The 56,828-nt window shown below is 32.9% G+C and carries 53 protein-coding genes and 5 tRNA genes; 18 read left to right on the top strand and 40 right to left on the bottom strand.

Features of this window, described 5'->3' with window-relative positions:
• Positions 1–335: 335 nt before the first annotated feature.
• The 24 genes from ACI9TV_RS03570 to ACI9TV_RS03455 form a co-directional block, all read right to left on the bottom strand.
• Positions 336–2,678 (bottom strand): PD-(D/E)XK nuclease family protein, encoded by a 2,343-nt coding sequence (locus ACI9TV_RS03570; protein WP_415249384.1) that lies wholly within the window; start codon positions 2,676–2,678, stop codon positions 336–338.
• A 3-nt stretch (positions 2,679–2,681) separates the two neighbouring features.
• Positions 2,682–3,194: a FixH family protein gene (locus tag ACI9TV_RS03565; protein ID WP_415249383.1), complete on the bottom strand. Its 513-nt coding sequence runs from the start codon at positions 3,192–3,194 to the stop codon at positions 2,682–2,684.
• The gene (locus ACI9TV_RS03560) at positions 3,194–3,886 is read right to left on the bottom strand and encodes a 3-dehydroquinate dehydratase (RefSeq protein WP_415249382.1); all 693 of its coding nucleotides are present in this window, start codon (positions 3,884–3,886) and stop codon (positions 3,194–3,196) included. Before ACI9TV_RS03560 ends, ACI9TV_RS03565 begins: the two co-directional genes overlap by 1 nt.
• A 111-nt stretch (positions 3,887–3,997) precedes the next feature.
• Positions 3,998–4,210 (bottom strand): DUF4006 family protein, encoded by a 213-nt coding sequence (locus ACI9TV_RS03555; protein WP_415249381.1) that lies wholly within the window; start codon positions 4,208–4,210, stop codon positions 3,998–4,000.
• Between the two features lie 2 nt (positions 4,211–4,212).
• Positions 4,213–5,139 carry a cbb3-type cytochrome c oxidase N-terminal domain-containing protein gene (locus ACI9TV_RS03550; protein ID WP_415249380.1) on the bottom strand — a complete coding sequence of 309 codons (927 nt, stop codon included), beginning with the start codon at positions 5,137–5,139 and terminating at the stop codon, positions 4,213–4,215.
• A gap of 15 nt (positions 5,140–5,154) precedes the next feature.
• A complete protein-coding gene (locus ACI9TV_RS03545) occupies positions 5,155–5,352 on the bottom strand; it encodes a cytochrome c oxidase, cbb3-type, CcoQ subunit (protein ID WP_415249379.1) in 198 nt (65 codons plus the stop codon).
• Positions 5,353–5,367: 15 nt separating this feature from the next.
• A complete protein-coding gene (ccoO, locus tag ACI9TV_RS03540) occupies positions 5,368–6,060 on the bottom strand; it encodes a cytochrome-c oxidase, cbb3-type subunit II (protein WP_415249378.1) in 693 nt (230 codons plus the stop codon).
• Positions 6,061–6,076: 16 nt separating this feature from the next.
• Positions 6,077–7,561: a cytochrome-c oxidase, cbb3-type subunit I gene (gene ccoN, locus ACI9TV_RS03535; protein WP_415249377.1), complete on the bottom strand. Its 1,485-nt coding sequence runs from the start codon at positions 7,559–7,561 to the stop codon at positions 6,077–6,079.
• 131 nt (positions 7,562–7,692) lie between these two features.
• On the bottom strand, positions 7,693–8,211 hold the full coding sequence (locus ACI9TV_RS03530) for a hypothetical protein (RefSeq protein ID WP_415249376.1): 519 nt from the start codon (positions 8,209–8,211) through the stop codon (positions 7,693–7,695).
• Positions 8,212–8,285: 74 nt separating this feature from the next.
• Entirely contained in the window at positions 8,286–9,146 is an 861-nt protein-coding gene (locus ACI9TV_RS03525; RefSeq protein WP_415249375.1) for a UbiA family prenyltransferase, read from the bottom strand.
• Positions 9,146–10,342: a cytochrome c oxidase subunit II gene (coxB, locus tag ACI9TV_RS03520; RefSeq protein ID WP_415249374.1), complete on the bottom strand. Its 1,197-nt coding sequence runs from the start codon at positions 10,340–10,342 to the stop codon at positions 9,146–9,148. Before coxB ends, ACI9TV_RS03525 begins: the two co-directional genes overlap by 1 nt.
• Positions 10,343–10,351: 9 nt before the next feature.
• Positions 10,352–10,702 carry a cytochrome C oxidase subunit IV family protein gene (locus ACI9TV_RS03515; RefSeq protein WP_415249373.1) on the bottom strand — a complete coding sequence of 117 codons (351 nt, stop codon included), beginning with the start codon at positions 10,700–10,702 and terminating at the stop codon, positions 10,352–10,354.
• Position 10,703: 1 nt separating this feature from the next.
• Complete coding sequence (locus ACI9TV_RS03510; RefSeq protein WP_415249372.1) at positions 10,704–11,402, bottom strand: cytochrome c oxidase subunit 3; 699 nt, start codon at positions 11,400–11,402, stop codon at positions 10,704–10,706.
• Positions 11,402–13,084, bottom strand: coding sequence for a cytochrome c oxidase subunit I (locus tag ACI9TV_RS03505; protein ID WP_415249371.1), 1,683 nt, complete (start codon positions 13,082–13,084; stop codon positions 11,402–11,404). Before ACI9TV_RS03505 ends, ACI9TV_RS03510 begins: the two co-directional genes overlap by 1 nt.
• 157 nt (positions 13,085–13,241) lie before the next feature.
• A complete protein-coding gene (locus ACI9TV_RS03500) occupies positions 13,242–14,027 on the bottom strand; it encodes an SCO family protein (protein ID WP_415249370.1) in 786 nt (261 codons plus the stop codon).
• Between the two features lie 545 nt (positions 14,028–14,572).
• A complete protein-coding gene (locus ACI9TV_RS03495; protein WP_415249369.1) occupies positions 14,573–15,094 on the bottom strand; it encodes a hypothetical protein in 522 nt (173 codons plus the stop codon).
• A 67-nt stretch (positions 15,095–15,161) separates the two neighbouring features.
• Positions 15,162–15,914 carry a sulfite exporter TauE/SafE family protein gene (locus ACI9TV_RS03490; RefSeq protein ID WP_415249368.1) on the bottom strand — a complete coding sequence of 251 codons (753 nt, stop codon included), beginning with the start codon at positions 15,912–15,914 and terminating at the stop codon, positions 15,162–15,164.
• Between the two features lie 34 nt (positions 15,915–15,948).
• A complete protein-coding gene (gene carA / locus ACI9TV_RS03485) occupies positions 15,949–17,100 on the bottom strand; it encodes a glutamine-hydrolyzing carbamoyl-phosphate synthase small subunit (protein WP_415249367.1) in 1,152 nt (383 codons plus the stop codon).
• On the bottom strand, positions 17,100–17,651 hold the full coding sequence (locus ACI9TV_RS03480) for a DUF507 family protein (protein WP_415249366.1): 552 nt from the start codon (positions 17,649–17,651) through the stop codon (positions 17,100–17,102). The genes carA and ACI9TV_RS03480 overlap by 1 nt, the downstream gene beginning before the upstream one ends.
• A gap of 86 nt (positions 17,652–17,737) precedes the next feature.
• The gene (locus tag ACI9TV_RS03475; protein ID WP_415249365.1) at positions 17,738–18,247 is read right to left on the bottom strand and encodes a MotE family protein; all 510 of its coding nucleotides are present in this window, start codon (positions 18,245–18,247) and stop codon (positions 17,738–17,740) included.
• Positions 18,247–18,633 (bottom strand): flagellar export protein FliJ, encoded by a 387-nt coding sequence (locus tag ACI9TV_RS03470; protein WP_415249364.1) that lies wholly within the window; start codon positions 18,631–18,633, stop codon positions 18,247–18,249. The genes ACI9TV_RS03475 and ACI9TV_RS03470 overlap by 1 nt, the downstream gene beginning before the upstream one ends.
• Before the next feature lie 62 nt (positions 18,634–18,695).
• Entirely contained in the window at positions 18,696–19,943 is a 1,248-nt protein-coding gene (locus tag ACI9TV_RS03465; protein WP_415249363.1) for an adenylosuccinate synthase, read from the bottom strand.
• A 16-nt stretch (positions 19,944–19,959) separates the two neighbouring features.
• Entirely contained in the window at positions 19,960–20,808 is an 849-nt protein-coding gene (locus ACI9TV_RS03460) for an ATP phosphoribosyltransferase regulatory subunit (protein ID WP_415249362.1), read from the bottom strand.
• Positions 20,808–21,944: a pyridoxal-phosphate-dependent aminotransferase family protein gene (locus tag ACI9TV_RS03455; RefSeq protein WP_415249361.1), complete on the bottom strand. Its 1,137-nt coding sequence runs from the start codon at positions 21,942–21,944 to the stop codon at positions 20,808–20,810. Before ACI9TV_RS03455 ends, ACI9TV_RS03460 begins: the two co-directional genes overlap by 1 nt.
• A 172-nt stretch (positions 21,945–22,116) precedes the next feature.
• Here ACI9TV_RS03455 and ACI9TV_RS03450 point away from each other — a divergent pair, with 172 nt between their 5' ends.
• The 5 genes from ACI9TV_RS03450 to ACI9TV_RS03430 are packed head-to-tail and all read left to right on the top strand — an operon-like array spanning position 22,117 to position 26,869.
• Positions 22,117–23,496 carry a hypothetical protein gene (locus ACI9TV_RS03450; protein WP_415249360.1) on the top strand — a complete coding sequence of 460 codons (1,380 nt, stop codon included), beginning with the start codon at positions 22,117–22,119 and terminating at the stop codon, positions 23,494–23,496.
• A 12-nt stretch (positions 23,497–23,508) separates the two neighbouring features.
• A complete protein-coding gene (locus ACI9TV_RS03445; RefSeq protein WP_415249359.1) occupies positions 23,509–24,006 on the top strand; it encodes a DsrE family protein in 498 nt (165 codons plus the stop codon).
• A 52-nt stretch (positions 24,007–24,058) separates the two neighbouring features.
• Positions 24,059–25,042 carry a cache domain-containing protein gene (locus ACI9TV_RS03440; protein WP_415249358.1) on the top strand — a complete coding sequence of 328 codons (984 nt, stop codon included), beginning with the start codon at positions 24,059–24,061 and terminating at the stop codon, positions 25,040–25,042.
• Positions 25,039–25,698, top strand: coding sequence for a response regulator transcription factor (locus ACI9TV_RS03435; protein WP_415249357.1), 660 nt, complete (start codon positions 25,039–25,041; stop codon positions 25,696–25,698). The genes ACI9TV_RS03440 and ACI9TV_RS03435 overlap by 4 nt, the downstream gene beginning before the upstream one ends.
• Positions 25,664–26,869: a sensor histidine kinase gene (locus ACI9TV_RS03430; protein WP_415249356.1), complete on the top strand. Its 1,206-nt coding sequence runs from the start codon at positions 25,664–25,666 to the stop codon at positions 26,867–26,869. The genes ACI9TV_RS03435 and ACI9TV_RS03430 overlap by 35 nt, the downstream gene beginning before the upstream one ends.
• Positions 26,870–26,898: 29 nt before the next feature.
• Here the strand turns inward: ACI9TV_RS03430 and ACI9TV_RS03425 are convergent, their stop codons facing one another.
• Positions 26,899–27,294 carry a response regulator gene (locus tag ACI9TV_RS03425; protein ID WP_415249355.1) on the bottom strand — a complete coding sequence of 132 codons (396 nt, stop codon included), beginning with the start codon at positions 27,292–27,294 and terminating at the stop codon, positions 26,899–26,901.
• 128 nt (positions 27,295–27,422) lie between these two features.
• Between ACI9TV_RS03425 and ACI9TV_RS03420 the strand changes: the two genes are divergently transcribed.
• Positions 27,423–28,193, top strand: a complete 771-nt coding sequence (locus ACI9TV_RS03420) for an undecaprenyl-diphosphate phosphatase (protein WP_415249354.1) — start codon at positions 27,423–27,425, stop codon at positions 28,191–28,193.
• Positions 28,194–28,351: 158 nt separating this feature from the next.
• Here ACI9TV_RS03420 and ACI9TV_RS03415 read toward each other — a convergent pair whose 3' ends face one another.
• Positions 28,352–28,939: a non-canonical purine NTP pyrophosphatase gene (locus ACI9TV_RS03415; protein ID WP_415249353.1), complete on the bottom strand. Its 588-nt coding sequence runs from the start codon at positions 28,937–28,939 to the stop codon at positions 28,352–28,354.
• 49 nt (positions 28,940–28,988) lie between these two features.
• Here ACI9TV_RS03415 and ACI9TV_RS03410 point away from each other — a divergent pair, with 49 nt between their 5' ends.
• Positions 28,989–30,323: an MFS transporter gene (locus ACI9TV_RS03410; RefSeq protein WP_415249352.1), complete on the top strand. Its 1,335-nt coding sequence runs from the start codon at positions 28,989–28,991 to the stop codon at positions 30,321–30,323.
• A gap of 42 nt (positions 30,324–30,365) precedes the next feature.
• On the opposite strand, the gene ACI9TV_RS03405 is transcribed toward ACI9TV_RS03410, so the two are convergent.
• From ACI9TV_RS03405 to ilvD, 6 genes are all read right to left on the bottom strand, one after another.
• Complete coding sequence (locus ACI9TV_RS03405) at positions 30,366–32,072, bottom strand: flotillin family protein (protein ID WP_415249351.1); 1,707 nt, start codon at positions 32,070–32,072, stop codon at positions 30,366–30,368.
• A 9-nt stretch (positions 32,073–32,081) separates the two neighbouring features.
• Positions 32,082–32,744, bottom strand: a complete 663-nt coding sequence (locus ACI9TV_RS03400; protein ID WP_415249350.1) for a YqiJ family protein — start codon at positions 32,742–32,744, stop codon at positions 32,082–32,084.
• Positions 32,741–33,385 (bottom strand): PspA/IM30 family protein, encoded by a 645-nt coding sequence (locus tag ACI9TV_RS03395; protein ID WP_415249349.1) that lies wholly within the window; start codon positions 33,383–33,385, stop codon positions 32,741–32,743. The genes ACI9TV_RS03400 and ACI9TV_RS03395 overlap by 4 nt, the downstream gene beginning before the upstream one ends.
• Before the next feature lie 221 nt (positions 33,386–33,606).
• The gene (infC, locus tag ACI9TV_RS03390; RefSeq protein ID WP_415249348.1) at positions 33,607–34,125 is read right to left on the bottom strand and encodes a translation initiation factor IF-3; all 519 of its coding nucleotides are present in this window, start codon (positions 34,123–34,125) and stop codon (positions 33,607–33,609) included.
• Positions 34,122–35,930, bottom strand: a complete 1,809-nt coding sequence (gene thrS / locus ACI9TV_RS03385) for a threonine--tRNA ligase (RefSeq protein ID WP_415249347.1) — start codon at positions 35,928–35,930, stop codon at positions 34,122–34,124. The genes infC and thrS overlap by 4 nt, the downstream gene beginning before the upstream one ends.
• A 15-nt stretch (positions 35,931–35,945) precedes the next feature.
• On the bottom strand, positions 35,946–37,646 hold the full coding sequence (gene ilvD / locus ACI9TV_RS03380; protein WP_415249346.1) for a dihydroxy-acid dehydratase: 1,701 nt from the start codon (positions 37,644–37,646) through the stop codon (positions 35,946–35,948).
• A 148-nt stretch (positions 37,647–37,794) separates the two neighbouring features.
• On the opposite strand from ilvD, the gene ACI9TV_RS03375 reads away from it, so the two are divergent.
• The 5 genes from ACI9TV_RS03375 (at position 37,795) to ACI9TV_RS03355 (ending at position 39,382) form a co-directional block, all read left to right on the top strand.
• Positions 37,795–37,869: transfer RNA gene (locus tag ACI9TV_RS03375), tRNA-Gly, on the top strand.
• Between the two features lie 41 nt (positions 37,870–37,910).
• Positions 37,911–37,997 (top strand) — tRNA-Leu (locus ACI9TV_RS03370).
• A gap of 19 nt (positions 37,998–38,016) precedes the next feature.
• A tRNA-Cys gene (locus ACI9TV_RS03365) sits at positions 38,017–38,090 on the top strand.
• 30 nt (positions 38,091–38,120) lie between these two features.
• Positions 38,121–38,210: transfer RNA gene (locus ACI9TV_RS03360), tRNA-Ser, on the top strand.
• Positions 38,211–38,386: 176 nt separating this feature from the next.
• Entirely contained in the window at positions 38,387–39,382 is a 996-nt protein-coding gene (locus tag ACI9TV_RS03355; protein WP_415249345.1) for a hypothetical protein, read from the top strand.
• Between the two features lie 270 nt (positions 39,383–39,652).
• On the opposite strand, the gene ACI9TV_RS03350 is transcribed toward ACI9TV_RS03355, so the two are convergent.
• Positions 39,653–43,498: an Ig-like domain-containing protein gene (locus tag ACI9TV_RS03350; RefSeq protein WP_415249344.1), complete on the bottom strand. Its 3,846-nt coding sequence runs from the start codon at positions 43,496–43,498 to the stop codon at positions 39,653–39,655.
• A 35-nt stretch (positions 43,499–43,533) separates the two neighbouring features.
• Positions 43,534–45,198 (bottom strand): DUF4214 domain-containing protein, encoded by a 1,665-nt coding sequence (locus ACI9TV_RS03345; protein ID WP_415249343.1) that lies wholly within the window; start codon positions 45,196–45,198, stop codon positions 43,534–43,536.
• Between the two features lie 524 nt (positions 45,199–45,722).
• On the opposite strand from ACI9TV_RS03345, the gene ACI9TV_RS03340 reads away from it, so the two are divergent.
• The 4 genes from ACI9TV_RS03340 to ACI9TV_RS03325 all read left to right on the top strand — a co-directional run bounded on the left by ACI9TV_RS03340 (position 45,723) and on the right by ACI9TV_RS03325 (position 48,031).
• Entirely contained in the window at positions 45,723–46,451 is a 729-nt protein-coding gene (locus ACI9TV_RS03340; protein WP_415249342.1) for a transglutaminase-like cysteine peptidase, read from the top strand.
• Between the two features lie 291 nt (positions 46,452–46,742).
• Positions 46,743–47,096 (top strand): hypothetical protein, encoded by a 354-nt coding sequence (locus ACI9TV_RS03335; protein WP_415249341.1) that lies wholly within the window; start codon positions 46,743–46,745, stop codon positions 47,094–47,096.
• Between the two features lie 372 nt (positions 47,097–47,468).
• Positions 47,469–47,789: a hypothetical protein gene (locus ACI9TV_RS03330; protein ID WP_415249340.1), complete on the top strand. Its 321-nt coding sequence runs from the start codon at positions 47,469–47,471 to the stop codon at positions 47,787–47,789.
• Positions 47,790–47,955: 166 nt separating this feature from the next.
• Positions 47,956–48,031: transfer RNA gene (locus tag ACI9TV_RS03325), tRNA-Gly, on the top strand.
• Between the two features lie 163 nt (positions 48,032–48,194).
• Here the strand turns inward: ACI9TV_RS03325 and ACI9TV_RS03320 are convergent.
• The 4 genes from ACI9TV_RS03320 to ACI9TV_RS03305 form a co-directional block, all read right to left on the bottom strand.
• A complete protein-coding gene (locus tag ACI9TV_RS03320; RefSeq protein WP_415249339.1) occupies positions 48,195–48,362 on the bottom strand; it encodes a hypothetical protein in 168 nt (55 codons plus the stop codon).
• A gap of 70 nt (positions 48,363–48,432) precedes the next feature.
• Positions 48,433–48,648 carry a hypothetical protein gene (locus tag ACI9TV_RS03315; RefSeq protein WP_415249338.1) on the bottom strand — a complete coding sequence of 72 codons (216 nt, stop codon included), beginning with the start codon at positions 48,646–48,648 and terminating at the stop codon, positions 48,433–48,435.
• A 39-nt stretch (positions 48,649–48,687) separates the two neighbouring features.
• The gene (locus tag ACI9TV_RS03310; RefSeq protein ID WP_415249337.1) at positions 48,688–49,125 is read right to left on the bottom strand and encodes an NfeD family protein; all 438 of its coding nucleotides are present in this window, start codon (positions 49,123–49,125) and stop codon (positions 48,688–48,690) included.
• Complete coding sequence (locus ACI9TV_RS03305) at positions 49,106–50,029, bottom strand: SPFH domain-containing protein (RefSeq protein ID WP_415249336.1); 924 nt, start codon at positions 50,027–50,029, stop codon at positions 49,106–49,108. The genes ACI9TV_RS03310 and ACI9TV_RS03305 overlap by 20 nt, the downstream gene beginning before the upstream one ends.
• Before the next feature lie 319 nt (positions 50,030–50,348).
• On the opposite strand from ACI9TV_RS03305, the gene ACI9TV_RS03300 reads away from it, so the two are divergent.
• Positions 50,349–50,882: a hypothetical protein gene (locus tag ACI9TV_RS03300; protein WP_415249335.1), complete on the top strand. Its 534-nt coding sequence runs from the start codon at positions 50,349–50,351 to the stop codon at positions 50,880–50,882.
• Positions 50,883–51,154: 272 nt separating this feature from the next.
• Here the strand turns inward: ACI9TV_RS03300 and ACI9TV_RS03295 are convergent, their stop codons facing one another.
• Complete coding sequence (locus tag ACI9TV_RS03295) at positions 51,155–51,967, bottom strand: SDR family NAD(P)-dependent oxidoreductase (protein WP_415249334.1); 813 nt, start codon at positions 51,965–51,967, stop codon at positions 51,155–51,157.
• Between the two features lie 278 nt (positions 51,968–52,245).
• On the opposite strand from ACI9TV_RS03295, the gene ACI9TV_RS03290 reads away from it, so the two are divergent.
• The gene (locus ACI9TV_RS03290) at positions 52,246–53,181 is read left to right on the top strand and encodes a GGDEF domain-containing protein (protein ID WP_415249333.1); all 936 of its coding nucleotides are present in this window, start codon (positions 52,246–52,248) and stop codon (positions 53,179–53,181) included.
• Positions 53,182–53,233: 52 nt separating this feature from the next.
• Here ACI9TV_RS03290 and ACI9TV_RS03285 read toward each other — a convergent pair.
• Positions 53,234–56,828: DUF4214 domain-containing protein (locus tag ACI9TV_RS03285; RefSeq protein WP_415249332.1), on the bottom strand; the 3,595-nt coding region annotated here is incomplete at its 5' end.

The following is a 56,828-nucleotide window of genomic DNA, read 5'->3' as shown; positions in this document are numbered from 1 at the left end:
GATTGACAATTTATGCATATTTTAGAGCTTTTTTACAGCCATTTGTAAATAAACCTTTGTTTACTCCCAATATACCATAGTTCGAGAGGTGTTTTAAGCACCCATATTTTTCATTAAGTCGAAAATCAATATAAGGTAACTTGAATAAAATGATATAAAATCATTCTATAAATAAAAATTGATTCATCGCCTTAAAATATTAAAAGCTACATTTTTATAAGTTAAGTATTGCAGAATCAATATCAATATGCTTATTTAAATTTAAAGATGTATAGTGTATGTCAAAATAGACTAAATATTTAATAAATAAAAAGTGGATGCATACAGTTTACAAACTACCTTTCACACATGGTTTTATAGTCACAAAACTTACAATGATTTTCATCTTCGCATAACTCAAAATCAACTGACTCTATATTTTGTAAGTCTTTTATATGTGATTCCAAAATTGCTAATTTTTCATTTAAAAATGCTTCCTCAACAACTATTGATTCTTTTAAGTCATAAAAAGCACACCCAACAACATTTCCTAAACCAGCGCACAAAAGATAATAAAACTCTAGTTGAAAGTCTATTGCATCGGTGAAGTTGTTTTTGTTGTTAAGTGTATAAGAACCTGTTTTATAGTCAAGTACATATATCTCATTATCACGTTTGTCAATTCTGTCGATTTGACCTATGAGTGTAGCGCCTGCAAATGGAATTTCAAAACTCTCTTCACAAGAATGTACCTTCCATTTAGCTTTAAAACGCTCAATTTCCACTTCACAAAATTTCTCTAATCTTCTTTTTTGCATCGCAATGAGATACTTATCTAACTCACTATCTCCACAAACTGCATCTAACTCACGCTCAAGATCTTTTTGCAGTTCTCGGTGCTCATCATACGTGTTCTTTTTAGAGTATAAGTTTGATAAAGCCAGATGAACACTGTTACCTATCTCATACTCTTTTGGCATATCACGAGGTATCTCATGCCCTTGTAGATGTATCACATATTTGTAATAATATTTTCTTTTACATGATAAAAAAGTTTTGAGTCGTGTAGCAGAAATCTTTGTATCTTTAAAACTATATTCTTGAACTATCTTTGTATCTTTGTTTATCGGTAAAGGGAGAGTTTCAAAAAGTATATTTGCATATTTTTGCTCTGAGAAGTTATTTTCTTCTTTAATATTTAATTGTTTTAAAAACCTAGAAGCAGAACTCTCACTAGAACTCACATATGAAATAGATGCCTCTTCACATCTTGAGAGTAACATCTCATAATAATGCTTTTGCAAGTTCTCTCTATCCTTCATTGTTGGTAACTTTGCCATCTCTCGAACTTGGGTATTGAGAAACATATCTTTGTCACTCTTTTTTGGTACATTCGAATCAGAAAAATCGACTATAATAACCGCATCAAAATGAACTGAACGGGTTTCTAGTACTCCCATAACAGTAATTCTTCCACCTCGAACATCATCTAATGTTCTCATAGCTAGTCTTTGTAAAAATAATGAAAGAAGAGATTTAATTTTCATCCCTAGCATATAAGGCAATATATTTTTAAAACCGTAGAGTTCTTCATTAAATATTTTTACATGTGTTTTATTTGAAAAACCTTCTTTATACTCTGCTAAAAATTCTAAAATATCTACTTCGGCGCTACTTTTGTGATAGATTGGTAGTAGTTTTATATAGAGATCATCTTCAACTCTTTGAAGTCGTGCAAAATTCTCTTTTGATTGTTGATCTAAGACTTGACAAGAGCCATGTAGCTTTTGATAAATGAGAGTATTTTTATATGCTTCACCCATTGCAAAGTTAAAGTTTGATTTTGTATCAAAACTTTTTAACATTTGAGCCATTTTTTCATCTGGTAAAATTATTGCAATATTTTCCGGGTTATAGCCTTTTTTTATAAATTCATAGATTTTTTGCTTTACGAAGGCAATTTGTAATATAGATTCTGAAAATGATGTACAAGATATATTTTTATTTTTTTCTCTGTGCCTTGCAGATATTACTTTTTTAGTGTTAAGGGAGAGAGTATATTCATAACCTACTTCTAGTTCTATACCTAATTCCAAAAACCTGTTTTGCATTTTTGAATTAAACTTTGTAGTATTAAATATAATAGTTATACTCGAATACTCGCAACATTCTAAAAGCACTTCTAATTCAAAGTTTGTAAGATGTCCGTCTACATGTAATTCTATATTTTTATGATTTTGTATATAAGATGTGTTAAAATCATATAACCTAGGAAGAAATATTTTATCTAAGACATTCCGATCAGTACATAACTTTTCGTATCTTTCATATAGCTCTTTTAATATACTAATATGCTCTTCAAATTCGCCATATATATCTGAAGTTACTAGTTTAGATATATCGTACATTTCTGCACTAAGTTCTTCAAAAAATTTAAATATATACGAAGAGTTTTTCGTGAATGTAAAAAAATTTCTTTGTATTTGAAGAGAAGCAAATGCATTAAAATCTGATGCTTCAAGTAAAAGTAAAACCCTACTGTCATCATCAAGAGATGTAAAATTTTTCACTACACAGAGCTTAGATATAAACTCGCTCATTGTTATGAAGTTTGGTAAGAAAAGTGTCTCCGCATCAATAGAGAGTTGCTCGTGACGAATTGCACGAGCAGAGGGGAGAACAATAGTTGTTATATCCACTGATTAGTACTCGACAGACTCTTCAGATCTTGTATCTGCTTTTACATTGTAAAAACGTTCTACTTCACCAACTTGAACATGTGCCATAATATCCCAACGGCCAGGTTTTTCTAATGTAAAACCAGAAAATGAATAAAGTCCATTTTCTATACTAGGGTTTATTAATTCTTGCTTATATCGATGATGTTCTGGTCTTGTAATGATTATCTTCATTGTTGCGTTATTAAGAGTATTATCTTCAAGGTCTGTTACTTTATACTTTAAAGTTGCACCCTCTTGAGCTAAAAATTCTGTTTCATACGATATCTTGTATTTTCTGTTGAAATCAATCTCGGCTTGAATAATATCATTTGCATTTAAATCTGCATGGTGATATCCCATCATGTAGGTATCGCTTTTTTGCACAGGTGCTTCTTTAAGAATCCAAGATATTGAGAACACTATAGCACCAAAGAATGTTAAAATAGCTATAGATATAGCATATGGCCAAATTTTCCCACTACTAATTATTCCCACTATCTATTCCTTCTCTCGTATAATTTTTTTCTTATATACATAATGATTCCCATTAAAAGGATTCCATAAAAAATCACTTTTATTGTAATCATAACATATTGTCCACCCTGTCCGTTACCTTGATTTAACTGAGCACCTTTACTTTCCGCAATTTGACCAGCAATATCAACATAGCCATTATACATAGCAGCTGAGTACTTTCCAGTTAATTCACCAGGTTTTGATTTCGCTCCAAGTATTGGAAGTATAGTACCACCACTATCACTTGCTAATTCCATAAAGTTATCCCAACTATGAGCAAAGAATATTGCTACTCCCACTGCTTGGGCTGTTGACGCAACAGGACTTAAGATTTGTGCCCTATCAAAATGCTTATATAAAGATGGATCATTCACAAAGATATCTATTTGAGAATTTAACTCTGCAAACGTCAACATGACAGTTGGCTCACTAAACTCACTCATTATCTTTTTTTCATATGCAACTATACCTGTTTCATTCGGTAAATCTCTTATCATTACTAAACGTAAGGATATACCTGTTTTTTCGTATAGTTCTTCTCCTAAACCTTCAATTTTTTCTGTAAATTTAGGATTATTTATTACATCATCTTTGTATAAATATTCTGCTACTAACGTTGTTTGAAAAAGTGTTGCGAGGATGAGGGCCGCAAGCCCTCTTGAAATTCTCAACGAATTTCCCTTAACCGATGAAAAGGTGGTTAGGTGTTACAACCACATAAATTGTATATGCAGCCATAAGAACTAATCCTAATGTAATTATTTTTTCCATTATTTGCTCCCTTACTTCACATCTATAATATGATCAGCTCTATCAGAACCGATCATTTTAACTTCATTTAAACGCTCAACTTTATAATAGTTTGTTGCATTTTCAACTTGTGCTAGATATGCTGCATAAGCTAAGGCTAGAACAACAACAACAAGTACTACTGTCGCAATTAAGAAACCAGTCATACCATGAATACTAAACAAAGATCTATTTTCATTTACCATAACTATTCCTTACTCAAGCTAATTACATAAGCAGCAGCAGCTTCTTTTTGCTTGTGGTTTAATCTACCAAATTTAGGCATCGAACCGATTACACCTTTTTTACCGTGACTAAGTACATTCACAATAAGAGATTCATCATAAGTTGCAATATTAGGAGCAACATACTCCATACCTTTACCATCTGCACCATGACAAGAAGCACATGCACCAGCAAATACATCAGCACCAGCTCCAGTCATACCATTTGCAACAAATTCAGAGACTAAGTCAATTTCTGAATCACTAATTAATGAATCAGTATTAGCATTAAAAATACCGTTACGATCAGGCATTGGACTCTCAGAACCCATCAACATATTGTTAGAACCATTAATAATAGCATGTTTAACAACTTTAGCTTCTATTCTAACATTAAGATTTGAAGCAGTACCATCTATACCATCAGCAGTTAAACCGTGACATATTTTACACTCTGCTAAGAAAACAGACTCGCCCATTTCAACTAGTCTATCACCAGTTATAGATGCATATTTTGCTTCAAATTTTTTGTTGTGTGCAGCTACATCTTCATTATATTCACCAATTTGTGAATATGATTGGACTGGATAACCTAATGTGTAGTACCACATTCCCCAAACCATTGTAAGTAAAAATAAAATAGCCCAACCAGTTGGAATTGGATTTTTATATTCACCAATATCATCCCAACTTTCGCCCACTAGTTCACCATCAGCTGTGTCAGTTTGCATTTGACGTACATATTTAATTACAACAAAAACTGTAATTAAAACAAGTGCTGCTGCAGCTGCAATTGTAAGTAAGTTAACTATATCACCATTTAAACCACCCTTAGTTCCAAGTACTGAAACGTACGTGAAACCAAGCATTGCAGCTGTTACGATAAATCCCCAAAGATAAATCTTATTCATATATCTCTCCTCTTTCTATTTATCACGATTTTTTGCGTTTACCGGAGTATCCGTTATATCGTCATTAAGTGCTAAATTGCTGTAATCTTCATAGTCGTGTCCATCGACATCTTTTCTGTTCTTATATAAATGATATATATACAGATAAAGAGCAACAGTCAAAAAAATTGTTACCGCTAAGAAGCCATAAGATTGTAATTCAGCAATTCCCATCTGTAGATCCTTTTACTATTTAAGACTGTTCATGTATGCTATTAAAGCTACAATCTCTGGGATTCTACCTACTTCAACTGCATCAATTACATCTTGATTCTTCATATCTTTAACAATTATTCTAGCTTCTTCTAAAGCATCTTTACGTGCGTCATGAAGTGAGTCAGCCATTTTAATTATTTTTGTTGAACCATCTTTCATTGGCACTGGCTCATTATATGGAACACCAAAGAATTTATTAACAGTAATCATTTCTGCATACGCAGTATCTACATCAGTATTGTTTACGAACATCCATCTGTATGCAGGCATAATTGTACCTGGAACAACTTTTTCTGGATCCCACATGTGATTTTCATGCCAATCAGTAGTTCTATAGTTACCAACACGCATTAAATCTGGACCAGTTCTTTTAGAACCCCAAAGAAAAGGACGATCATAAGCGTATTCACCACTTAAAGAGTAATCACCATAACGGTCAGTCTCAGATTTAAATGGACGGATAAGTTGTGAATGACAAGCATTACAACTGTTTTTAATATAAACGTGACGACCAGCTAACTCTAATGTAGAGTAAGGTGTCGTACCGATTACAGGACGTGAAGACGCAGCAAAATTTGGAACAATTTCAATTAATCCAGCAAAAGCAATTGTAGCGAATACAGCTAAGGCAAAAAAGAATGGATTTTTTTCTAACCAATGAAACATATTATAATCCTTTTAATTAAGCAGCCATAGGCGTTGCATTTTGTAGTTCGCTAGCTTCAACTTTACGACCACTTCTTATAGTTTGAACAACATTGTAAATAAATAATGCAAAACCAAATAGGTATAAACTACCACCAACAGCACGAATAACAAAGTAAGGATGTAAAACAGTTACTGTATCAATGAATGAGTACGCTAAGTTACCAAATTCATCGTGAGCACGCCACATCATACCTTGAGTAATACCTGCAATCCACATAGATGTAAAGTATAAAACAATACCTAATGTTTGAATCCAGAATTGTGTACCCATGATTTTTTTAGAATAAATCTCACGACCATACATACGAGGTAACATATGATAAACAGCTGCCATAATTACAAAAACAACCCAACCAAGAGCACCATCATGTACATGACCAACAATCCAGTCAGTAAAGTGAGCAATAGCATTAACTGATTTAATAGCTTGAATAGGACCTTCTAATGTTGAGAACATATAGAATGTTGAACCCATTACAAGGAACTTAATAATTGGATTAGAAGCAACTTGTTGCCACTCACCTTTCATTGTAAGAAGCATATTAATTGCAGAACCCCATGAAGGAAGAATTAATATAATAGAAAATACTGACCCTAAAGTTTGTACCCAATCAGGAACCGTAGAGAAAAGAATATGATGTCCACCTGCCCATAGGTATATGAACATTAAACCCCAAAAAGAAAGTAAAGATAATTTATATGAATAAATTGCTTGACCTGACTCTTTTGGTAAAAAGTAGTAAATTATTGCGATAATTGGAGTAGTTAAAACAAATGCAACTGCATTATGACCAAACCACCATTGAACTAGTGCATCATTTGTACCAGCATACATTGATACTGAATGATACCATGCCCCAACTCCATCAGATGCGAAGTATGTAGGAATAGCAAGATTATTAAGTAGGTGAAGCATTGCAACTGCTAAGAATGTAGCTATATAATACCAAATTGAAATATATAGTGTCTTCTCACGTCTCATACCAATAAGACCTGCAATACTAGCTCCCCATAATAACCAAACTACAGTTATCCCAAGATCTAGTGGCCACTCAAATTCAGCATATTCTTTTGACTGAGTAATACCCATTAATAAAGAAATAACAAGTACAACCGCAGCAAATAGATAAATCCAAAAGTGGGCATAACCAATAAACATTAGTGTCTTAGACTCAGCCATAGATACTTTTAGAACACGTTGTCCTACATAATACCATGATGCCCATACACCACTTAAAACGAAACCGTAAATAACAGAATCGGTATGAAGCACTCTCAAACGACTAAAGTTTGTGTACTCAGCAATTGCTCCATCACCAAAAATAGTGTTAATTGCAGGAAATGCCATTTCCCACGCAATGATAACCCCAACAAGCATACCAACAAAACCTATACCTAATGAAGTATAGATAAATAGTTTACTTACCGAATAGTCATATTCTAATGGACGATCTTCCATATAGACTCCTCAAAGATTAAATATAAAAATACAGTGCCATTTGTGATAGATAGAATAAAACTATATTTTTAATTGTCTTATACTATCTTTTAATAGTTTTATCCTTTCTTAAACAAGTCTTTTGTTTTTAATTAGTGTCTATTTTCAAGCTTATTGTTTCTATTCATCGCACTTATAAGATCTTTATTCTCTTCTTCCATAACGATGAACGCATTAAGTAGTGCTTTGTACATCTCATCTTCGCTTAAGTTTTGAGTGAGTATTTCAGCATAATGTTGAAAAAAATCACTATAAGGTGTTACCCCAGATGATAAAACAGCTAAAATATCTTTACCTTTAAAGTAGTGATTCCATGACGGTGTAATTTTTTTTATAACACGTTTTTTAACACCCCATGTTACAAAAAATACAATTAACATAACAATAGATAAGAATACAATGAAAAATACAATAGCAGTAGCTATACCTAAATAATTAAATACTACAGGATTAAAAATAAGTGCATATTCAATAAAAGGAAGTAATAATAAAGATATTTTAATTAGATTAACATTTATGCCACCAAGTGCACCTGGGTTAAATAGTATTCGTTTATTGCCTTTTTTATCTGCAAAACTAAGTAAAATATCTCTGAGAGAATAAGTTGTCATAAGGATGTTCCTTGATTATAGAAGTAAGTTTGGGAAAGACTAGAAAAGAAGCTTACGCTTCTTTTCTACTAAAGTTAATTGAATTGAATCATTTCTTCAATGCTAAGAAGAATAATTGTAGTTAAAAAAGCAAGATTAATTTTCCAGAAAACACTTCGTGCATCTGTAAGTTCAAAACTTGCTTGTAGAAGCTTTAAACTACTTAGAAAAGCAAAAATCGCATTAATAATTAGGAGTACATATATAAAAGTACTTTGTGGGTTAAATATATCAACTAAAAATACACCTGTGAACATTGTTAAAATTAACCAAACAAAAGTTAATCGTTGAAGTGAATCTTGTCCAAATAGACGCATAACAGTAGGATAACCTGCATCTTTATAACCACCGTAATGTAGCATTACTAGTAGCCAATAATGTGGTATTTGCCATATGAAAAAATATAACCCTAAAGCAAAAAACTCTTGTTCAGCTAAAGCATGTCCTGCAGTCAACCATCCAACAGCAGGAGGTATTACTCCAAGTATTGCACCGGGAACAACGGCTAAAGCACTCTTTTTCTTTAATGGTGTATAGACTAAGTTATACCAGATAAATGCGAACAAGAAGAGATTAACACCTGTCATTCCAAGTAAATCATGAATTAAAACTAAAGAGATTATAACTAGTGTAGCGGAAATTATCATACCCGTAGTTGGAGTCATTTTTCCAGAAGCAATAGGTCTATGTTTTGTGCGATCCATTAAAGCATCTTCTTTATACTCTTGAACTTGATTAAGTGTCGAAACACCCATAGCGACAAGAAGTACTGCAAAGGTTGCGATAAACATATCAGTTCCTATCTCGCCCTTTGCCATAATATAGGCAAAGAGAGCCGAAAGGCTCACTGCGAAAGAGAGAACGAATTTCGTTACAACGATAAAGTCTTTAATCATTATAAACTTTTAAGATGTTCCGCAATAGCTGAAATATCTTCGTCTGTCACATAAGGGAATGCTGGCATGTTACCCATCGTACCCTTCTTACCATTCTTCAACACATTACGTAAAAGGTCTGCATCGTAATCTACAAGACTTGGAGCCGTACCGTACTGACCCTTACCGTCTTCACCATGACATCCAGCACATGCTGCGAATGAAGCAGGTTGATCACCTTTCATACCACCAGCAACATAAGCTGCAATCTTTTCAGCATCTGCACCTGTAGCAGTTCCAGCAGGCATAGCGCCCATTGCATAACCAAGTTTATCTTGACCATTAATGATAACGTCTAATACTTGCTCTTTAGTCAATACTCTAGTTTTAAGAGTAGGTCCAAGATATACATCTTCTGTTAAAGTTGCATGACAAGATTTACATCCATGTTGCTGTAATAATGCAGCACCTGATTTATCATAGTTACCTTTTGGTGTATCATCACTACTATTGAACCAAGCAGTATATTCATCTTTTGGAAGTACGACAACTCTAGAGTACATGTATGAGTGATCCGTACCACAGTACTCAGCACACTCAACATCATATTCACCTACATTTGCAGAATTAAACCACTGCTTTGTTATACGACCTGGGACAACATCCTCTTTCAAGCGGAAAGCTGGAATATAGAATGAGTGAAGTACATCATCGTTTGGAGCCGTCATCTCTAAAATAATATTCGTATCAACTGGTACATAGAGTGCCGATTTAGCCATTGTACCTTTTTCAATAAGTTTTCCATTCTCATCATATTTAGGCTTAATATATGCTCCACCTAATTTATGGACAATACCATCTGCATTCGCAGCATACTCATATCTCCATTTCCATTTACTAGCTTCTACTTTTACTGTGATTGCATCATTTGCATCCGGCAAGGTTCTAGCAGTTACCATTGAAGTGTAACCGTACCAGAAAAATAGGAACATCATAGCCGTTGGAATACCTGTCCAAAGAACTTCTAAAAGAGTATTGTGCGTAACATTCTCAATATCTTCATCTTTTACTTTATCTGCACGGTATTTCCATGCAAGGTAAAACATTGGTCCCACAACTGAGATAAACAATACAACTGAAAGCCAAAGGTTTATTGTAAGAGCTTCATCAATGTGTTCCGCAATTACTGTACCACTGGTGTTAAATCCTTCTAACATACCGCCTCCTTAATGATGCGATGCTGATGTACCACCAGCGCTCGTTATTTCTGATGTTATATGAGAAACATCACCAAATTGAAAATGATTAACATCAATCATTACAATTACAAAAAAGAATAAAACAAGAAATGATGCAAAGAAAACAGTTGAAATAATTAATCTTTCACCTTTTAAGTGCATGTAATACATTACAATTAAATATGCTTTAACCAGACCGATCAACATTTGTACACCAAATGTTGCATTAGCTAAAAAGTAGTGTGGTTGAATTAAAGTAACAGCAGTTAGAAGTAAAAGTCCAACTAGAATTTTATAATAACCAGCTCTCTCTTCTTCATAAGTTTTAGTAGTTGCCATTTTAGTGACCTCCTATTGATAGACCGGCACCGATCATGTAATAATATGGAAAAACGAATACCCAGATTAAGTGAACAAGATCCCAGTATAGAGCAAGGTTAAGGTGTAAAATATGATGCTCAGGAGTAACTTTTCCAGCATTAATACGTTTAAGTAACCATAACATAAGACCAATACCAATAATAATGTGAACACCATGTAAACCAGTCATTGTAAAATACATTCCAAAGAACATAATCTCGCCAAATGGCTTAGAGTTTGGTCCACCACCTTGAAGTGCTTCAAGACCTAAGAAAATACCATGATTATACTCAGCTGTCCATTCTACCCCTTTTACTCCTAGGAATATAATAGCAAGTAAGATAGTAGCCCAAGTCATTAACTTAGCACCTTTTATATCACCGTGACGCATTTTCAAGAATCCGAGACCCATTGTTAATGCAGAAATTAAAAGTATTACAGTATTAAAACCACCAAGCCATCTATTAAGACTTGCAGAAGCATTAATAAAATCATCAGGGTGAAGTGTGAAATAATATGTAAGAACCATAAACATAGCTCCAAACATCATAATTTCAGTTAACATAAATAACCAAAATCCAAATTTACCAGCAAAGAAATCTCCTTGCCAGCCTTGAACCTCGTGTTCATTACCTTCGCGATCTATCGCGATTTCTGGTACATACGGATGATCAGACATTAGTCAATCCTTTTCATATTTTCATCAAATTTAACTTTTGGTTGTCCATGATGATATTCATATGGGCCAAAGTCAACATAAGGAACTTTAGTATGGTTCTCTAATGGCGGTGGTGATGTTGGTGTATACCACTCAAGAGTAGTAGCATTCCAAGGATTAACAGGTGCTGGTTCGCCATTTCTCCAAGAAGAAATAAAGTTGTAAAACATTAAAAGTAATCCAGAAATAATTACAACTGCTCCAATACCAGAAATTTGATGATAAATCTCAAATTCAGGAAGGTAATCAAAATAACGACGAGGCATACCTAGGTAACCAGCAATAAACATTGGGAACCATAAAAGATTAATACCTATGAAATTTAAGTAAAAAGCAACTTTAGCTGTACCTTCTTTATAAAATTTACCAGTAACTAATGGGAACCAATAGTGAAGACCAGCGAATAATAAGAAAACAACTCCACCAAGAATAGCATAGTGAAAGTGAGCAACTGAATAGTAAGTATCTTGTAAATGAATATCAGAACCAACCATAGCAATAGTAACACCAGTAAGACCACCAATAGCAAAAGTAATAATTGTGCCTAGTGCCCATAACATTGGTGTATCTAAAACAATTTTACCTTTGTACATTGTAGCAATCCAGTCATAGAATTTAATACCCGTTGGAATCGCAACAAAGAACGTAAGGAATGAGAAAATTGTTTTAGCAAGATCTGACATACCTGAAGTAAATAAGTGGTGACCCCATACTAAATAACCAATACCTGCAATTGATGCAGATGAAAGTGCAATTGTACGGTAACCAAAGATTTCTCTTCTTGAGAATGCTGGAATAATTTCAGACATAATACCAAATGCTGGAAGAATCATTAAATAAACAGCTGGATGAGAATAAATCCAAAATAGATGTTGGAATAATACTGGATCTCCACCTTTAGATGGATCAAAAATACCAATACCGAAATATTTTTCCATAATTGCAAGAATTAATGTAATACCAACAACTGGAGTTGCAAGAAGTTGAATCCATGCAGTAGCGTAAATTCCCCATACAAATAATGGCATTTGGAAAAATCCCATACCTGGAGCACGAAGACGGTGAATTGTTACTAGGAAATTAAGACCTGTAAGAATTGAAGCCATACCAAGAATAAAAGCAGCAACAAGAGTTGTAACAACATTTGTACCTGTATTTAAACTATATGGAGCATAAAAAGTCCAACCAGTATCAGCAAAGTTAAAAAGAAGTTCACCTTCAGTAATATTAAAATTGAAAAGTGACGTTAACGCAACTAAACAACCAAATATATACAACCAGAATGTGAACCAGTTAAGTCTTGGGAAAGATACATCTTTTGCCCCAATCATTAATGGCATTACAATATTTCCAAAAATTGCAGGAATACCTGGAATGATGAAAAGGAAGATCATTAATACACCATGAAGCGTAAACGCCTGATTAAATGTATGTCCGTCCATGATTTGTGCACCAGGTGCAAAAAGCTCTATTCTCATCATTAATGCAGTAAATACCGCTACGAAAAAGAATGTAAACATTACAGCGGCATACATGATGCCGATACGTTTATGATCTACTGTAAGCATCCATTGCCAAAAAGCAGTTTTTGGATGCCCTATGGCGCAGTGTGTTTCGCCTAATTCTAAATATGATTTACTCATATATTTCTCCTTGATTTGATAAATTTTACTAACACTTTTTAGCCGTGCGTTAATAAAATAATGTGTTTACCTCTAAAGCTTTAACAAGCTATATAGACAGCAAAGAAAATAAGTCGTGCACGCGAACTTCTTTTCTTTACTGTCCTAAGGAACTCTTCTAGTCGTCTCTTTTTACAACTTCTCTGTCATCTTCTTTTCTACCTTGTCTAATCAAGTAGATAAAAAAACCAATCATAACAGTGGTCATAAAAACTGCAACCATTTTTTCCCACATAAAGATATATGTTCTACCTTTTGGATCATATGAAAAACAATACTCAACCATTTTTGCAACAGTTGGGCCCACTGTTCCATCGGAAGCCTCTGTAAGTGCCATTTTTATATCAAATGGTAACTGTTCTACACCATTTAGGTATCGAGTAATTTTTCCATCAGGAGAGAGTATCATTAATGCTGCACCGTGGATGTAATCTACTTTACCTTGTTCTGTAACTGTTTTCTCAAACACAAAACCAACTTGCTTAGAAAGAATGTGAGAGCTATTGTTTTCACCAATTGCAAATCTCCATGCATCAGTTACATAGCCTCTTTTAATAGATTGAACCATCGTTTTTCTTTTTGCAGCAGCTAATTGAAATGGTTCATCTTCAGCGAAACTAATCGTAACAACTTTATAATCTGTGTTTTCTGCTAAATCTAATCTGCCAATAGCTTTTGCAAGTTCATTCAATTGAGGAGTACAGATACCTGCACATCTAAAATAATTTAGTGTAAGAATTGTTGGTTTACCATTCATCAGTTTTTTTAACGTAACACTCTTTCCTTCTTCATCAAGAAATGTCAAACTAGTATCTACTGTTTCCCCTAGATGCTCTTGTATCCCTAAGGTTCCTGCATTAGATAAACTAATAAGTAAAGATAAGGTAACTAACAATTTTTTCATAAAACTCCCTGTTTATTGTGTAAAAATAACGAGAATTATACTAAAAAAGAAATTAAAAGCACTTTAAATTTCTTTTTAGTTTTATTTTACTTTAAGTTTTGTATTTTATTAGCTAATGAGAGAGTATTTGGTTTTACTAAGATAAGAGTTACTAATGCTATACAAGAAAAAAGAAGGAAGTAAAGTACACTTCCACTGAGCTTATAAGCTATTATTCCAAAAATTGTATTTCCTTGAGGAATCAAAAATAAGAGTAAATTTGTGTGCTTTTTTAACTTAGGATAGTCTTCAATAGTATAAGTTATACTTCTTAATTTTATAAGATATCTATGAAATAAGAAATAATATATTATTATAAGTTCAATGACTTTATAAATAATAAGCCCATTAGCGATATAAATATTATACTCGCCATCAAAATATATAGGAGCTGTGATATTAAAGTTGTAATTGAAAATTAAAGAAGTGAGCGCGAATAGTACTACTACATAGATAGTAACTATTCGACGTTTGTTTAGAGTGTTTATTAGTTCTTGCATGTATAATTAGAATGCGTGTCTAATAGATACTCCAATATAAATAGCAGCAGTACCCATAATTATATTAAGAGGTAGAAGGTATGTATTTACCAACCACATACAATCTGCCGATTTTTGGACCTTACATCCATCAGCTTCTGCTTTAGCTATAATCCAGACCATTAAAATCATATTCATAACCATTGCACCCCATATGCTACCTTTGAGTGTAATCGATTTATAAATTTCCATACTTTGAAAATCGATAATAAAACCATCTTCAGCAATTGCATTATCTTTATAACCTAATGCCATAAAAAGGGCTGTAATTACAGATAAAACTATAAAAGGGCTTAGAAATTTAAAATAGCTTTTAATAAGAGTAGCACGACCAGTCAGACGACGCTGATCAGAAACACCCTTATGAGCTGTTTTTGTAATAACGAGTATCGCCATCATACCACCAACCCACATTACAGCACTTAGTACATGTAAAAAAATTACTAAGTTGGTATAATCTGTCATCACTTGATATATAAAATCTCTCATATTTAATCCTAGTTAAATTAGTAATTGGAATAGTAGCGACTACTATATTTAAAACCTCTTAAATTTGTTAAATTTTGGTTTTTTCCCCAGAACAACAACTTTTAGGATTGCTTAAATCAGACTTTACTTCACCATTTCGATAAAGGTCGTATTGCATATAAGCTTTATTTAAAGTCCAAGCACCAAATAGTATTACGGTAATAGAAGCAAGTTGAATCATAGTTTGTCTAAATTTATTTTGAGAGAAAAGACCAACTATAAATGCAAAACTAAATAATGAAGGAATAGTAAAAACACCAAATATAAACATGACAAACGCACCAAGTAGTATTGATTCTGTAGTGGTCGCCGTTACTAACATAGTATACACAAGACCGCAAGGAAGTAAACCATTCAAGAAACCCAATATAAAAAAGCTTTTGAGTGTTGTAGATCCTAATTGTGAAGTAAATATTCTTTTAAACCATGCATGTTTTGTTATTGGGTATTCGATTGAATTAAGAAACTTTAATTTTCCAGCAAATGATAAACCCATAACTATCATCAATACTCCAGCTATAAAAAAGAGTATTGCCCTTGATAAAGGGGTTACATCCCATAAAGATCCAAAGTAACCAAATAATGCGCCGAGTAGTGTATATGCAGATATTCTACCTGAGTTATAAAGTAAGTGATAGGCACCTTGAGAGAGTTTAGATTGTTCAGGTTTGATTTTTGCGGTTGTGTAGGTAACGATAAAGCCACCGCACATTCCAATACAGTGACCAATCGATCCTAAAAGAGCGAAGCTAATAATTGCTAAGAGTTCAATATTTTCCATGTGGCTATCTTACTCTCAAAGTGTTAAATTACTGTTAAAGTCTATTTTTTTTCATCAATTGTAAAAATTCACTAAAGATATAAGCACTTTCTTTTGGTCCAGGACTCGCTTCTGGGTGATGTTGCACTGAAAATATTGGTTCATCGTTATAGCGTAACCCTTCAATTGTATTATCAAAGAGATTTGTGTGCGTAACATCTGCAATTTCTATAATGTTATCAGGAACATTATAGTTGTGATTTTGTGCAGTAATCTCAACTAAGCCAGATATTTCATTCTTAACTGGATGATTTCCACCATGATGACCAAACTTTAATTTATACGTATCATAGCCATGAGAGATAGAAAGTAGTTGATGCCCTAGGCATATACCAAATATTGGTATCTTAGCGGCTATAAGCTTTTTAATCTGTTCTTGCTCACGCTTTAGCACTAGAGGATCTCCTGGGCCATTTGATAAAAATACACCATCAATACTTTTTGCTTGGTATTGCTCAATCAAATTTTCTGCTTGAAAATCATTAGGAATAACTTCAACAGCAATTTTTGCATTTACAATTTCATTAAGTATGTTACGTTTAACACCAAAATCAATCACTGCAATTTTTACTTCGGGAGTTGGAGCATTTTTATACTCAAAACTTCCAGAAGTGTTATATGTAGCATTATTATGTACATATGCTTCTTTTGTACTTACTTGCTCAATATAATTTACATCTTCAATTCTTGGTGAACTTTCAAGTATTTTCTTTAGTTCTTCTTTATCAGAAATCTTTGTTGAAGCTACCATCATCATAGCACCCTCATCTCGAATCATTTTTGTTAAATATCTTGTATCAATATCACAAATACCCATGACATTATATTTCACTAAAAATGCATCTAAAGATTCTTCAGCTCTGAAATTTGAATAACGGCCTTGATATTTTCTAACAAGCATGCCTTTAGCATGTGCAGATCTACTTTCCATATCTTGCGCATTTACACCAACATTGCCAATTTCAGGCATTGTAAATGTTACAAACTGTCCAGCATATGAAGGGTCTGACATGATTTCTTGATAACCACTAAGTGAAGTATTGAAAACTATTTCGCCAATACTTGTATCATCTGCGCCAAAACTTTTAGCTTCTAGCAAAGTCCCATTCTCTAAATATATCCAAGCTTTTTTTAAAGGTATTGACACTATTCCATACCTCTTTTTAATAACTCTTCATGATAAAGTTTTTCATATAAAATATCAAATTCATCTGTCCCAGGAATATATCTCTTTTTATATGTTCTAATTTTATCCATAACAGCATCATCGATCTCCGAGGCATCTGCTATGAAAGAAGTAATCCCATTATAAATAATATTTTTAATTCTATTTTCTGTTACTTCAAAATGGATTAAATCTTCTTCGTAGAGTTCATCAAGTATTTTATGTGCAATATCTGAGTATCTCTCTTCATAGTTAAGGATTACTCCAAATTCAGGTGCGAGTTTCTTTTTAATCATAAAGAAAAGTTGACGTTCATCAGCAAGCATAAACTCGATCTCTTCTTCATTGTCGTCACATATATCTCCTGCTTTATCTTCTAAAGCCATCTCTTGATGTACATTGTGGGTTAGTATTTTTTCTGCTTCATGTGCGACAGGTTCAAGACCTTTAGTCATAGTAACTACACCACTTTTATTTAAGTCAATAGATATTTTACTAGCAATATGGGGAATAGATTTAAGTGATATTTTCATAGCTTTTGAAACCTTAGGTATTTAATAAATTTAGACATTCTACAATAAGTAAAGTAAAGATATGTTGAGACGAAAAAACCTCGTGTTTATTTTACTAATAAAAGAGTTAATTTTGAAGCTTTTCTTGCATCCATTTTAGTAAGTATTTGACCAACTGTTTTAGGTTTAAGTGAACTAAGAATTGCCGCAGCCTCTTTTTCGTCCATATCAGACAAAATACTCGACGCAGCACCTGCTTTCATTTTTGCATATGTTTGTGCAATTTTATTCATCTTCAAACTTTTTAATTCTTTAAGTGCTTTCTCGTTTTTAGTAAGCATGTTCTTAATATTTTCTTCTTTTTTAGTTATAGAAGCTAACTTCACATCAACAAGTTCCGCTTTTTGAGTAAGAGAACCTTCCTTCTTTTTAAGTAAGTCTTCTGTAGCTGCTTGCAAGGCACTTAAAGCTTGCTTTTGCTCATCAATTCTCTCAAGTTCTACTAAAAGTTCATTCTTTCTTTCTTTAAAAACTTCAGTACAATCAAAAAGTCTATCACTCGTTTGAAGAGATACTAATGACGAGAAAGTAAAAAGTATAAATAAAAATATTTTCATTAAAAGTCCTTGTCTTTATTTTTTTTAGCGTGAGTCATTAAGGCTACCTCGTCAAGATCTTTTGCTTCTTGTTTTTTTATCTCTCTAAGTTTCTTTTTTATCTCTTCTAGCTCTAAGTAATTAAACTTTTCATACTCAATCATATCAGATTTTAGTTTCTCTTTTGCTAACTTAACTTGTTCTCGCGCAAAATGAATCCACTCTTGATTATGCTTAATAACACCACGTTGGGATGCCATTAAAGATCTTGCAGATATCATTTCTGCCATTGTTCCAGCATCTGGGGGTTTTACGGTTTCAAGTAATTCATAAGCGAGTTGAAGTTCTGTTGTTGCGGTATTTAAATCATTATTTGCACCTTGAAGCGCTTTTTCACTCTTTTGCATTGTACTTTTCTTTAAAGTGACAAGGGAGCTATAACGCGTCTTCATTCTTTGGTGTTCCTATGTTAAAGAATTATCGTATCATCTCTTTCTGGTGAAGTTGAAATAATTCCAACTTTTGTTTGTGAAATCTCTTCAATAATTTTAACATACTCTTGAGCTGTTGCAGGGAGGTCTTCGAACTTTCTTACTCCAACAGATTTGTCCCAACCTTTAAAAGATTTATAAATTGGAGTAACACCTTCAAGGTTTGATGGTAAGTAGTCTATTGTCTCGCCGTTAAGCTCATAAGCAACACAAACTTTTACTTCATCGAAACCATCAAGTACATCTAGCTTCATTAATGAGAGTTCATCACAACCATTTAAACGAGACGCATAACGTGTTGCCACTGCATCAAACCAACCACATCTTCTTGCACGCCCAGTTGTAGTTCCAAACTCATTACCTTGTTCGCCTAAACGTTGTCCATCGTCGCCCATATCTTCAGTTGGGAATGGTCCATTTCCAACACGAGTACAATATGCTTTTACAATTCCAGTAACCTTACCAATATCCTTAGGATTAATTCCAAGTCCAGTACATGCACCAGCACTCACAGTTGCTGAAGAAGTTACATAAGGATATGTTCCATGATCAATATCAAGCATAGTTCCTTGCGCACCTTCAAGTAAGATTCTTTTATCTTCATCTAAAGCTCTCCATACCATTTGCGTAGTATCAGTAATAAAAGAGCCGAGTTTTTCTTTATAACTCTCTAGTTCATTAAGTAACTCTTCTTCTTTAGGTGTAGGTATCTCATAAATATCAAAGATTGCACGGTTTTGTTCGAAGTACTCGATAATCGCAGCACAAAGCTTTGGAGGATTTAAAAGTTCACCAACTCTAAAACCTGTACGATTAATTTTATCAGAGTATGCAGGTCCAATTCCTTTTCCTGTAGTACCAATAGCTTTATCGCCTTTAAGTCTCTCTTTTGCTTGATCTATAAGCGCATGGTATGGAAGATTTAAATGTGCTTTGTCAGAGATGTATAAACGACCTTCAAGACCTTCAAATTGAACCATCTCTTTGATAATTGACGCAGGTGAAAGAACTACACCATTTCCGACTACGTTTATTGCGTGAGGGTTAAGAACACCAGAAGGTATAAGGTGAAGTGCAAATTTTACACCATCAACCCAGATTGTATGACCAGCATTATGACCACCTTGGCTTCTACATACCATGTCATATTCAGCTGCTAATCTATCAACTATTTTACCTTTACCTTCATCACCCCATTGAATTCCTACAATTAAATCTGCTTTCATTCTTCTTCCCTATTCTCTATTTACTTAATTTTTCGCAAAGCGCATCTGTATAAATTGCGAAACCTACAGATGTCAACTCTTCATTTTTGTATCTTCCGCCACGTGCGTATACTTCATTATTATCAATAACTCTAAAAAATACCTCATCATAGTAAAGCATTTTGGCATAATACATTGGTGCTAAGACAGTTTTTTCATACTTTGTTTCAATGCATAAATTTTTCATTTTTTGAAGTTCTACTTGTATAGATTCTGGCGCTATTACCATTACTTCATCTATTTGATCAAGATATTGAAGATATACAAGTTTTTCTAACCATTCAACTTTGAGATTTAAAAATTTTTCAATGTTGATATGTCTAAAATCATCAATACAAAGCTCATCAAACATTTCTACTAAAAGCTCTGGAATCTTGATATTAGATATTTGGACTAAAGGCTTAACTTCAAGTTTGGCAAAAATACTTACAGCTATATTCATCACAGAAGAAAGCTTTGTTTCACCCATAAATTCAGCACCAACTTGATACTGCTCTTCAGTAGGATAACGAAAGACTGGTTGAATGTAAAACCATTTCTTTTGTTCTGTGTTCTTACCTAAACGTTTTTCTATAATACGAACAACATCAATAGTAGAATCTGCACGTAAAGATAATGAATTATTTTGTGCATCATTTACACGAATCAGTTCTTTATCATCAGCAACACTTAAATGTTGATGATAAGAAAACACAGGAGTAACAATTTCTTCAAAACCATTACTATCTAAAATATCACTTGCAATATGCTCTATTTTTCTTTTTATTTTTGCACTATTACCAAAGTATAGCTTACTTCCATTTGGAATTTCGTGATCTAAAATCATTATTTCTTCTTTCCCGCTATAAAACCATCTAATGCACCAAAAAACGCTTCACTAAAAATTCTATTTGCTGTTCCATCATATTTACGACGACCCAGTCTTGAAAGAGCTAGTTCTACTGAATTGAGAACCCATGCCATTTCATGAACTGGAATCAATCCCATTTGATTAATTCTAAATATTTTACCTTTTAAGTGATCTTGACCACCTGCCACGTTAATATCATATTCTTCTTTTAAAAGTGTTCTAATTTCACTCGCATTCTCATCAATAATTGTTGACATAGATTTTGCTGGAACTTCAGGATAAAGTTTCAAACCAATAGCTTCTAATGCCCGTGAAACTGCTTTTGAACGACAAGCCGTATCCCCATAGAGTCTACTGAGCCCACCATTAGCTTCAATATTCTCAAGAACCTCTAAAAGTCCTATAATTAAAGTCGTTGCTGCTGTATAAGCCGTAGTGTTTTGCTTTTGTTTCTTAATCTCGGTTGCAAGATTAAGGTAATAACCTTTTCCATTTCCAATTTTTTCAATTGCTGCATTACTCAAACCCAAAATTGCAAGACCGGGAGGAAGCATAAGTGCTTTTTGACTACCTGCAATTAAACAATCAATATTTTCTATATCAATTCTCTCAACACCAACAGCAGTAATACCATCAGCTATAATCATAATATTTGGGTTAATCTCTTTAACGGCTTTTGCAAGTTCTTCAACAGGATGACGAAGCCCACCCGCTGATTCACTAATTTGAACTGCGATTGCATCAATATTAGAATTAGCTCGTACGGCCTCTACAATTGCTTCAACACTTACAGGAGTATTCCATTCATTTTCAATCTCTATTGAGTTTAAACCATGGGCAACTGCAATTTTTCCAAACCTTTCACCAAATTTTCCAGAATTTACATTCAGAAGTGTGTTCTTACAAAGATTAATAACTGCTGCTTCCATAGCACCAGTTCCACTTGATGCAATCATTACAACTTCATCAGTCTTAAAAAGGTTAAAAAGGTGTTTTCTAGTTTTTTCAAAAATAGCTTCAAATTCAGGTGTACGATGATGCATTGTCTCATCTGCCATTGCATTACGAACATTTTGAGGTACTGGAGTTGGTCCAGGAGTAAAAAGTAACATTTATTTTCCTACGAAGTTTATATTATAAATTAAAACCTCGTATTGTATCGAAAATTATTTAAACCAAGAGGCAAGATGAAATTTTTACATACTTCGCTCTTTCTTGCAAAACTTTACACTTTTTTTTCACTCTTATTTTACACTACGTTATATCTTTCCATAGGAGGAAAACATGAAAACTGCTTTAAAAATAAAGCTAATCAGTTTAGCATTGCTCACTTCGGGTTCACAACTAAGTGCTGCAAACTGGTTAATGCTGCAAGGTACACAACCTGAATTCGTAGCGCCAAAAGGGGTTATAGTCCCATATAGAAGTCGTACACCAAAGATATGGGGGTTTGTTCAAGCAAATTTTCGAAAAGATAGTGGGACTCAATTTATAGCTCCCGATGGAAAAAATAAAACTCCATTCTCTTTACTTAACCCCAATTTAGAGGATCAATCTGGTTTCAATATTTTTCGTGCCCGTGTTGCAGTAAGAGGTATGGCAGATAAAGAAAATAAAATCAACTATTTTGTAATGACAGAATTTGGTAACAATGGTATAAATAACCCTGCAGGTCACAGTGAAGCTTCTACATACTTTACAGATGCATCAATTACTGTAAAACATGTACCTTATGCAAAATTACGTGTAGGTAAGTTTAAATATCCAGGTAGCGAGGAAGGTTTACAAGCTGTTTTTGTTTCACCGTATATTTCTTTTACAACGATGACTAATCAACAAATGCTTGATCGCTCAAACAAAAATGTTGGTGCTGCACAAACTGGTGCAGCAGCTGGTGGAGCAGCCTCTGTTCACTATACAACTACTAGTATAGAAAATCCAGTTGGAGCTTTTAGAGATACTGGTCTACAAATTTTTGATACTATAAAAATTTCTGATGGTTGGGCTGCAAGTTATGCTTATATGTACGGAAATGGTAGTGGTATATCAAATGTAAATGGAAATGACCAAGCTACCCATTATGGTTACTTAGCACTTGAAAAAACATATGGTGGTAAAGGTTTTTTTACTGAATCAATGAAGTTTTATGCTTGGGGACAAACTGGTAAGCGTATATTACTATCAAATAATGGTGTATCGACTGACAGAGTAGAGACCAACCGCAAACGACTTGGACTTGGTATCACATATTATCGTAATGGACTTCGTGTTGAGGCGGAATATATGAAAGCTAAAGGTATGATTTTTACTGGTGCAAAAGAAGTTAATTCTGATCCACAAATGAATGAATGGCAATATCAAGTTGCAGCAGGTGAAGAAAATAAAGCTGATGGTGGTTATATAAACCTTCAGTATGAAGTTATTCCAAAAAAACTAGAATTCTTTGGAAGATATGACTTTGCAAATCGTCTAACTAATGATGCTAAAGCTGAACGTGACTTTACAACAGCGACACTTGGTGCTTCTTATAGATTCAAAGGGGCTACTCGTGTTGATCTTAACTACGCATTTAGAGATGCAAAAGCTCCAGGAAATGCAAATGCACAAAAAGTTCTAGATAATATGGGCAACCGTCTTGAAGTTCAATTCACGGCACATTTTTAAAAGGAAAATAAGATGAAATATATTAAATTAGCTTCGGCATTACTATTACTTACAATGTTAGCTACACCGTCATTTGCAGAAAAACAAGATGATACTGTAAACGTTGTCTATCAATGTGATTTTGCAGATCCAAAACGTGTACATTTAATGCTCAATACATTAAACAATGCGGTGAAGCATTACCGTGAACACTTCATAGACTTTGAACTTGACATAGTGGCACTTGGACCATGTCTTCAATATGTTATGAAAGACTTTAAAGATACTGGTTACATGAGAAAACCTTACATCAATAACGGAGGACCTACTGGAAAAGGAACATCCTCAAGACTTAAAGATTTACAACAGCTAGGTGGCGATAATATACAAATGTATGCTTGTGGTAATACTATGAAAAAGAAAAATGTAAAACCAGAGCAAATTGCAGATTATGTTAAACTTACACCTGCCGGCATTATTAAAATTATTGATCTTCAAAGAGAAGATTATGCCTACATAAAAATTAAGTAATATTATATAAAAAGAGTATAGAATACTCATAATATATACATTTTGGAATAATATGAAAACTTATCAAAAATATCTTTCTTTATTGTTAATAGCTATCTTTATTTTGGGTAGCTATTTTTATCTACAAAATCAAAAGAATTATATAAGTAAAGTGCATACAGTTTTAATAAATATTCTTAACAAACAAATAGAAAATGAAAAGGTACAAGCTTTTAACTTTGCCTTTGCTCTCTCTCAAAATGAAACCCTCCAAAATTCTCTTAAAAACAATAACGCAAAGAAAGGTTATAAAATTTTACAAGAGCATATGCATGCTTTAGAAATTTTCAGTAACTCTAAAATCCATGCTCAGATACTGACAAAAGATTTTGTAATCTTTGCAAGAAGTTGGGATAATCGTGATGCAGGAGTTAGTGTAAAAAAAAATAGACCTGATTTACAAGGGATGCAAAAGAGTAAAAGACCCCATCTCTCTTTTGAGGCGGCAAGGAAACTAGTGCTTATTGCTTCTATTCCAATTATAAGCGATGAAAAAATAATTGGTTATTTAGAAGTTATTCAAAGATTTAAATCTCTGAAAAAAAATTTAGCCAACTATGACATGAATCTCCTCGTATTACTCAATTCAAAGTACAAACAACAAGCTATTTTATTAAAGAACAACCCAAAAATAGAAAACATGATAGTAGCAGATAATGAAGCGAATGTTGAGCATATAGCCTATTTACAAAAAGTAGGTATTTCAAAATTGTTGAACAATGGAAAGTTAGAGGGCGAACATCATTTTTACTTTTTGAGAGCTATTTTAAATAATAATGGAGACAATATTGGATCCTTTGTTTTAATTGTTTCAAGAAAAAAACTTGAACTATTTAGTGCTTTTGAATCAGAACTGGACAGTTTCTTTACCTACGCAAGAAAAGATTTATATTATTCTATCAATAACAATAACAATAAGACTGATGTATTTTCGTGTTTTGAAGACACAGATACCTATGATAATCAAATAAACATTTCTAGAGGAAAGATAAAATGAATATACTTTTGCTTGAGGATGATACTGTATTAAAAGAAAGTATTACAGAGTTTTTAGAAGTAAAGAATTATAAAGTAGATAGCTATGAAAACAGTAACGATGCTTTTGACGCAATATTTTCATCTGAATATGATCTTTTGCTACTTGATGTAAATGTCCCAGGTGAATGGAATGGGTTTTCCTTAAGAAAAAAGTTATCTCTAGAAGAAAAAAACATACCAACAATTTTCGTTACATCTATGTCCAGTTCAGATGCTATGCTTCAAGGATATGCCAATGGTTGCTGTGACTACATCAAAAAACCTTTCGATTTGATAGAACTTTACTTAAGAGTCCAACATGCACTTAAAGCCAACTGCTTCAAAACAGATAATGATTTTTTAGAATTATCAAAGGGCTGTAGGTATAATTTATCTACCTATGAACTTATAAGTGATAATGAAACTATTTTACTTAGTAAAACTGAAAGCAAAATTTTTGAATTATTTCTAAAAAATAGAAATCAAATAGTCACTTTTGAAATGTTGTATGAGCAAATATGGGAAAATAATGTAGAAGCTACCAATGCAAGAGTTCAAATTAATAACCTCAGAAGAAAACTTCCAAAAGATGTAATAAGAAATGTCTATGGACTTGGATATCGCCTTGATTGTTAATGAAGAGAAGTTTGTAAAAAAGTATAGTTTTATTTATACCTTCATCATTTCTATCATACTGCTTGCTCCTCTGTATGTTTATGTAGATTACAATATAAAACTTCATGAAATAAAGATGGAGATAGAATTAAAATCTATACAAGAACATGTAGTAAGACAAATGGACAATTTTGGAAACCACCCTAACGAAACTTTTGAATTTCCACAATTACCTCAAAGTAAATCAGGACTGTACAAAGAAGACTTTTCTGTTATTTATACACAAGTCAACAATCAACTCCCATCCTATGTAACAGGTTACGATAGTCTCGACTCTCATAGATACCTCATAAGTAAACTGCCATCAAAAAAATACTTTTTTGCCCAATATTTAGTGACAGAAAAGGATATATCCTTTTCCTCTATATTTCTAGAAGCAAGTCTCATCGCCTTTGGGATTATAATGCTTATCCTTCTTCTTTCATTTTATTTTTTAAAAAGTTTTTCTCGTCCATTTCAACGAGTGAACGAAAAACTTGATGACTTTATAAAAGAATCTATACATGAGATTAATACACCATTAAGTATTATAAATGTAAATGTTGATTTGTTTGACAGTATATATGGAAAAAATAAATATTTTAATCGTATAAAATCCGCTACTAAATCACTTGCTACTATATATGATGATATGGATTACCTCATCAAACAAAATCGTATTGAATATAAAAGTGAACTTATAAATTTCAACGAATTCATGCAAGAAAGAGTCAGCTATTTTGAACTCATTTGTCACCTCAAAGAGATTACAGTATCTTTTGACTGTGCAATTTTTGTTGAACTATACTTTAATCCAACAAAGTTACAAAGAATAGTCGACAACACACTATCAAATGCCATTAAATTTTCAGAAAAGAATTCAATAATCCGCCTTACTTTAATCAATAAAGAGAATGATGTAGTGCTTAGTGTTAAAGATTATGGTAAAGGAATACAAAATCCTCAAAAAATATTAGAAAAATATTATAGAGAAGACGAGCAAAAAAGTGGTTTTGGAATTGGAATGAATATAGTTAAATCGATTATTGATGAATCAAATATTTCACTTGAAATAAAATCCAAGCGCGCTCAGGGCAGTGAGTTCATATACACTTTTCATAGTTCGATAGTAAGGAAAATAGAAACGAAATAAAAGCCCAAATATGTTGGTTTTTGAGAGTACTACACCTTAGCCATTCTTGCAGTAATTGTATCTAAAGTTTTAAAAACTGCTGCCTCATTAAACGGCTTTACCATATACCCATTGGCACCCTTTTTAATCATTTTTAGAACACTATCCTTAGAACCTTCTGTCGTTGCCATAACTATGCGAGTTTTATTCCATTCTTTGTTAGCACGAATAGCATCTACGACTTCTTCACCATTCATATTTGGCATATTCCAATCGAGTAGAACTATATCAACTTTGTCCTGTTTCATAAAATCCATTGCATAATTACCATCTTCTGCTTCATATAAATTCAAAACAGGCCATTTAGGAGCCTTAAAATATCTTTGTATTGTGTTGGACAAAACACGTCTCACTATTTTACTATCATCTACAATTAATACATTCATTCTTTCTCTTTTATTATGTTAAAATTTGATTTAAAATCTTAACATATAAACTTATAAAATATCTTTAACATTGTCTTTAAAATGTGACTAAGTAAAAGAATATCTGTTTTAACAACAAAGGTGATATAATGACAATATTTGATTCAATAATTTTAGGAATTATAGAAGGCTTTACGGAATTCCTCCCAATATCTTCTACTGGACATTTAATCGTTGCAAGTGAATTTTTAGGCATAGACCAAACAGCTGTTACAAAAGCGTATGAAGTGATTATCCAATTTGCTGCTATTTTAGCTGTAATATTGAATTATAGAGATAAATTTACCATCAAAAAAGTTGACCTTTGGAGTAAAATATTCTTGGCTTTTATACCAATTGGGACTGTTGGATTTATATTCTCAAACCAAATTAAAGATTTATTTTCCATACAGATTGTTGCTATTATGTTTATAGTAGGTGGTATTATTTTCTTAGTTGTAGAAAAGTTCTTTATACATGAGGATAAGATGAGTATTGATAATATAGAAGATGTAACACTCAATCAGGCTATGATTATAGGCTTTGCACAAATATTTGCCCTCATTCCTGGAACAAGTAGAGCTGGCTCTACTATTATTGGTGCTTTACTTGTTGGATTGACAAGAAAAGCAAGTGCTGAATTTAGCTTTTTACTCGCTTTTCCTGTCATGAGCGCCGTTACTGCATATGATTTACTAAAACACTATAAAGATTTTTCTGATGCCAACCTTCTTACATTAAGTGTCGGTTTCGTTGTAGCATTTTTCATTGCATACCTTACGATAAAACTCTTTTTAGTATTTTTAGAAAAATTTACCTTTGTAATCTTTGGTATCTATAGAATTATTTTCGGTGTAGTACTTTTAATATTATTTAACTAAACAGTTTTAAACAATGGAATAATTATTGCTTTAAATTTTCTAAATAATATTAAAGGGAGGTATCATGCATACGTTAAGCAGATATAGTGACCACTTACATATTTTTCTAGAAGAACTAGAACAATCATTTTTTGAACTAAGTCAGAGACTTTTATAAACTAGAGAGTTTCTAAAATTATTTTTGCTAAACTCAGCGCTTTAGATCTATGAGATAATTTCTTTTTTATTTCATCATCTAATACACCTAATGTTAAATCATACCCTAAAGGTATAAAGATTGGATCATATCCGAACCCACCATTTCCTGAAACTACAGTGTGAGCATTTCCATACATCCAACCATGAACGCAATACTCAAAGTCGTTTGACACAATGGCGATTGCTGCTGTGTAATAAGCAGGTGAGGATTTAAGCCCTTTTTCTTTTATACTATCTATAAGCTTATAAAGATTATCTTTGTCACTCGCATCAACTCCAGCATATCGTGCGCTATATATTCCCGGTTCACCCTCTAGGACATCAACACTTATCCCACTATCGTCTGCCACAACAATAACACTATCATCATTTAAAGCTTCAAAAACAGCTCTTGCTTTAATAAGTGCATTTTCTTTAAAAGTTTCTCCGTCTTCAATAATTTCAAATTCATCAATTAATTCACTATATGGAATAACTTCATGCTCATTACAAAGAGCTTTTATCTCTCTAACTTTACCTTTATTCGATGTAGCTAAAACTAACTTCAAATTTATTTCCTTATAGTATAATCTCATCATTATACTATAAAGGTGTCAAATGTTTAAAAAAGTGTTCCCACTTTCATCGATAATATTCCTACGATTTTTAGGATTATTTTTAGTTTTACCTGTTCTTTCTGTTTACGCACTTGAACTTGAGTATTCAACTCCATTACTTGTTGGTGTCGTTGTAGGTGGTTATGCACTAACTCAAGCTATCTTCCAAATTCCCTTTGGAACTCTCAGTGATAAAATAGGAAGAAAACCAACTATTTTATTTGGCCTTATCATCTTTTTAATTGGTTCAATTATTTGTGCATACTCAACTGATATATATACACTAATGTTTGGACGTTTTCTTCAGGGTGCCGGAGCTATTGGTTCTGTTGCAACTGCTATGATCTCTGATTTGGTTGAAGAAGAGTCACGCGGAAAAGCTATGGCTATCATGGGTGGTTTTATTGCGATGAGTTTTGCACTAGCTATGGGTCTTGGCCCTGTTATAGCTTCAAACTTTGGAATAAGTTCAATCTTTTTAATTACTTCTGTTTTAGCTGTAATTTCAATGGTACTTTTATTTACAAGCGTACCTACTCCACCAAAGATTAGACATATTTACCATAATGATTCCAAATTATCAGATATCCTAAAAGACAATAATCTTTTAAATATGATCATTATCAACACACTTCAAAAAGGTCTTATGACCATGGCTTTTGTTTTGATCCCTATCATTCTTACAAAACCTTTAACTGAAGGTGGTGTTTTTGGCTGGGAAAAAGCTGAACTATGGCAAGTGTATCTTCCCGCAATGATAGCTGGTCTCGTAGCTATGGGTCCTGCTGCAGTATTTGGTGAAAAGAAAAATATCCCTAAACAAATATTTTTACTTTCAATCGTGCTTTTCCTAGCTTCATTTTTAATCATGGGATTCACAACTTCAAGTAGTGTATTTGTAGTGGGTGTTGTCTTTTTCTTCATTGGTTTTAATATGATGGAACCACTTGTACAATCTATGATAAGTAAGTTTGCTAAAGTTCACCAAAAAGGTGCAGCATTAGGGATTTCTAATTCATCAGCATACTTCGCAACATTCCTAGGTGGTACATTTGCAGGTCTATACTTAGACATAAGCGATAGAGGAACTCTAGCAGCAAGTGTTTCAGTAATTATTGTTTTATGGTTAATATGGACAGTGTTAAAGCTTCAAAACCCAACGAGACACTCTCATCTATACCTTGATCACGATATAGTTGATTTAGATAAACTAACTGCACTAGAAAATGATAACATTGCAGAATGGTATATCAATGAAACACAAAATTTAGTAGTAGTTAAATATGTAACTGGTGCAATCGAAGAAGAAGATCTACAAGCAAAAATAACTCTATAATTTTAAGACTAGGAAATAATACAACTTCCTAGTCCACTTCCATTATTTCTTAGTAGTTGTTTCAGTAAATTGTGAACCCATACTCGTTATATCTGAACCACTTAATCCAAGTTCATTCAATAATGTATCTACTATTGGTGCTTGTGCTTTAAACTTTAAGGCACTATTCACTAGCTGATCTGGTAAGCTTACACTATCAGAACTAGAAGTAGTACCGGCTCCATTATTTAACTGAGTTATACCATCAACCTGCATAATTTTAATACTCTCTATTTTTTCCATTGGCCTAACAGACTCTTCAATTATTTTAGGTAAAAACTCAATAAGTTTCATTTTTATTTGCATCTTAATCTGTTCTTCGGATAGAAAGTTTGCTGCTTCATTAATAGCCTTCTTGCCCTCTGCATCCACGTTATAACGAATAGCTGCGGCTTCAGCTTCAAGTTTTTCTGCTTGTGCTCGACCTTCTGCAGAGATTCTATCTTTATCTGCTTGACCTTGTGCCAGAGTCCTTTGTGCTTCGGCTGTATCATCTGCAGCTTGCTTCTCCGCTTGGGCTCCTACTTTAATACTAATAGCTTCTCTCTCAGCAATCTGGCTAGCTTCAATAAGCTCAATGACTTTTTGTCTCTGTGCTTTTTCACTTTCTCTAACAGTAATAACTTGTTCCTCTGCTTTTACAGCCTCAGCCCTGGCTATATCTGCTTGTGTTTGAGCTATTGACTGTTCTTTGGACTTTTCAGATATTGCTATATCTTTTGCTTGATGAGATATTGCAATACTTTGGTTCTTTTCAATCTCTTTTTGCTCTATAAGTTGTTCTTTTGAAATTCTATCTTGCTCAATCGCTCGCTCAGATGCTATCTCTTTTTGTTTAATATCTTGATTTGCTACAATTCTTGCGTTTTCAGCTGTTCTTTGATTGTCAGCTTCTTCACGAGCAATCTCTGAAGATTGTTCTGCTCTTCTTATAGAAATTTCTCTCTCTTGAGAAAGTTTCGCATACTCTTCCTCTTTTTTAATTTCTAGAGAGTATTGTTCAGCTTCAAGATTTTTTCTTTCAATCTCAATACTTGTATCTCTTTCTATATCATTTCTTTTTTTTCTTCGTAACTCTATCTCTTTAGTTAAAAGAGTTAAACCCTCAGCATCAAATGCATTATCAGGATTGAAATATTTTTTGTTAGTCTGGTCAAGCCCAGTTAATGAAACAGACTCTAATTCAAGTCCATTTTTCAGTAAATCCTCTGATACAACTTGTTGCACTTTTTGAACAAAGTCAACTCTCATTTCATGAAGTTCAACCATCTCCATCTCAGCAGCAACAGCACGAAGCGAATCAACAAACTTACCCTCTATTAATTCTTTAAGGCTCTCTATTCTCGTTGTTTTATCACCAAGTGATTGAGCAGCCTGAGCGATAGAATCAGCTGTGGGACGTACACGAACATAAAACTCCGCTAAAACATCAACTCTCATTCTATCTTTAGTGATTAACGCCTGTTCATTTGCTCTTTTTACTTCTAATCGAAGAGTATTCATATTTACAGGGATAACTTCATGAAGCACAGGTAGTACTAAAGCACCACCATTCATTATAACTTTTTCGCCTCCTAAACCGGTTCTAACAAACGAAATTTCTTTAGAAGCTCTTTGATATAACCTTGCGAATATAAGACCTATAGTCACTAACGCTATAATAATTATGGCCGGGATGATTAAGTTTGCTAACATTTGTTCTACTAACATTGAAATCCTTTAGTTTTTTAATGAACTATGTTCATTTTTAATGGCATAAAAACCATTTAATTTTTGTTTTGAAAGAAGTACATCTTCACCTTGAATAAACTCTATCTCCTGTGATTCTGGTTCAATCATAAAATAATGAGTTTGACCATATTTATCTTTTATTTTTCCCTCAGCAGGCAAGCCATAACTTGCTTTTCCAAGCGTAATTACTGCTACTTTTCCTATAAAACTCTCTTGAGATAGTGCACTTGTTTCATCTTTAGGCATTATTTTCTCAAGTAACGATGTAAATAATCTCACAAATGGAAAAGTAATAATTAAAGCTATTGGCACTACAATAATTTGAGATAAAAGAGAGGACGTGAGTGCATAAAACATGTATTGCATTGAATAGCCTACAAGACCAAAGGCTGTTAAAAAACAGACAAAAATGATTAATACTGGAACTTTTCCGTAGTTTAACCAACTAAGAATTTTACTCAGTACACCTTCAGATGCATCTGCGCTACCTAACTCTAAATCTAGATCAGGTAAAATAGTCTCTAAAAAAGAGGAAATGCCGAATCCTAAGATTGCAGTGATTCCCTCCAAAATAGAAATAAACAGCATAAGAACTAAAGCTACTGTGAATATAGAGTTAGAATCATTATTAATAAATTCTATTAGCGTCATTCTTGATTGGCTTTAATCGCATTAAGTCTTTCTTCTATACGATTTTTACGTGTTAACGCTTCTAATTCCGCTAGCTTCGCTTCATCAGTATGTTGTGACAATGTTGTATTAACCCCCATGACACGATTAAAAGCGGCTGCTGACTTAGAAACATTGTCTATAATTTTTGAATCTTGAGCTGTAGCACTCTGTAGTGATTTTTTGCGTTGCTTAAAATTCTGTAGTTCATCAACCATCTCACGATTCTTTGCTTGTAATGCAGTTATATAACTCTCTAACTCTTTTATCTCTCTGAAATAATTTTCTAATGATTTTTTCAACACTGGTAGTTGCGCTTCTATATCCATTTGTTTGGATATTGCCATCTCTGCTAAATCTTCCCTATTCTCTTTTAAGGCTACTTGAATTTGATCATTTAACTCTTTGAATTTTTCTTGCTCTGACTCTATTCGTACTTCAACATTGTGTTGTAAAACTATCACTTTTCCAAGCTCGTGACGTACTTCAGATATTGCTGATTCAATTTCCCTTATACTTTCTTTCATCACAATTTCTGGTGACACACTCTCAGCTGCATCAACGAGAGCATTGATACTACCAGATATTAATCTACTGACTCTATTTGTTATATTTTCACTCATTAATGTTCCTTATTATTCAATTAATAAAACAATATTACTTAATTATTATTAACAAGCATAATATTATTATAATATATTGGAAAAAAACTACAAAAAAGGGTAATTTTATCTTTAAGGAAGAAGTGAAATTGATTTGTTATGTAAGGGGATTAATAATTGAGGGGAAAGCCTAGAAAGACTTTCCTTTTTAGAAATAGAACTTGTTAAATACTTGTTGCTAATTACTTCTGTGGCGTTACATACATGTTGAAATAACGACCTTCGAACTTAGGTGGTTTTTCCATTACACCAAGATCTTCAACCATTGGCCAAACTCTTAGAAGAACTTCTCTACCAGCTTCTGGATGAGCCATTTCACGACCTCTTAAGAATACACGAAACTTAACATGAAAACCTTTTTCTAAAAACTCTCTTGCATGTTTAACTTTATATGCGACATCATTTTCAGCAATTTTCACAGATAGCTTAATCTCTTTAACAACAATCTTAACTTGATTTTTACGTTGTTCTTTGAGCTTTTTCTCTTCTTGATATCTATACTTACCGTAATCCATAATCTTTGCAACAGGAGGCTTTGCATCCGGAGCGATTAAAACTAAGTCTAATTCTAATTCATTAGCCTTATCCATAGCTTCATCAATAGGAATAACACCTAAAGATTCTCCACCATCTACATTACATCTTACTTCTGTTGCACGAATGTCATCATTCATTATCACACGGTTTTTCTTAGGAGTCAAAAATTTACCTCATTTATCTTAGTTTGTATAAGTACAAGAAACTCTTCTTCACTTAGTGTATATTGCTCACGTGTACGTCTGTCACGAATAGCTACAGTTTTATTTTCAATCTCTTCATCTCCAATAACAACTATCATCGGAACACGAGTTTTTTCTGCAATTCTGATACGTTTATTTAACGAATCATTCTTAGCGTATATCTCACTATCTGCATTTATATCGATAAGTTTATCTGATAAAAGCTTAGCGTAATCTTTATGCACTTCTGCAACCGGCACAATAGCTACCTGTGTTGGAGCGATAAACATAGGAAATTCACCAGCATAATGCTCAGTTAAAATTCCTATAAATCTTTCGAAAGAGCCTAGAATTGCACGGTGAATCATAACTGGCTGAATTTTTTCATTATCTTCACCGTTATATTCTAACTCAAAACGAGCTGGAAGATTGTTATCTAGTTGAATTGTTCCACATTGCCACTCACGTCCAATTGCATCAAGAATTTTGATGTCGATTTTAGGACCATAAAAAGCTCCCCCACCCTCATCTATCTCATAATCAAGGTTATTTGCCTTCATCGCATTTATAAGAGCTGCTTCAGATTTTTCCCAAATTTGGGCATCACCAACAGCTTTTTCAGGTTTTGTTGAAATCATCATTTTATATTTAAAATCAAATGCTGTCATAAGCTTATCAACAAAGTCTACAACTTCAATAATTTGCTCTTCTATTTGATCTACAGTACAAAAGATATGTGCATCATCTTGTGTAAATTCACGAACTCTAAAGAGACCATGTAAAGCACCTGTAAACTCATGACGGTGAACTACACCGTACTCAAAATATTTTATTGGTAAATCTCTGTATGAATGAAGTTCATCTTCATATACTTTAATGTGACCAACACAGTTCATTGGTTTTACACCAAATTCTACATCATCAATCGTAGTGAAATACATATTTTCACCATAATTTTGGTAATGTCCTGAAGTTTTCCAAAGCTCACTTTTAAGCATTTCAGGACCACGAACTGGCTGATATCCACGCTTACGGTGTGCTTTAAAAAGTAATGATTCTAAACGTGCACGTAAACGTCCACCAGCTGGTAACCAGATAGGAAAACCAGCCCCAACTTCTTCACGAAAAGTGAAAAGCTTCATTTCGTTACCAATTTTACGGTGGTCACGTTTCTCAGCTTCAGCTAGCATTTCCATATGTGCTTTGAGTGATTCTTTATCTGCAAACGCGATTCCATAGATTCGAGTAAGTACCTCATTCTTGGAATCACCACCAAGGTAAGCACCTGCTAGTTTAGTAAGTTTAAAGTAACGGATTAAACCAATAGAAGGTAAGTGGGGACCACGACAAAGGTCTTCAAATTCACCTTGCTTATAAATGGAAACAGTATCATCAGGAATTCTATCCATCACAGCTAGTTTTAAATGATCGTCTTTAAATTTTTCTTTTGCTTCATCCATAGAAATAGAATATTTTTCTATCTTGTACTTTTTCTTTGCAAAAGAAAGCATTTGTTTTTCTATTTTCTTTAAATCTCCAGAACCGATTTCTGATTCAGTCTTAAAGTCATAGTAAAAACCTTCCTTTACTGTTGGCCCAACATAAAATTTTGCATCTGGATAAAGCGACTTAATTGCCTGCGCCATTAAGTGTGCTGTTGAGTGACGAAGAACATCTAAAGATTCAGGTGAATTATCTAAAATAATATCTTCACCACTTATCCCACGTTCTTCGGCAGTCACTAAATCTACTATTTCGTCATTGTATTTTATTGCTATTGCGCTCAATATCTATTTCCTTGATTAAAGTTCTGTTTTAAGTACAGCACCATTTGATGCATTTGATACAAGAAGTGCGTAACGTTTAAGCCACTTAGACTTCACTTCATTTTTATGTGGTTTCCATGCAGCTTTTCTTTTAGCAAGAGTAGCCTCATCAACATTAAGTTGTAAAAGATGATTATCAGTATCTAACTCAATCTCATCTCCATCTTCAACTAAAGCGATAAGTCCACCCTCAGCTGCTTCTGGTGAAACATGACCGATAGAAGCACCACGTGTAGCACCAGAGAATCTACCATCAGTAATAAGAGCAACACTTTCGCCAAGACCCATTCCCATTATCAGTGAAGTAGGAGCTAGCATTTCTTGCATACCTGGTCCACCTTTTGGTCCTTCGTAACGGATAACTACAACATCACCTGATTTTACTTTGTGTGCCATGATTCCAGCAAGAGCCGCAGTTTGAGAGTTAAAACAAACTGCTTTACCTTTAAACTGTCTCATGTCTCCGGTAATTCCAGCAGTTTTAACAACAGCACCTTCAAGAGCAAGATTTCCAAAAAGAATAGAAAGACCACCAACATGAGAATAAGCATTTTCATTTGTGTGAATAATATCTTCATCTAAAATTTCACAGCCTGCAATTCTCTCAGCTAATGTTTCACCAGTAACCATAAGAGCGTCAGTCATAAGTGAACCAGCGGCACCACTACCTCGTCGTTTAACAACTTCATTCATTACAGCATTTACTCCACCTGCTCTGTTTACATCATCCATGTGAACATCACTTTTTGATGGTGAAATCTTAGCAATATGTGAAACATTATCAGCGATTTCATTTATTTTTCTAATGTCAAAATCAACATCTGCTTCTTTTGCAATAGCAAGTAGGTGAAGTACTGTGTTTGAACTTCCACCCATTGCCATATCTATAACAAATGCATTGTGAATAGCTTTTTCATTTAAAATATTTTTCATTTTAAATCTTGGATCTTCTGCTTTGGCCATTTCAACAACACGCTTTGCAGCCGTCTTCACCATTTCTAAACGTTCTGGTGTCATCGCTAAAACTGTTCCATTACCTGGAAGTGCAATTCCCATAGCTTCACAAAGAGTGTTCATAGAGTTTGCAGTAAACATTCCAGAACAAGATCCACCTGATGGACAAGCTTCACATTCTATTTCATATAGCTCTTCATCTGTCATTTTTCCTTCAGCATGTTGACCAACTGCTTCAAATGCAGTTGCAAGGTCGATTGGAGTTCCATCTTTTTTATGCCCAGCAGCCATTGGACCACCTGAAACAAAGATAGTAGGAACATTTACACGTAAAGCACCCATAATCATTCCAGGAACGATTTTATCGCAGTTAGGAATACAAATCATCGCATCAAGTTGGTGGGCATTCATAACAGTCTCTATAGAGTCTGCAATAATCTCACGTGATGGTAAAGAATAAAGCATACCTTCGTGACCCATAGCAATTCCATCATCAACACCTATGGTATTAAATACAAATGGAACACCACCAGCTTCACGAATCGCCTCTTTAACAATTTCACCATATTCATGTAAAAAGAAATGCCCTGGGATAATGTCAATATAACTGTTAGCTATTCCAATAAATGGCTTATCAAAGTCTTCATCTTTAAGTCCGGTTGCGCGTAACAACGAACGATGTGGGGCTTTATCAAAACCTTTTTTTATAATGTCACTTCTCATTTTAATTCCTCTATTATAGTTTACATTTTAATTATAAATGCGATTATACCACCTTTTTTACAATTTAGTCTAAATACTCTTTACAAAGCTAAAACAATCGGCTATAATTCCGGCTCACTTACTAACTAAGACTAGTAAGAGTATGGATGCGGGAGTAGCTCAGCGGTAGAGCATAACCTTGCCAAGGTTGGGGTCGCGAGTTCGAACCTCGTCTCCCGCTCCATTTTAACTTTACATAATAAAACTGTGATATTCATTCACTATGCCCGGGTGGCGAAATTGGTAGACGCAGGGGACTTAAAATCCCCCGGTAGCAATACTGTGCCGGTTCGAGTCCGGCCCCGGGCACCATTGATATGAATAGATAACTGGTGCCATCGCCAAGTGGTAAGGCCGTAGCCTGCAAAGCTACTATCCCCAGTTCAAATCTGGGTGGCACCTCCAGTTTATTTTTATGTTATAATACAAACACGTGGATCTTTGGCAGAGTTGGTCGAATGCACCGGCCTTGAAAGCCGGCGAGGATTATATCCTCCCAGAGTTCGAATCTCTGAGGGTCCACCACTTATCTTTACAATTCCCTAAAACACTTACTTTACAACACTAAATCTTATGTTAATATTTTTTATACTCTCCGGTTTAATATCACTAAACTAATACTTTTTACAAAAATTTGTCGTAAATTTGTCACACTATTTTTTAAATCTCTGTCTAAAATTGATCGTAGTTTTAATTTGAACTTGGATATCATAGAAAATTATCTTCTTAAAAGTGAGCCTATATTTTACGAAATAATATTAGATGAAAAATTTATCTACAATATATTCAATAGAGTTAATACTCTGATAAAACACAATCAAAAACGCTCATTTTACAAAATGCTTCATAATGCTGCACAACTTGAACTAGAGTCACTATTAAACGAAATAGGATTAGAAGTTAAGTCTCATAATGTTAAAAATAAAAATTTCAAACAATCAATAAATATTCATAATCTAGACAAAGTAGTGGAAACAACACAAGTTGTTGAACATGTCTTTAATCAAAAATATCCTTTCCATCACATATATAACCATGATAATTATGATACAAGAAATATCGCTTCTATCGATTTTATGATGATTACGATTAACGAAGACGGAGTTATTGACAAAAATAAAATTTGTATTGATGGAGTTGTATATACTGCAGAAGACAATAATTTTGACATAGATGAAATTCCAAAAAAGGATACAGTTACAATAGATGGATTCAGTCTAGAGATAGATGATCTAGGTAACTTATATATCGATAATAGAGTCGCGGAGTGGAATGAAGATGAAGATGAAGTACTCTCATTAGATGGAAAGATGCTCAAAGATACTTTACATATTTATAATCAACTATTAGAAGTGAAAGACAGTGTGTGGTATATCAACGGAGAAGTCCTTAGTGCGACCAACGAAAAAATGTTTATTGAAAAGCAAATTTTAAAAGAAGAGGCTATAACATTTGAATTCTGTAATAGCTATGGGATTGATAGCTATAGTATAGAAGCATTAAATTATCTTCAAAGCACACCAAATATATCTTTCAAAGGATATAGTCAATTCGACAAACCTTCTCTTGGAAATTATCTTCTTTATGTTGATAATAATGATTATGACATACAAATTAAAACAGCATATGGTGTTAAACTTGTCTCATACGCTTATCACATCTCCATTGCTATTGAAGCGGAAGTTGCACGTGTTTGATACATCATAATATGAGGTAACTCTAATCTTTGAAGTAGTGGCTTATAATAAGTATCTACTATTGATCTTGTATCTCTGTAATAACTACTTGTGATAGGGTTTACAAACACATACTCATTGTTAGTGTTAGCCTTATATTGAAGTAAAATATCTGCTAACTCTTTAACTAGTCCTAACTATTGAATCTCTAAACTTTCATGGACACTTTTATTTGCCATAGTAAGCTATGAAACAAAAGTAGAATCAGCTGTAATGTAGAGATATTTATACTTAATTCACCCAAATTGGTATTATAACATTTGATCCAGAAATGGCATACCACTCATCATTCCAAGATACAGAAGAGACATCCCATCCACTAAAGTCTTGATTTATAAGTGCTGTTGCATTAGTAAACATATCCCTCATATCCGTTACATTTGAAGTTTGCCAATTTCCAAGGTCTTGGTTGAAACTAGTAGCACTATAAAACATAAGATTCATAGTAGTAACACTTGAAGTATTCCAGTTTCCTATATCTTGATTGAAGCTAGTGGCTTCATTAAACATCCCACGCATATCATTAACACTGGAGGTATTCCAGTTTCCAATGTTTTTATTGAAGTTAGTAGCCTTGTGAAACATATAACTGAAGCTTGTAACACTTGAGGTATTCCAGTTTCCTATGTCTTGGTTGAAGCTAGTGGCTTTATTAAACATAGAAAGCATCAGTGTAACACTTGAAGTGTCCCAGTTTCCTATATTTTGATTAAAAGTAGAGTGCTCATAGAACATATAACTCATATTTGTAACACTTGCAGTATTCCAGTTTCCTATATTTTGATTGAAGATAGAAGGACCATAGAACATACTATTCATGTTTGTAACACTTGAGGTATCCCAGTTTCCTATGTCTTGATTGAAACTAGAGGCTTTGAGAAACATATTACTCATATCAGTAACACTTGAAGTGTCCCAGTTTCCTATATTTTGATTAAAGATAGAATTCTTATAAAACATATATCTCATGTTTGTGACACTCGAAGTATTCCAGTTTCCTATATTTTGATTAAAAGTAGAGTGGTCATAGAACATACCATCCATATTTGTAACACTTGATGTATTCCAGTTTCCTATATTTTGATTGAAGATTGAAGGACCATAGAACATACTATTCATGTTCGTAACACTTGAGGTATTCCAGCTTCCTATGTCTTGATTGAAACTAGAGGCTTGGAGAAACATATTACCCATATCAGTAACACTTGAAGTATCCCAGTTTCCTATGTCTTGATTGAAACTAGTAGCTTGGAAAAACATACCACTCATGTCAACAACACTTGAGGTATCCCATCCTCCTATGTCTTGGTTGAAGCTTGTAGGACTCAAAAGTAGATTATCTAGAATAATAAAGGTCTCCCAGTGTCCTATATCTAGATCGAAGCTAGCGGAATTGGAAAACATAAAACTCATATTTGTAACATGGCTGGTACAAATATGTTCAAAGTCGTCTGTATCTTTATTCATAGCTTTTAATGTGTCATTATCTACTACTGTATATGTTTCACTATCAAATATAAAAGTATCACCTACTGAGTTAAGGTCACATTTTATTGTTGCACCTTGTAGATATGAAATTGAATCGATTGTATAGTTCGTAGTAGAAGCTATAGACCCTTTATTACCAGAAACATCAGTATAAGTATCTGCTAAAGAAATTACATTCGTTGCATCAAGGATTGAATCTGTTGGTGTAAAAATAGCGTTCCATGTGATATTGTCAATTGTAGTAAAAGTACTAAGGGTACCATTTTCTGCTGTTACATCTGAGTTAGACAAAGTTACTACTTCACTAAAGAGAATGGTGACAGTAGAAGTCTCTCCTATGAGTAGCGAAGTGTCACTCATGCTAATTGTAGCTGTAGGTGCAATGGTGTCAACAGTATAGTTTGTACTAGTAAATGTAGTTCCTGTATTCCCGCTAGTATCAGTATAGGTGTCAGCCAAAGATATTACATTAGTAGTATCAGTGATTGAATTTGTAGGTGTGAATATTGCACTCCATGTGATGTTGTCAATTGTAGTAAAGCTTGTAATCGTACCATTCTCTACTGTGATATCTTCGTTAGCAAAGTTTTCAACAACTTCACTAAAGACTATAGTAACAATGACAGTCTCTCCTATTAGTAACGAAGTGTCACTCATGCTGATTGTAGCTGTAGGTAAGGTAATGTCAATGCTATCAATTGTATAGTTAGTACTAGAGGATGCACTTCCTGTATTACCAGAAATATCAGTATAAGTACTGGCTAAAGATATTATATTCGTTACATCAGTGATTGAGTCTGTAGGGGTGAAGGTAGCATTCCATGTGATGTTGTCAGTACTAGTAAAAGTACTAAGCGTACCATTTTCTGCTGTGATATCTTCGTTGGCAAAGTTTTCCACCGATTCACTAAAGATTATTGTAACAAGAGAAGTTTCACCTATTAGTAGTGAAGTATCACTCATGTTGATTGTAGCTGTAGGAGCAGTTATATCACGATAATCAATTGTATCAATTATATAGTTAACACTAGAGAGTGCTAGAACTGAATTGCCAGAAATATCAGTATAGGTACTCGCTAAAGATATTACATTTGTTATATCAGTGATTGCATCTATTGGTGTAAAAGTAGCATTCCATGTAATATTGTCATCACTAGTAAAGTTAGTAAGTGTGCCATTATCTGCTGTGATATCTGTATTAGAAAAAATTACGGGTTTATTAAAGCCTATCGTAATAAGGGAAGTTTCTCCTCTAAGTAATGAAAAGTCACTCAAAAAAATTATAGCTGTAGTAACTGTAGGAACTGTAGGAACCATTGTGTCAATTTTATAATTAGCACTAAAAGATCTACTTCCCTGATTAGAGGATAGATCAGTATAATCATCTCCTAAAGATATATTATTTATTCTATGAAAGCTTGTACTATCCGGTGTAAAAACTGCATTCCAAGTGATATTATCAGTAGTAGTAAGAGCAGTGAGTCTACCATTGTCTCCAGTGATATCTTCGTTAGTAAAGCCTTCTACTGCTTCACTAAATACTATAGTGACAAGAGAAGTCTCTCCTATTAATAGTAAATTATCACTCATAGTGATAGTAGCTGTAGGTGAGATTTTATCTCTAGTGTCAATTGAATAATTAACACTAAAAGATTTAGACCCTCTATTACCAGAAGTATCGATATATGTATTTGCTAAAGTTATTATATTCCTACCATTAAGGACTAAGTCTATGGCTGTAAAAGTAGCATTCCACGTAATATTGTCATCACTAGTAAAAGTACTAAGGGTACCATTATATGCTATGACATCTTGGTTAGAGAAGTTATTTATAAGTTCACTAAAAACTATACTAATGAGAGAAGTATCTCCCCTTCCTAAGGAAGTGTTACTCATACTGATTGTAGCTGTAGGTCCAAGTGTATCATCATAATAGCTAGTATAAATCGAGTAATTATTACTAACAGATGCAGTTCCTTCATCATCATCAAGAAGAGCACTATAGGTATCGGCTAAAGATATTACATTGCTAGTATCCGTGATAGAATCCCTTGGTGTATACGTTGCTCTCCATGTGATGTTATTGTCACTAGTAAATGTAGTGAGTGTACCATTCTCTACCGTGATATCTTCGTTTGAAAAGTTTTTTACTGCTTTTGTAAACTTTATGACGACTGATGAATTTTCTCCTCTTTGTAATACTTCCTTAGTAACTTTAATCTTTGCCTTAAGCCCATCAGTAACAAGAACTTTCACAAAACTACGATCACTCTTGTCCCATTTTTTCGCAGATATTAGTAGCATATATGAGTGAAGACCTTCACTTAAATTATCTAAGGTTATACTAGATGTCTCTCCCACAGGAATGTATTCATAATTATACCCAGAACTATCGTACAGACTAGAACGAACGGCTTCTTTCCAAGAATATACTAAGGAAATATCACTTCCCTTATTAACTCCTGTCAACGTAACACTCTCTCCTAATTCAATGCTTACATCTTTACCTGCATAAGCAGTAATCGTAGGACTACAAGCAATAAAAAAGATAGCAATAAAAATGAATAAAAACCATTGTGTTACTTTCATGTTATTTCCTAATATTAGATTCTATAGTTAATTTGTTATATACCATCGATTAATAAGCCCCATGTATCTTCATCAAAAAATTCGCCATAGTCATTAACTTCTAAGGCATTGTATATTTCTTCAAAGTTCAGTAGTTCATTTTCATATTCAGTTTTTGTAATTTCTATATTTGTAATTTCATCAGAAGAATTTTTTATGTAAAATTCTTCTGTAATACTACCGTCAGTATAAGTTTTTGTAGAGATAAGAGATAAAAACTTATTCGTAAACTTCTTCTCATAATAAAATAGTGAATCACTTGATTTTAATTTATCTAGTGTGATAACTACACGAATGCTTACTCCATCGACTACTTGTGTATGGTCTACTATACTAAGGTTATCTATAGCGTATTGGCTATCATAACTATTTTTATTCCAAACATAATTAGTATCTATTATATCGATAAAAACGTCCTCTATATTTAATCCTGATTCTCTGTAGGAATACATATCGAAATATTGTTGCACTCCTACTTTAATAGTACTTGAATTGACAAAATCGAGTATATAAGCAGTCATTCCTCCATCTTTAGGATCAGGTGATATTGGAAATACATCACGATGAAGAGTTGGCTGTACAGATTCATCTGGAACTGTTATTGTCATTGCTTTTGTAGTAGTGTTCGTTCCATCATAAACTGATAAGGTAACCATGTAGGTACCTGCTATAGTATACTTATGTACGGTTGAACTTAGAGTTGAAGATGTATCATCTCCAAAGTCCCATGAGTATGTTAGTGTATCACTATCATCTATAGCATTTCCATCTATGTCAGTCACTAAAGAAACATACATCATTGACTCATGTTTTAAAGGATTGTCTTTGTTGGTTTGTATTGTGAGTATTGGTCCGGTTATAGATTCTAAGTTATTGAGTAGTGCAACTATTATTGGGTTAATAATTAAACTATCCTCTGTAATAGAACCATGTTGTTCTTTGAGAACATTAACTATCTGCATCGCGATTGCAGGATATTGTGAAATTATATTTACAAGATTCTTAGCTGTTTCTCTTGTAATTGCATTATGAGTTATATTTGAGATTATTCTTGCTGATGCTAGATACGTTGCGTCTGCATCTAATGCATCTGGATCGGATGCATCTGTAGTTGGGTCAAGATTAGTTTCTGTAGCTAAGGTACTTACAAACTCTAGAGATACAGCCACTTTATTAGTTAAAAGGTCTCTTCTTTGTTGTGCGGCATCAAGTACTGCTTCTGAAAGTGAAGCGTACTGAGAATCTGTTCTATCAAAGTCTAAAGCAAGAGATACAAATGAAGCTACCATATCTGATCTGCTCATTTTATTACTATCTATTAAACCTTTCCAATAGTTAATACCATCACTATCTCCAGCTTGTCCTAGAGTATTTATATATATAGCTTCTACATACTCTGTATTATCCATAGCACCATAAAGAGAAGTAAACTTAGGATGCGTTGCAAAAGCAGCTGCTAATGTTTTAACTGCACCCTCTTCCCCCAATACAGAAGCTTGACCTTGCCAGTAATTTAATCCACCTTGATCAGCAGCACGATTGAAAAAAGCTACATAGAGTCCTGCTATTTTATCTTGGATTGTTGCTGCGAATGTGTTTGTTGGAAATGCTATAGCTGTTAATAGGGCTATGCTTAGTAGGGATGTTTTTAGTATGTTCATGGGTTTACCCTTTTGAAGATTTAATAAAAATCATACCAAGGCTAAGCAATATTTTAAGTTTTAAATCTAAGTTTTAAATTTAAGTATATCTATTATAGTTAATTATAAAATTAATAATATATATAGAAATATGTATTAAGAAAATTTTAAACAATAATGTCTCACCCTTTCCCCATAAACTCATCCCTAGTGAGCATCCAAAAAGACACAAATAAGACTCATTTTAGACTTACCAACAATTTCTAAAACCCACCTTCAGTTGTACTTCCTAGGCCTTGGGAGTTTTTCTCAACGGCCTTGAAAGCCGGCGAGGATTATATCCTCCCAGAGTTCGAATCTCTGAGAGTCCACCACTTTTTACACAATCTTCTTATACACGATACTGACAAAAATTTTCATTATTAATCTTTATATTAATAAATTTAATAATATTTCTAATACACCGATTTACTTTGTCCAAGTATTACAAATTTTGACTCATTTTAGTCGCAACTTTGTCACAGAAAAAATAGAAGGAAGAATAGTTGAAATATATAGTATTACCATTCATATTAATAGTCTTTTTAACAAGTTGTTCACAACATGTAGTTAAAAAAGAGGTTATTGTAACTAAACCACCAATCAAAAAAATAATACCAATCAAAAAAATAACTTCACCAACTGTAGTTCAAGGTCTTATTCCAGAAACTATCATACAAAAAGCTGAAAAAAAATATGGTCTTTTTGCACGTAAGAGATATGAGGCATATAATGCAAAATTCTCTAAACTCCAAAACAGTTCAACCAAAGTAAAACTTGAAGTGATAAATAAATTTTTCAATCAAGTATCTTATGTTCTTGATAAGAAGATATGGAATAAGTCAGATTACTGGGCTACTCCGTTGGAGTTCTTAGGTAAAGACAAAGGTGATTGCGAGGATTATGTTATTGCAAAATACTTTTCTCTATTAGACCTTGGAGTTGAAAAAGAAAAGCTTTGTTTTTCATATGTAAAATCAATACCTCTTGATCAATCACATATGGTGCTAAGTTATTTTGAAACACCATATTCAGTTCCACTTATTCTTGATAACATAAACTACAATATTTTTCCTGCTGATAAAAGAATGGACTTAATTCCTCTTTACAACTTTAATGGAAAAACACTACATCGTGCTGGAATAAAAGGAAAAAATGGACCAAAGGTTAAGAGTAGTAAGCTTCTTAAAACATGGGATATGTTGATAGCTGATATCAGAAAAAATAAGTTATGATCTCTTTCGCTTTTAGGCGCACTTTTGACATAGTTATTTAAGTCATATTTCAGCAAATGAATTTAAAAAAGGATTGGTGCAAATGAACGAAGACATAGTTGATCAAGGATCTGATGAAGAAAAGAAACAAAGGTAGACAAACTAATTTACCTATATGTTGGTATAGTAATAGGAATAATCTCATCTCTTTTTTTTTCATAAATAAGCCATTGAGTATCATGCTAAAAGCATAAAAATTAATCATAAACATACTATGTTATAATATTTTAAAATAAAATTTCGGGAGTTACAATGAATTATAAAAATAAAAGACTAGTAATGGTATCAATAATTTTACTATTATCTACTACACTATCTGCAAATAAACCTGTCTGGGCTGAGAATGGTAAAAACCCAAGTGACTATGAAAAACGAAAACATAAAGAAGATATGACTTCAAAGAATAAAGACAAAAAGTATGAAAAGAGCTATAAAGAAGATAAACAACATTCTGATTCAAGCGATACTTCAGACAGAAAACAACACGATACTTATTATGACAAAAAATATGAAGGACAAGGTCAAACAGACAAAGAATTTATAGAAGAAAAAACAGATGAAACTAAGAAGAACTGGATTGGGAAATTTTTTGACTTTTTAAACTAATAATTTGCATAATGTAATTCCTAGTAATGTTGGAGTTATGTTTTCCAGTAATCTATCTATTGCATTCAAACAAGTCCTTTTTTCTAGGATGTTCCATTGAGTATGTTTCTTTTTATTCCTCTTCTGGAACCTCTATTCTGAGTGTATTTAGAATCTATTGTAAATAATCCTTTTTAAACATCGATACTACGGAACTTTACTTAGGGCTTTATGCACCCGATTTTTTCATTAAGCCAAAATAGAAATGATATTATCTATACTTAGATAAAATAAATCTATTGAAAAGATTAGCAGTTTTAATGATAGAATTTTTCCACTATTTACGCTCGACAAACAATCTTTTGATATACAGATAACTAAAAAGGAATATTAATGGATGCAGAAGAGTATAAAGAGTATGTCAGCTTAATATTTGATAATTATCTGAGAAAGCTATTATATATAGGAACAATTATTGTAACCATATTTCTACTGATTAGATATCTAAGTGAAGGGGATAAGCTCCTAGAATCTATCATGGTAATAATAGGGGTACTAATTTTTGGAGAATTATTCATACAAACTTTTAGATGGTTGTTTAGTAAAGCTCCATCTTTATTTAAAGTTCCTACTGCTGCATCAGCAATAGGAAATATTAAAGAGATGAAAGAAAAAAATAAGTCCAAAAAGAAGAAGACAAATAATACTAACTGAGACTTTACCTCTATAGATAAAGTAAGAGAACTCAAAGCAATTTATAAAATAATCTAAGCAGAGAAACTTTTCTAGCTGTCTCTAATGTCTCTCTAGTCTTATATCTTTGCAAAACTTTACTTGACATTAGGAATATTTGAGGCTATACTTCTAATTCGATCTCGATGCGGGTGTAACTCAGCGGCTAGAGTTCCTGCCTTCCAAGCAGGCTGTCGAGGGTTCGAATCCCTTCACCCGCTCCATTAAAAAATAAAACTTCTAAAACGCGAACTATAATTTTCGTTAATTAACTTCTTTATATATTATATAGCTTACCTCTGTACATAAAATCCACCAATTCTAATAACTTGTTATCATTATTAAAATAAAAATTATGTAATTATTGTAGTTTTGATAATACTATTTTTATGGAACTAAGTAAGAGTCTTCAGTTACTTCGTAATCTATTTCATAGTCAGGAGACTCTTGTTTAGTATCTTCTTCATATTCATAATTATCATCGTATTGATAGACATAAGCATATTCCTGATTTTCGTGGAACTCTTCTTCCCTGTCATAAATGTAAACTAACATGATAAATCCTTTTATCTATAGAGCTACAGAGTATATCGAACATTTCCATTTTATTGTTAATGTTTAGGACTTAGTCTTTTGCGTGGTTTAAACTTCGTTTTGCTACTGCCATCCAACGAGGTATGTCTCTAATAGCAATGGTTAACTCATGAGGATATACTTTCATAAAGTCAACCATAGTAAGCTCTCCTAATTCGTGACCCGCTGGTGGATAATTATCTTCAATGAATTGAGACAAATATTCTATACGTATAATCATTTCATCACTAGCTAGTTGATTTGACATGTTATAATCCTTATCTTCTATTATCATTATGAGTTACACCTATTTTATTTTTTCAATAAATGCAACACCTTTTTCAGTTTTAAGTACAGTTACTTTTTCGTCTTCTGCAAAAGTTTCTTTTCCTTCATAACTAATCTCCCAATACGTTGCTTTATAATCAACCTTCCCATGTTTTATTACTCCGACACCAGCTTCATTAAGAAAATTGTCATTATTTTCTTTTTTTGATTTTAAAAATACTTCTAAAGCTCTGCTTCTCAAGAAAAAAAGCATAAGCATTGCAATAAGTCCAATACTCCCTAGTTGCCATAAAGCATCAGGAAACACATTAAATAATGAAAGACCAGCTACAAGTAAAAATCCAATTCCAAACCAAAACAATACAAATGAAAATGTAAGCATCTCTAAAGTAATGAGAATAATTCCTATTGCCGATAAATATGCAGGAGATATTAGGCTAAGAGTTAGGTTTTCCATTTTCTAGCCCTTTAAATAATGCATCACCCATAATACTCATAGAACCTATCATCTCAGTTACATTGTATGGAAGTATAACTTTATTAGAAGAATCACTATTAGCTAATTTTTCAAAAGCTTTTATTCGATCTTTTGCAAGTAAAAATTCAGAAGCCTCTTTATTATCTTTCATAGCTTTATTAATAGTATCCATCGCTTCTGATTGACCAGTAGCTACAGCAATTTGTTCATACTTTTTAGCGTCAGCCATTCTTTCAATAGCTTCCGCTTTTAGAATCTCTTCTTGCTTAAATCCTTCTGCCCCTAAAACTTGTGCTACTTTATCCGCTTCCGCTGTTGTTTCTTTCGCTCTTTTTTCCCTTTCAGCTTGCATCTGAAGGTTCATAGCTACTTCTATCTCTTTTGGCACAGAAATATCACTAATCTCAACTCTAGTTATTTTTACACCCCAGTTAAGAGATGCTTCTCCTAAAGCATTTTGTAGCTTAGCGTTTAATGTATCCCTGTTTGATAAAGTAGCATCTAATTCCATTGAACCAATTTCACTTCTAAGTGTTGTCATTGCTAAATTAGAAATAGCTTTTTTAAAATCAACAACATTATATGTCGCCTCTTGAGCATTTTCAACTGTACAAAATACGATACCATCTATAGTTATATTTACATTATCTTTAGTAATTACCGATTGCTTAGGAATATCAATCATTTGTTCTTTCGTTGTTAACTGATTTACTGGATTGTCTACTATAGGGATAATAAAATTCAATCCACCTTTTAAAACTGTATGAAACTTACCTAACCTTTCAACAACTAACATATCTGCTTGAGATACAATTTTTATGCCCTTAACTATAATCGCTAATGCAAATAAAATTATTGCACCTGTAAAAATTAATCCTTCCATTATCATATTCCTTGTGTTTTATAGTGTGTAAAACAATATTATAACTAACTATAGAATATATAACTTCTAACAAATAAAATTCTATGGGTGTACAATCTCCAAAAAAAGCAGAGTAAAAAGGTAATTGATGGACTCTAGCAAGTGCTACTGATTTTAACCTTTCTAAGACATATCCAAAATACAACTAATGCTCTCATAGGTGGAGTCTTCTCACACATGAAATATATGCTTATAAACCCCCGTCGTTTTAATTAATAAAAAATATTAGACTATAATATGAAATAAAAACATTTATTTTAAATGTATTGGAAACTAATTAATGATATTAAAAATTTTAAAAAAGAATAAAATATTACTTTTTGTAATATTTTTGTTGATATCTGTAGCTATAATAATTTCAACAAACAAGTCAAATGGACCCAATATAGTTAAAACTGAAGTTAAAGAAGAGACTAAAACACTAGAGTCTAAGAACAAAACAACGCCAAAAATAGTTGCGGAAGTTAAGCCACAAGTTAAGTTAAAAAAACAAAGTCAAAGTCAAACTTCTCAAGAAAATTTAGCTGAAAACTATCTACTAAAAACTCCTATTTCTGATGATAAAATAGATTTTATAGGTAAAAACGACCCTTTAATTTATTCAAAACCTAAATTAGAAATAGACCAAATTATGGAAGAACATAAAAAGATCACTACTTACGGAAAAGAAAAAGATCTTACAAAAAAGGAAGAAGATTGGAAAGTTGATTATGGAGTTGGCTTAGAAGATGGTGCAGTAGATGACCTAAAAACTGATCCTACATTAAAAAGTGATATGGTCAATGGGAAAGTTGGATTTTCGACATCATTTTAAATGAGATACAATAGTATAAATATTTTTCTACTACTAAATTGTAAAACTTAGGGCAGCCATAATTCCTCCATTCTTTCTATAAAAAAGTACCTGAGTATATCTTAAATCGGGTCTTTTACTCAACCACCTATGAATAATGTAATTGTAGTTAAAAAATCAACAGATGTTTCCAGTTCATATCTAATTTTCAGTTATGTTGAGTAATCCACTTAAACTAGTAAGTCTCTTTATATCAATTAAACGTTGTACTCCCTTATATACGATAAGCTAGGTTAAATTTTTACTAAAATTTTATCAAGCCAACTAGTAGATAAAATTCTTTTAAATCCACCAAGAAGATGTGTTGCAAAAGTGTTGTAGTATCTAGGTTTTGGCTTTTTGGCTTTAAGCGCATGTACAATATTTTTTATAACTACATCTGAACCTTTTGTAAAAAAGTCATTTTCATCCTTCGCTGTTAAAAATTGCGCCGTGTATTCTCTTTGGAAAACACTTCCCTTTAAGACTATATATTGTTTCAACTTTTTTACTGCATTTTTTCGAAAATCAGACCTAATTGGACCTGTATTTATACTACATACGTAGATATTAGTTCCTAGGAGTTCTTGACGTAAAGTATCAGATAAACCCTCTAGTGCATATTTTGAAGCATTATAAGCTCCACGAAACCGTAAAGATATAATCCCTAAAACAGATGAGTGCTGTATAATTCTTCCATAACCCTGCGTTCTCATAATTTTAATACTTTGTCTTGTAAGCTCATGTAGCCCAAAAAAGTTAGTTTCAAACTGTTCTTTTAACACTTCTGTAGTTAGATCCTCTACCGCACCAATCTGTCCATACCCAGCATTGTTAAAAACTGCATAAAGTTTACCATTATCTTTGGTAATCATCTTTAAAACTTCTGTTATATTATCTCTACTTGTAACATCTAACACATAACTATCCAAGCCCTCACCTTCAAGCCTTTTCACATCATTTTCATCTCTACAAGTGGCATATACTTTATAGCCGTTTTTATGAAGATAATGAGCGGTGTCATAACCAATACCGCTAGAGCACCCTGTTATAAGTATAGTCTTCAATTTATCATTACATATTTATTTATATTTTCTATTCTTTCCATTTGTAATTATATTGTAAATATGTTAATACTATAATCTTTAAAATAGATATCTTTACCCACATTATTTCTAATAGTCTCTTGTGAGACGAACTTTTTTACCAAAATAAAGTATTACTGAAACTTATATATTAAAAGATTAAAGAAAGAGTAAGTTTAATTTTAATTTTACTATAATAAAGTAGTAATTTTAAATGATAGCTCACTTACATTATGGCAAATATAAAATAATGGATTCTTATGAGAGATAGTGTTAGAAAATATACAGAACTTTTTGAAAAAACTCTTAATCTATCTGGTATATGTTGGTGGATAATAGATTTTAAGGAAAATCCTGATTATTATTTTTGTAATGAGCTGATGAAAGAGACTTTTTCTTTAGATAAAAATTTAGAGTTGCACTCTATTGAAGACACATGCCCTATAGCAGGTGATTATTATAAAAATATTGAGTTAGCTTGTGAAATAAATGAAAATGCAAGAATAATTATAGATGAATACAAACAACTTATAAACCAAGAAATAGATGAATATAATAATAAGTTTCCATATTACAATGCAAAATTTAATAAAACATTTTATTTTTCAAGTCGAGCTAAAGTACTTGAGACGACTACTACAAATGAGGTTGCTATTCTTTATGGTATTATTGAGGATATTACAACCCAAGAGCTACATAGACACGAAATGGAAGAGTTATCAATAAGAGATAAACTTACTAACCTTTACAATCGAGTGAAAACAGATGAATCAATTAAGTATGAAATTAAAAGATCCATAAGGTATAAGTTTAATTTATCTCTGATACTTATTGATATTGATTTTTTTAAATTAGTAAATGACAATTATGGACATTTGACTGGTGATGCGGTACTTGTACAAACAGCAAAGCTTTTAAAAGAAAACGTTAGAGATAGTGATATAGTTGGTAGATGGGGTGGTGAAGAGTTTATAATTATATGTCCAAATAGTGAGAAGGCATCTGCAAAAATTTTAGCAGATAAACTTAGAAAATTGATTGAAAATTTTGACTTTGATGTTGTAAAACATAAAACAGCAAGTTTTGGACTAACACAATTCAATAACAATGACACCTTGGAAACTTTAATAGACAGAGCAGACAAAGCTTTATACAAAGCAAAAGAATCTGGACGCAATAGAGTTCAAGTGTTATAATCTCAACTTAAATATATACTCCCAAGATACCTTGAGAGTAGGAAAAGTAGTATTAACTACAATCTGCAACAAATGCATTATTACTGAAAATACTACAACTTTTTACTCCTCCATCATCATACCACTCTTCAAACCTTCCATCGTATTCTCCCTTATTATTGTAATTAGAGCTATAAGATAACGTTCCATTTTCATACCATCCTTGCCAATTTCCATACCTTATCCCTTCTAAGGTATAAGTAACCCGTTGTTGAGTACCATTTTCATACCATATTTTTGTAGTACAGTTTTTCTCATTATTGCTACAAGAATCTTGTCTATAAAGAGTTAAATTATCATAATATGAATAATATCCTATCCTTTCACCATTATCGAATAAATTTACAACACTTAAATTACCATTATTGTACTGCTTACTATAACCATCTCGGTAATCATCATTTAAACTCCCCTTATAAGGTACTTCAGTAGTTAATATGTTACCAATACTAGAATCATATGTACACATTATTCGATGTTCACCTTTATCTAAAGTATGGTACCAAGTATTCTCTGGATTAATTTTTGAACACCATTGAGGATCCGGCCAATTACCCCAAACTCCAGGTTCTGTAGTTTCTTTTTCCACACAAACCCCATCTTCAACAGTTTCACCATCAAGACATTTATAATAAGCATGTCCACCAAATACAATCTCAGAGTCATAATTAATACCTGCTACAGTAACTCTAGAAAAAGGATATATTTTAGTTGTTTGAGTAATATTAATCGGACTACTATAGGTTAAAAGAGAACTACTATCATTAAGAGTATATAAGATTGGTAGATTTTCTTCTTGAGAAAGTGTTACTTGAAAATCATCTATAAAGTTTAAGTCGTGGGTAGCATTTGTCGGATTAGCAGTTACTGACTCTGGTATAAGAGAAAACTTCTTTACATTACTCTCGTATTTACCTTGTAGTTCTACTTCAACCGATATTGGTCCATGAGCTAACCCTTGAGGTATCGTTGTTTCTAAATAATCACCAAAACTGTAAGAAGGGTTTACTTCTATAGAATTATCATTATTATCTGTAAATCGTATGATATTATCAGCATTGGTTTGAGAAAATCCTTTACCATATATCGTAAAACTTTCACCTTTTGTGATTTTATCTTTAGATAAACTGGTAATCATAAGATCAGAACCTAAAGTAATCTTATAGAAGTCACTTGTGAAATCATTTGGTACTTTAACATCAATAGTGTTACCTGTAACGTTATCAGTAAAACTTGTTACTAGTTGGAAGTATATTGGTCCTACTATATCACTACCAGTATTTAACCAAGTATATGGAATATCAAACCAAATAGAATCACTTTCTTTATGTATACTACTCCCAGTTAAAGTGTAAAACTGACCTTCTCCATTTAAATCTTTTGCTTCTAGTTTAATAGTTGGTGTGACATCTATAGGATATAAACCATCCCCAGTAAGTGTCACTTTTCTATTATCATCAGTAGTAGTTACTTTTGCTATAGTGTCTGGATCATAATATTTTAAAAATACAGGAAAAGTTATTTGTGTAAAATCTATGTAAGCTGGTGTCCGCATTAAGTCTGCTCCCAAACTCGCTAACTCTGCATTGTATATCCACATACCAGCTTCTGCAGACAAGAATTTAGCTGCTACTTTTGCTTTTTCTTTTAGCCATGTGATAGTACCGTTCTTTGCATAATATTTAGCTCCTATTTCCATTAATTTTACTATATTGTTCTCATTATTCAATCCTTTAAAGATATTTATTAAAGCAATTTTTATATCTTCAGGTTTTCCTTTACTTGAATAATACTCATCTAAAGCTGTTCTAAAAAAACCTTGTTTAGAAAGCCATTCCACCATCTGTAAAGCTACATATTTATCGCCTACAGGCAAGAAGGTAGTAACTGCTCCTATAGCATAGTCAAGTAGTACTCTTTCATTTAAGTCTTTGTTCATACTTTTTATAAAGTTTAAATCTGGAGTATCATAAGGAAGGTATGCCCAACCTGGTGTATAGATAGTTATCTTACTTGGTTGGAAATTAACTCCTTTAACTAAGGCAGTTGATGCATAAAAACCATACAGTAAACCATTTTGAGGGGGAATTAAATTTCCAAATACCCCATGACTTGGAGTATGAATCGGCATTTTAGTAAATATATTTGTAGCTCTATATCTCACAGGGAGCATAGTGTCATTTTCTATAACAAGGTTACCCGTAGTATCCCCTGAAAAAGCATAATACGAAGATGGTCTCTCAGCTTTTATTTTAAAATCATTTATCTCTGCTTGGGGAAGGACTGTAAGACTTGTATCTTCATCAAATATAGAATAGTATATTTTATTACTATCATACATATCTTTTAGTAACACGGTACTGTCTGAGAGAGCTTGAAGAAAGTCATCATCTTGATACAGTAACCTTAAGTTTGCATCTGTTAAATAATAAGCATCATTTGCAAGAGATTCCTCAAACTTCTCAATGAAATAAGCGCTGCTTAATGCGATACTATCTTTAACTTCTCGCGGTGTTCCACCTTGAGTTAAATAGTTATGATCAATTGCATTTAAGATAAGACTAATTGCTGTCTCTTTTGCACTCAATACAGTAGTTGTTTCATTAGGTAAGAGAGTTGTAAACATATATATAACATATTCACTATTTATAGGGTTTTGAAGCATTATATATGCGTCTATTATCTTGTCTTTTGGGGTTTTTATATTTACATTACCATTACTATCTGGTGAGTACGTGTTAAATGCTACTTCAACATTAGCATCTATCATATCTATAGGTGAAGTAGCGGGAAGTTCTATACTTACACTTACAGAAGTTGAGTTATTTTCCCAGTCAATATAGCCAGGGTCTATAGAATCTTCTTGTACAAATAATCCTGTTTTAGAATACCAATCACGTAATATACTGGTTAAATCTTCAAGTTGAACTTTTGTGTCATCTGAATAGCCAAGGGCTATACAATTTCCTTCTTCTATAAATACATCATTTTCATAACTACTATCAGCAAAACTGGAAGCTGTACATTGATTTTGGGGTAAATTCTCAATACATACTGAATCAGAAGGTGCATTATCTTTATAAATTATATTAACAACACAAGAACTAATATTCCATTCATTTAAAATCTTCTCAATAGCTTGTGAATGTTTAGATATGGAATTTAAGTAACTTGTTGCAGATATAACATTAGAAGGATCTGCATTAATGTTTGATAGTATCCTCTGAGAAGCTAAGTAAGCAGGATCATTTTCAGGATCTTGCGCATTAGCTACATTCGTTTTTGAACCTAAATTCTTAGTAAAATATACAGCTACTTCTGCTTTATTTGTAATTAGGTCTTGTCTCTCTATGGCTGCTGCTAATTCAACTGTTGAGAGTGTTGGAAAGTTTGCAGGTGTTAAGTCTAGAGTTAAAGATAACTCCATAAACTCAGCTACCATATCAGATCTTGACTTACCATTATCCAGAAGACCCTTCCAGTATTCCACACCTTGTGCATCTCCTTCTCTTCCTAAAGAGTTCTGATAAATAGCTTGTACAAATACTTCATTACCCATACTTGAGTATGTACTAGAAAATGTTGGGTGTGATGCAAATCCAGAGGCA

Origin of the sequence: Sulfurimonas sp. (genome assembly GCF_047622445.1) — a bacterium.
GTDB lineage: Bacteria > Campylobacterota > Campylobacteria > Campylobacterales > Sulfurimonadaceae > Sulfurimonas.
The sequence above is the reverse complement of the archived record's forward strand: the minus strand, read 5'-3'. Positions and strand labels throughout refer to the sequence as shown.

Coding starts and splice junctions, on each gene's coding strand:
- ACI9TV_RS03290 (WP_415249333.1), top strand. CDS start 52,246: ATGAGAGATAGTGTTAGAAAATATACAGAACTTTTTGAAAAAACTCTT.
- ACI9TV_RS03330 (WP_415249340.1), top strand. CDS start 47,469: ATGGATGCAGAAGAGTATAAAGAGTATGTCAGCTTAATATTTGATAAT.
- ACI9TV_RS03550 (WP_415249380.1), bottom strand. CDS start 5,139: ATGAATAAGATTTATCTTTGGGGATTTATCGTAACAGCTGCAATGCTT.
- ACI9TV_RS03400 (WP_415249350.1), bottom strand. CDS start 32,744: ATGACGCTAATAGAATTTATTAATAATGATTCTAACTCTATATTCACA.
- ccoN (WP_415249377.1), bottom strand. CDS start 7,561: ATGGAAGATCGTCCATTAGAATATGACTATTCGGTAAGTAAACTATTT.
- ACI9TV_RS03470 (WP_415249364.1), bottom strand. CDS start 18,633: ATGCAAAAGAGTGAAAAAGCGCTTCAAGGTGCAAATAATGATTTAAAT.
- ilvD (WP_415249346.1), bottom strand. CDS start 37,646: ATGAGAAGTGACATTATAAAAAAAGGTTTTGATAAAGCCCCACATCGT.
- ACI9TV_RS03320 (WP_415249339.1), bottom strand. CDS start 48,362: ATGTTAGTTTACATTTATGACAGGGAAGAAGAGTTCCACGAAAATCAG.
- ACI9TV_RS03475 (WP_415249365.1), bottom strand. CDS start 18,247: ATGAAAATATTTTTATTTATACTTTTTACTTTCTCGTCATTAGTATCT.
- ACI9TV_RS03405 (WP_415249351.1), bottom strand. CDS start 32,072: ATGTTAGTAGAACAAATGTTAGCAAACTTAATCATCCCGGCCATAATT.
- ACI9TV_RS03410 (WP_415249352.1), top strand. CDS start 28,989: ATGTTTAAAAAAGTGTTCCCACTTTCATCGATAATATTCCTACGATTT.
- ACI9TV_RS03315 (WP_415249338.1), bottom strand. CDS start 48,648: ATGTCAAATCAACTAGCTAGTGATGAAATGATTATACGTATAGAATAT.
- ACI9TV_RS03460 (WP_415249362.1), bottom strand. CDS start 20,808: ATGATTTTAGATCACGAAATTCCAAATGGAAGTAAGCTATACTTTGGT.
- ACI9TV_RS03450 (WP_415249360.1), top strand. CDS start 22,117: ATGAAAACTGCTTTAAAAATAAAGCTAATCAGTTTAGCATTGCTCACT.
- ACI9TV_RS03500 (WP_415249370.1), bottom strand. CDS start 14,027: ATGAAAAAATTGTTAGTTACCTTATCTTTACTTATTAGTTTATCTAAT.
- ACI9TV_RS03455 (WP_415249361.1), bottom strand. CDS start 21,944: ATGTTACTTTTTACTCCTGGACCAACTCCAGTACCTCAAAATGTTCGT.
- ACI9TV_RS03510 (WP_415249372.1), bottom strand. CDS start 11,402: ATGTCTGATCATCCGTATGTACCAGAAATCGCGATAGATCGCGAAGGT.
- ACI9TV_RS03430 (WP_415249356.1), top strand. CDS start 25,664: ATGTCTATGGACTTGGATATCGCCTTGATTGTTAATGAAGAGAAGTTT.
- ACI9TV_RS03305 (WP_415249336.1), bottom strand. CDS start 50,029: ATGGAAGGATTAATTTTTACAGGTGCAATAATTTTATTTGCATTAGCG.
- ACI9TV_RS03545 (WP_415249379.1), bottom strand. CDS start 5,352: ATGGGAATTGCTGAATTACAATCTTATGGCTTCTTAGCGGTAACAATT.
- ACI9TV_RS03530 (WP_415249376.1), bottom strand. CDS start 8,211: ATGACAACTTATTCTCTCAGAGATATTTTACTTAGTTTTGCAGATAAA.
- ACI9TV_RS03495 (WP_415249369.1), bottom strand. CDS start 15,094: ATGAGAGATTTTATATATCAAGTGATGACAGATTATACCAACTTAGTA.
- ACI9TV_RS03440 (WP_415249358.1), top strand. CDS start 24,059: ATGAAAACTTATCAAAAATATCTTTCTTTATTGTTAATAGCTATCTTT.
- ACI9TV_RS03345 (WP_415249343.1), bottom strand. CDS start 45,198: ATGAACATACTAAAAACATCCCTACTAAGCATAGCCCTATTAACAGCT.
- ACI9TV_RS03525 (WP_415249375.1), bottom strand. CDS start 9,146: ATGATTAAAGACTTTATCGTTGTAACGAAATTCGTTCTCTCTTTCGCA.
- ACI9TV_RS03445 (WP_415249359.1), top strand. CDS start 23,509: ATGAAATATATTAAATTAGCTTCGGCATTACTATTACTTACAATGTTA.
- ACI9TV_RS03505 (WP_415249371.1), bottom strand. CDS start 13,084: ATGAGTAAATCATATTTAGAATTAGGCGAAACACACTGCGCCATAGGG.
- ACI9TV_RS03490 (WP_415249368.1), bottom strand. CDS start 15,914: ATGGAAAATATTGAACTCTTAGCAATTATTAGCTTCGCTCTTTTAGGA.
- ACI9TV_RS03465 (WP_415249363.1), bottom strand. CDS start 19,943: ATGAAAGCAGATTTAATTGTAGGAATTCAATGGGGTGATGAAGGTAAA.
- coxB (WP_415249374.1), bottom strand. CDS start 10,342: ATGTTAGAAGGATTTAACACCAGTGGTACAGTAATTGCGGAACACATT.
- ccoO (WP_415249378.1), bottom strand. CDS start 6,060: ATGTTTCATTGGTTAGAAAAAAATCCATTCTTTTTTGCCTTAGCTGTA.
- ACI9TV_RS03435 (WP_415249357.1), top strand. CDS start 25,039: ATGAATATACTTTTGCTTGAGGATGATACTGTATTAAAAGAAAGTATT.
- ACI9TV_RS03555 (WP_415249381.1), bottom strand. CDS start 4,210: ATGGTAAATGAAAATAGATCTTTGTTTAGTATTCATGGTATGACTGGT.
- ACI9TV_RS03300 (WP_415249335.1), top strand. CDS start 50,349: ATGATATTAAAAATTTTAAAAAAGAATAAAATATTACTTTTTGTAATA.
- ACI9TV_RS03350 (WP_415249344.1), bottom strand. CDS start 43,498: ATGAAAGTAACACAATGGTTTTTATTCATTTTTATTGCTATCTTTTTT.
- ACI9TV_RS03395 (WP_415249349.1), bottom strand. CDS start 33,385: ATGAGTGAAAATATAACAAATAGAGTCAGTAGATTAATATCTGGTAGT.
- ACI9TV_RS03335 (WP_415249341.1), top strand. CDS start 46,743: ATGAATTATAAAAATAAAAGACTAGTAATGGTATCAATAATTTTACTA.
- ACI9TV_RS03310 (WP_415249337.1), bottom strand. CDS start 49,125: ATGGAAAACCTAACTCTTAGCCTAATATCTCCTGCATATTTATCGGCA.
- ACI9TV_RS03425 (WP_415249355.1), bottom strand. CDS start 27,294: ATGAATGTATTAATTGTAGATGATAGTAAAATAGTGAGACGTGTTTTG.
- ACI9TV_RS03480 (WP_415249366.1), bottom strand. CDS start 17,651: ATGAAAATATCACTTAAATCTATTCCCCATATTGCTAGTAAAATATCT.
- ACI9TV_RS03515 (WP_415249373.1), bottom strand. CDS start 10,702: ATGGCAACTACTAAAACTTATGAAGAAGAGAGAGCTGGTTATTATAAA.
- ACI9TV_RS03420 (WP_415249354.1), top strand. CDS start 27,423: ATGACAATATTTGATTCAATAATTTTAGGAATTATAGAAGGCTTTACG.